Source organism: Pseudoalteromonas piscicida (genome assembly GCF_002744175.1).
GTDB lineage: Bacteria > Pseudomonadota > Gammaproteobacteria > Enterobacterales > Alteromonadaceae > Pseudoalteromonas > Pseudoalteromonas piscicida_B.
Window position 1 is genome coordinate 1 of record NZ_NKHF01000052.1, and the last position, 57,671, is coordinate 57,671.

A 57,671-nucleotide genomic window follows, 5' to 3' on the forward strand; every position below is an offset into this window, starting at 1 on the left:
TTAGCCTACGGCAATACCACTGCTGAATACCCGATTCCATCTGGTCCGTTACCAGTAGGGAGTTCAAATAAGGTTTTGCCAGATATGATATCGATAACAAAGACCTTATTTTTTTGGTAGGCGGATAAAAATAAAGTGCGATCGTCTGGGTGAAAAATAACGCCTTTTGGTCCTGTTCCTGGCTCAAATTTTATTTGACGCAATTTTTCCTTGCTTTTTACATCGACCACATCAAGCGTGTGCCCCCTATAATCAGGGATCACGGCAAACTGCTCATCGCGGGTGAGTAACACTCGGTATGGAAAGCTATAGCCTTTCCATTGCTTGATAATGTGCTCCTGTTCTACATCAAACACGCTTAGTAAACCGTCTCCGTTACTACCAACCCAGAGCTCTGAGCCACTTTTATTTATGGTAATAGCCTCTGGTACTTTTGGCATTGAAATTTTGCGCAATAAAGCCCCCGACTTTACATCTAATTCAGACACCGTATCTGCACGCATATTTGTGGTGTACACGCGCTTGCTAGATTCCGGCAGCGCCACCATATGAGAGCCGCTTTGCTCTGTCGCTATAACTTTATCTATCTTCCCCGACTCTATATTAACGATCACAACGCTGTCGGAGCCTTCAGACGATACCGCAACACGTTTTTGGTCCTTTAAAAACAACACGCCATGTGGGCTTGGGTAACGAGATAAATCAATGGTTTTTACCTTTTTTGCTTGTCGAACGTCAAAAACACTTAAACTATTGCCACCTGCATAATTAGTGACGACAGCCGTGTACCCGTCGGCACTCATTGCCAATTCATGTGGACCTCCGCCAGTTGCAAGCGTCAGCTTGATTTTTCGGCTGTTAAGATCGATGAAGTCAACTGAATCAGCCTTTTTATTTACCACCACCAATGTTCCCGACAAGTTATTTGTATCAGCCCATGAAGGTAAGCTTATTACCCCCCCAAATAAGAGCACATACACCACATAATTAACCAATCTCATTTTGACTCCTGTTTATGTGTTAGCCTGAATGATTACTCGTACTTCCCCTTATAGGCACAGACTGTATTTGCTATTGAGAAACAATAGTAATATAGCGTTCAAAAAGCACTCAACCCTAAGTTTCACCTTAACTCACGATAACTGCCCGCCTACATCCAGTATCACCATTTCTCAAATATTTTCAAAGTATTGATTTCACAAATTTATGTGCTTTCTTTATGCTAATGATAATGTCAAAACTTTAACGTGAATCTTTTTATGCTACCTGTCCTTCGTATCCTGTTGATCGAACAAGAACCTGACGTATTGCAAGCGCTCTCGAGCAATCTGTCGAAAACAATCCCTAACTTTGAGCGGGAGGATGTTCAAATTGATATTATTGAATGCCTTGAACTTTCAAAAGCCTTGGAGCATGTCACGGAAGATGGTGATATTCAGGCCGTGGTACTGAGTTGGGATGTGCAGCACAAAAGTGGTGAGCAAACCTATAGTCGCTTTATCGAGCAATTAAAGTGTATTCGACTTGAATTACCGGTTTACGTTATCGGCGATGACACCAAAGGGCTTGAGATAGTCAATGAGTCGGAAGACATAGAGTCCTTCTTTTTCAAAGATGAAGTTATCTCTGATCCAGAAGCCATTTTAGGATATATGATCAACGACTTTGATGACAGAGCCGAGACGCCATTTTGGACGGCGTATCGCAGTTATGTCGGCGAAGCGAACGATTCATGGCATACTCCTGGTCACAGCGGTGGTTCTAGCTTTAGAAACTCCCCTTATATCAAAGATTTTTATCAATTTTATGGCCGCAATGTATTTGTCGGAGACTTGTCTGTCTCGGTTGACTCTTTAGGTTCACTGTCAGACAGCACCAATACCATTGGCCGCGCTCAGGAATCCGCAGCGGCAACGTTTGAGGTTAAACGCACCTACTTCGTGACCAACGGTTCGTCCACCTCGAATAAAATCATTTTACAAACCCTACTTCGCAAAGGCGATAAGGTGATCATCGACCGTAACTGCCATAAGTCTGTGCACTATGGTATTTTGCAATCGGCCAGCTTCCCTATCTATTTATCGAGTATTTTAAATCCAAAATATGGCATATTCGCACCGCCCTCTTTGGCCGACATTAAACAGGCAATTGAGCAAAATACCGATGCAAAACTACTGGTGCTCACAGGCTGTACCTACGATGGCTTACTGAGCGACCTGAAACAAGTCGTAGAATTTGCCCATCAGCATGGCATCAAAGTTTTTATTGATGAAGCTTGGTTTGCGTACTCTCTCTTTCACCCTAGCTTGCGCCATTATTCCGCCATTCACGCTGGTGCCGATTATGTCACCCACTCGGCGCATAAAGTCGTATCGGCGTTTTCTCAGGCCTCTTATATCCATATTAACGACCCTGATTTCGATGCTGATTTTTTCCGTGAGATTTACAGTATCTACGCCAGCACCTCGCCAAAATATCAGCTTATAGCGTCTTTGGATGTGTGCCAAAAGCAGTTGGAGATGGAAGGGTACAAGTTACTCAATGCGCTACTGAACCATGTTGCAGAGTTCAAGCTGCAGATGGCCTCACTCAAACATATAAAAGTGCTTGATAAGCAAGACTTTATGAATATATTCCCACATTTTAGTGGCGATAATATGGGTCATGATCCGCTAAAAATCCTTATCGATATTAGCGAGCTGCCTTACTCATTAAAAGACATTCACAAGTTCCTACTGGACGAAATAGGGCTGGAGATTGAGAAATACACCCACAGTACCATCTTAGTCTTACTAACCTTGGGTGGTACACGCTCAAAGATCATTCGTTTATACAATGCCTTAAAGAAACTCGATGGCGGTAAGGTCAAGCTATCAAAATCAACGCGACGCTCGCGCTTGCCTGAGAATTTACCCGCAATTGACCTTGCTTGTATCCCTAGTGATGCCTTCTACGGTGAGCGTGAATCTGTGCCTATTGGCAAGAGCAACAACCGTATTTGTGCAGGTTTAGTCACCCCGTATCCTCCGGGTATTCCGCTTTTGGTGCCAGGTCAACATATCACTCAAGAGCATATTGAATATCTCAAGGAGCTGGCAGGCCAAGGATTGACCATTCAAGGTAGTTTTGACGGCGAGATCTACGTGCTGAAAGAAGACAAATAACGCGCCCCGTTCTTATTAATCGTACTAGGCAGCCATGCTATAAAACACTGCTGCCTAGTTCTGGCTACTTAAGCGCTTTATTTTTTCTGTCTATACACTCTTACCATTTTATAATTACTACCCTTCTGGCACAGCTATTGCTTATAAAACTACAGATGTCATTTTTTTGATTTGGAGTTTTGTATGGAATTTGCGTTACTTGCTATTTTGGCTTTAGTGGTTGTCGCTTCCATTGTCGCTTCTAAGTACACCGATGTGGGTGGCAATCCTTATCCGTTTAATCGTAAAGAGTCGGTTTTTACTACCGTTGAAGCATCCTTTTTACATTTATTGGAGCGCGCCGTTGGCGATAAGTATAAAATCGTTAGCCGCATTAAGCTAATTGATGTGATCGAATGCAAGCCGGGAATTTCGCAAAAAGCGCGTCGCGCCGCTGTGACTAAGGCAAAAAACAAGCAATTAGATTATGTACTCGTAGACAAAGAAACCTTGAAAATTGTTGCCGCGGTTGATTTAGTTAATAACTCCAACAAAAATGGCCACAAAGCACAAAAAGATTGGTTCGTTAGTGGTGCACTTGAGTCTGCTGGCATTCCGCACATTCGAATGAAGATTAAAAGTGGTTATCAAAGCGCAGAGGTGCGAGCTGCAATCTTATTCAAGCTAGGCCAAAAAGTAGAGATGCCGAAGAAAACCAGAAATCGCTCTTACAAACCGGCGGTGTTGTCTCCATCACAGGCAAAAGCACAGTCAACTCAGTTGGCAGAAATATAGCAAAACGGGCGCCAGCCCGTTTTTTGTTTTACCTATCAAAACCCCTTTCGTATAATAAACATAATTCTGACACAGGGGTTTCTCCCCGCCACAAATTAGGAATCTTTTAATGAAAGTAGGCATTATCGGCGCAATGGAGCAAGAAGTTACCATTTTGCGTAACACCATGGAAAACCCGCAAACATTGACCAAAGGTGGCTTTACTTTTTATACCGGTAAGCTGGCAGGTCTTGACGTAACGCTTGTACAGTCTGGTATTGGTAAAGTGGCAGCGACAGTTGCAACGACTTTGCTTATCGATAATTTTACGCCAGACTGCGTAATTAACACAGGATCTGCAGGTGGTTTTGAGCCTTCACTCAATGTCGGCGATGTGGTTATTTCAACTGAAGTTCGTCATCACGATGTGGATGTTACTGCATTTGGCTATGAAATCGGGCAAGTACCACAAATGCCAGCAGCTTTTACTTCGCATACCAAACTCGTTGAAGCCGCTGAACAAAGCGTACATGAGCTTGAAGGTATTCAAACCATGGTTGGTCTTATCTGCACTGGTGATTCATTTATGTGTGACCCAGTTCGCATTGATAAAGCACGCGCAGATTTTCCAACTATGTTAGCGGTAGAAATGGAAGGTGCAGCAATCGCACAAGCATGCCACTCATTGAACACACCGTTTGTTGTGATCCGCTCATTATCCGACATTGCCGGCAAAGAGTCGCCGCAGTCATTCGAAGAATACCTAGAAGTTGCTTCAGTGAACTCTTCAAAAATGGTTATGGCACTGCTGGCGAAACTGGATAAGGTTGCGCTTTAGTGCTCGATAGCTTGCTTCAGGCCCACGAGGGCCTGATCATTTTTTTATTGGCTGTTTTTACTAGCCTTAGCATAAGGCTATCTACGGTTTATCATCCAAACCTTGTCCTAAGCTTAGTTTTTAAAGCAATCGCTGAACGGGTTTATCGACCCAAATCAGCACCTAGCTATCAGTTACTATCTGGCACACTCGGATTTGTCCTCCCCGCCCTGACCATTACAGTGCTTACCTATGCAATTATTAGTTTTGCATTTTATCCAAACTGGCTTGGTGGGTTAGTTTTATTTTTATGTTTGGATATAAGCCACGAAAGTCGCGCCAAACGCATTATGTCGCTCATAAAATCAAAACAGAAAGTAACCGCAAGAGCGGTGTTGAAGGGAATGGTGGCAAGAGATGTTGAAAAGCTAACAGAACTTGGGGTTTGTAAAGCAACCATAGATAGCACCGCATTACATACCCTGCGCCATTTTTTTGTCATTGCCTTGCTCTACCTGATGTTAGGCCCCTACTGCGCACTATTTTATAAGCTATTACTACTATGCGACCATGCTTGGCGACAAGTAATGCCCCCCACCAGTCGTTTTATGGCAAGCCTTGCCGCGTGATTTGGCTTATTGAGTTTGTGCCAATTCGGTTATTAATTACCTGCTTTTCTTTGCTCCTTAGACCAAAGCAAACTTGGCACTATATCAAGTACTATGGCCGCCATTTTAACCAAACTAACTCAGGTTGGGCGCTAAGTTTTTTTGCCGCAAACTTACACACTCAGCTTGCAGGGCCGCGCTTTTATTTTGGTGAGCGATTTGATGTTATGAGAGTAGGTGCCAAAGACCAACCTACAGCAGAGCATATTCAACATTTGCTCAAGTTACTTAATCAAATGCGTTGGCTATTTATTGCCACTAGTGCCTTGCTACTGGTGATCATTAACTTTGCAGGTTTGATGTTGTAAATAACAAAAAAGGCCAGTGATATACTGACCTCTTTTCCATAAAACCAATTAAGCAGGTTACTTAGCTTACAGTCACTTTTGCAAACTTGCGCTTACCTACTTGGTAGATTTCACATGTGCCTTTGGCTACTTCTAGCTTAGTGTCCGTTACCTTATCTTCACCATTAAGCTTCACAGCACCTTGCTTGATCATGCGCATCGCCTCTGAAGTACTCGCCACCAATCCAGCTTCTTTTAGCAAGTTAGTGATAAACGTGCTTTCACCTTCAATCGTTACCGTTACCTCTGGAATTTCATCTGGTAATGCGTTCTTTTGGAAACGCTTAATGAAATCTTGATGCGCTGCTTCTGCGTCTGCCTCGCTGTGGAATCGAGCGATCATTTCTTTGGCAAACTCAATCTTAATGTCACGAGGATTGCGACCACCTGCGACTTCTTCTTTCAGTGCAGCGATATCATCCAACGTCTTCGCGCTTAACAACTCATAGTAACGCCACATTAAATCATCAGAAATCGACATCACCTTACCAAACATATCGTTTGGTGCGTCGGTAATACCGATATAGTTACCTAATGACTTAGACATTTTCTGAACACCGTCAGTGCCTTCTAGAAGAGGCATCATAAGTACTGTTTGCGGCTTTTGACCTTCGTCTTTTTGTAGCTCACGACCCATTAGCAAGTTAAAGCGTTGATCAGTTCCACCAAGTTCAACGTCGGCTTCTAATGCAACCGAATCCCAGCCTTGAACCAGTGGATATAAGAATTCGTGAATTGCGATTGCCTGGCCATTTGCATAACGCTTTTTAAAGTCATCACGCTCTAGCATACGTGCCACAGTTTGACGCGCAGCAAGTTTAATCATTCCGGCTGTGCCTAGCTTTTCCATCCACTCAGAGTTAAACGCCACCGTCGTTTTCGCAGGATCAAGGATCTTGAATACCTGCTCTTTATAAGTCTCAGCATTAGCTAGCACATCTTCACGCGTTAGCGGCTTGCGGGTTACATTTTTTCCCGTTGGGTCGCCAATCATACCGGTAAAATCACCAATCAAGAAAATCACTTCATGACCTAAGTCTTGGAAGGTTTTCATTTTATTGATTAGCACCGTGTGGCCCAAGTGCAAATCAGGTGCCGTTGGATCGAAACCCGCTTTAATGCGCAGTTTTTTACCTGACTTCAGCTTTTCTTTTAATTCATCCTGCAATAAAATTTCTTCTGCACCACGGCTAATCTCTGCAAATGCAGTTTCTAAATCCACTATTCTCACTCCAACAGCTATAACTTGTAATCGCTCGATTCTAGCCTATATTTATCCGAGTTTAAATGCACAAAACGCTGGTATTACGGGTTTATTACGTATATCCTGCAATATTATCTACAATAATTCTTGACAGCAGAAAAGGCGCATTATGGTTCACGTGGTTCATAAGCTCCCCAAAAAGCACAAAGTGCTCATCATCGGCTTCCTATCTGCGATGGTCGGAATTGCCCTGATCCCTTCAGAAAAAGCAACCGCTTCAAAAGACAATGACGGCAAAGCCTTAGAAGTTGGGAAACGTTATGAGTTGCCAGTAAAAATATCAGAAAAAACAGAGCAGCTTACTGAATTAGATGCAGCACCAGTTCTCACGCCTGAATCTGCACCTAAGCAGCCTGAATTTGAATTTAAAGACCACAAAGTAAAGTCTGGCGACAGTCTTGCTGTGATTTTTAAGCGCGCAGGCTATTCTGCTAAAACGTTACATAATCTGGTCAATACCAATGCAGAGACCCGAAAGCTCACTAAAATTCATCCGGGAGAAGTGCTGAGCTTTGCGAGCGATGACGGTGGTGAATTAGCCCAATTAAAGTACATCTTGTCAAAAACCGACACATTATTTGTGACGCGCAACGACGAGGGTAACTACGAAACTAAAATTGAAAGTAAAGAAATAGAAACTCGGGAAAAATCAGCAGGTGGTGCGATTAATTCTAGTTTCTGGAGTGCTGGTATTTCAGCTGGTCTGAGTGAACGTCAGATCATGAACTTTGCCGATATCTTCGGTTGGGATGTCGACTTTGCTAACGATATCCGTAAAGGTGACTCCTTCGCATTAGTGTACGAAACACATTATGTCGACGGTGAAGAAATTGGTAATGGTAAAATTATTGCCGCTGAATTCATCAATCAGGGAGAGCGCTATAGTGCAGTTCGTCATACCGACGATGCGTTTTATACCCCTGAAGGACGCAGCATGAAAAAAGCGTTCCTGAGAGCGCCTGTTAACTTCAAATATATCAGTTCAAGCTTTAATCCACGCCGCCTACATCCAGTAACGGGAAGAGTATCGTCTCATAATGGCATAGATTATGCCGCTCGTGTTGGTACACCTGTGGTTTCTTCTGGTAACGGTAAAGTACTGAAGTCTGGCTATAACAGGCTCAATGGTAACTATGTGTTTATTCAGCATGGTAGTAAGTATGTGACTAAGTATTTACACCTCAATAAGCGTGCGGTAAAAACAGGCCAAAAGGTGAAGCAAGGCCAAAAGATCGGTACTGTTGGCGCCACAGGTCGTGTGACTGGTCCTCACCTTCATTACGAATTTTTGGTTAACGGCGTTCACCGCAACCCGAAGACGGTAAAACTGCCCAAGTCAGAGCCACTGCCGCAATCTGAGCTTGCTAAGTTTAAGCCGATTGCCGATGCCATGCTAGCAAAGCTCGCGCGTAATCGAGAGCTGATGCTCGCAGCAAATAGCAAAGACTAATACAGCCAGTTCAGGATAATAAGCATGAACTGAATAATAAAAAGGTAGTCCATGACTACCTTTTTATTTAACCTAAACTCGGGATAAGACGTTTTACTCGATTAAGTCGATATAGTATTGCTAGCTCAACCCTTATTAAATAAAGATATTGTACTGTTGGTCATCGCCCTCACTCCCGTTGCAATCGCGATTGGGTAGTCAGGCGCAAATTGACTGGAGTGTAATGATGGTAATGGCTCACCACTTTTTTGTGCGGCGTCAAATGCTGTTTGGTTAACCCCACCCAACCAAAATATAGTGATCGGCACATTCTCATCGGTACGACCATATAAACCAAAGTCTTCCCCAGCCATTACAGGTTGTGACTCTTCTACATTGTTAGCACCGATTTCCTGCTTGATAGCTTCTGTTACAAACTCGGCTAACTCTGGATTATTATAAGTCGACGGAATACTCTCACTTTCATGTACGATAACCTCAGGGAGTAGCTCATCATCAAGCCCTGCACTTTTTGCTATGCCCGCTGTGAGGCGCTGAATTGCTGCAATTTGCTGATTGCGAACATCTGGATTGTAAGAGCGCAGTGTAAGCTGTAGCTTGACTTGGTTTGAAATAATGTTGTGCTTAGACCCACCATGAATAGAACCGACAGTGATCACTGAAGGCTCAAGCGGTGAAATTTCCCGAGCGGTGATAGTTTGCAATCCAAGAACAATACGTGAAGCCAATACCACCGGATCGATTGTGGTGTGAGGGTAAGCACCATGCCCACCTTTACCTTTTACTATGATATCAACTGAATCAACATTGGCTAATGCATACCCAGGCGCGATAGCGACTTTTCCAGCCGGAACAGAGGCACTCACATGTAACCCCAATACGTGATCAGGTTTGGCATATTTGGAATACAACCCTTGCTTTAACATTGCTTTTGCACCACCACCCACTTCTTCAGCTGGTTGAGCAACTAACATCAGCGTCCCTTGCCATTTATCTTTATTGGCCGCTAGTTGCTTTGCGGTACCAATTAAACTGGTCATATGGATATCATGCCCACATCCATGCATTACCCCAACAAGATTCCCGGCGTCATCCTTTACTTTTACTTTTGAAGCATAGGGTTTGCCCGTTTCTTCGATTATCGGTAGACCATCGGTATCAGCCCTGATCATGACTGTTGGGCCTGCGCCATTTTTCAGCAAACCTACCACACCAAAACCACCTACATTTTCAGTAACTTCATAGCCGAGTGTTCGCATTTCTTTTGCTAACCGACGCGCAGTTTTTTCTTCTTGATAAGAGAGTTCAGGGTTTTGATGCAAATGTAGATATAAAGATTCTAGTTCGGGCATAGACTCGGCTACTTGCTGTTTAAGATCTGCACATGCATGCCAAGAAATTGTGGCAATAAGGCCCAATGCCAAAGGGGATAAGCGCATAAAATAGACTCCTTTTTGTTTTGTCCAGAATGCGGGTTTGGCGGATAAAAATCAATCATATTTCTATTTTGTTCCTTTCTATTTTTGCAAGCTTTGCTACGCTTAAAGTCTCAATTGAAGGAACCACTATGCCAGAGATTAATATTGATATCAGTGAGTTAGAGCCGGGTATGTTTGTTGTCAATGTAACAAAGCAGACAGGCTCAGTGGCGATTAAAACAAAAGGCTGGGTGAGAACAAAAACAAGCATAGAGAAGCTACAAAAAGCGGGAGTGCTTGAAGTAACCGTCGATCCGAGCAAAAGACTGTCTGAGCATGACCCACATGACGAGCCACCTCACGATGACAGCATAGAAGAGCCACAAAAGCCGCCTCACGACCCTTGGCAAAAAAAATGCAGTGTTGACGCCGAGATGAAACAAGCGGTCAAACTTTATGACGAAGCCAGAGCAATACAAGATAAAGCATTTAACGATATAAAGGCTGGCAGAGAAATTGAAATCGACGCATTTAAGACAACCGCCAGAGGTTTTATTGATTCGGTATTTCGTAATCAAGATGCGCTTTCTTGCATTGCTAGGATCAGAGAAAAAAACACCTACCTACTAGAGCACTCTATCAATGTTGCAATTTTGATGGCTATTTTTTGTAAGCACTTAGGTTACTCAAGAGCGCTAACTGAAGAGATGACCACAGGGGCCTTACTCCACGATATTGGCAAAATCGAGATCCCTGATAGCATTTTAAATAAACCCGACAAGCTCACATTAGACGAATACAACATCATGAAGTCTCACGCTAAGTATAGTTTTGACATACTACTAAACGCAGGGCTTAGCCAAGTTTCTTGTGAAATTGCAGGCTATCACCATGAGCGTTTGGATGGCTCTGGGTATCCTTATGGCAAAACGGCAGATGAGTTGCCACAGCATGTCAGAATGGCCGCTATCATCGATGTGTATGATGCACTCACAGCAGAGCGCATATATAAAGACGGGATGACGCCAATTAAGGCGTTTAAACTGATGCGAGAGGGCTGCCCTCACCACTTTGATGAACAGTTATTAACTCACTTTATCGCCTGTATCGGCGTCTACCCGGTAGGCACTTTAGTTAAACTTACTAGCGGTAAAGTGGGTGTAATTGCACAGAGTAATCCAAAAGAACCACTCAAGCCCGTGGTGAAGGTATTTTACCAAGCCAAATACATGCACTACACTGAGGTTCAAGACATAGATCTCAGCGCTAAAAAAGCAAATGACGAATTAGAGTCTGCGATCAAGCCTGAAGAGTTCAAGCTCGACCTGATCCGCTTTTTTAAGCATTCAATGTTACCCTAGCCTACTCTTAGTCGTAGAACCCAGAGTATAAGAAAGTTTTAGGGTAACCAATCTTCCATCGCTTCTAAACTAAACTCAATTCCATCAAAGTCAAAACGAGTTTGCTCGGGTGTAATTTCAACAACGGTTAACGCACCTAGGCTATCGCCTTCATACAGTGGCCTATTATTAATTTTTATCCATCGCTCATGAGCCTCAGTCGCATAGATATGCGCTTGGTAGCGTAGGCTTGGAATAGTATTTTGTAGCCGAGCAGGCAATAGCCCAATAGGGGTAACCGACGCTGAGTCCTTCGTCGTCGCGAGAACGTCAGGTTCTTCATGAGATTCGGTCTCTTTGACCGCTTCTGCAAAGGCTTTTTTCAACTCATCTGACACACCGGCAAGCTCATCTTCCTGTCGTGACGCTGTCTTACCAAAAACTCGATAACCAGCATACTCCCCTTCTGTTTGGATCTCACCAGGTGACGAGTCTTGAGTTACTTTGGCAACGCGTGGCTGAGACTTTAACGGCGCAGGTACAGCTTTGACTGAATCAACAGGCACAAGCTGCTGCTGATATAAAGGCTGCCCCTGACTATCTACACCAACTTGTACTGACACCCACTGAAAGTGTTGTTCCGGCTGTGCCGCCTTAACATCAGTATTCACCGCGTTTTCAGCAGCGGCCTGGTTAATTGGCGTATTCACTTGTGGAGTTGAAACTAGCGGAGTTGTATTTTGTACCGTTTGTACTTGCGGATTGACCTCTGTCGGGGGCTGCTCTTTAAGCTTTTCAGATAATGTAGCTTTAGTTTCGCTATTTTTCGCGGTGCTGGCGGTTAGCGTCAATGCATTATCGTCTGTCGCCGTTACTTTTCCTAAGTAATATCCAGCCCCCATTGACGATAGAGACAAAATACCAGCCCCAGCATAAGTGACCAGTTTTTTATAAAAGACGAGCTGTGCACTTTGTCTTTGACTGAGGTAATCTTGCTCAGCATCAACGCCTTGCTGTGACTGTTTCATTGCACTTGTTAAATACGACATGTTTCCCTCTATACCAATTTAGCTAGGCCAAAGCCGACCAAAAACAATACCCCAAGCCAAGCACTAAATAATAGCGGCTTACGGCTTTTCGCTTGATTTTCAACCGGTACCAAGTTAGTTGGTAGCGCTTCTTTTGCGGCCTGAATTGCAATCGCCTTTGTAACCTGAGTCTGTGAAGCAGAATATGCTCCAAGCAAACACCGGTCGGCCAGCAGGTTTATCAACCTTGGGATCCCGGCGGTAACCTGATGTACGTAGGCAACCGCATCGTGATGAAATAAAGCTTGCTGGCAACCTGCCTTTTGCAATCGATGCTGAATATAAGCAAATACCTGAGACTCACTCAGTGGTAGCAAGTGATAGCGCGCAGTGATCCTTTGTGCTAGTTGCCTTAACTCGTTTCGCTGCAGTAAATGCTGCAGCTCTGGTTGGCCGACCAGCACTATCTGTAATAATTTTTTATGGTCGGTTTCTAAGTTTGTTAGTAATCTCAGCTGCTCCAATACCTCAGGCGCTAGATGTTGCGCTTCATCGATGATCAGCATCGTATGGCCGCCGCTTTGGTGATTTGCCAACAACCTATGCTTGATCACATCAGTTAGCGACTTTAACGTAGCGTTGTTAGCGTCATATTCAATATCTAGTTCATCACAGATAGTTGCCAGCAATTCTAGCTCTGAAAGCGATGGGTTTAAAATAAACGCAACTTGTGTTGATTCAGGTAGCTGAGCCAACATGCTGCGGGTGACCGTGGTTTTACCCGTTCCTACTTCACCTGTAAGTAATACAAAGCCGCCTGCATCCCCTAACCCATAAGTTAGGTGGGCAAGTGCTTCCTTGTGACGTTCGCTCAGAAATAAAAACTCAGGGTTTGGCGCAATCGAGAAAGGTTTTTCGGTTAACCCAAAATAGCGTAAATACACGACTTGTCTCTTTATTGTTATGATGCGCTCTATAATGGCAAAATCCGATTCAAGATAAAACCTCGAATCGCATAAAATGGTATGTAGAAAATGAAAATTTACCTAGTTGGTGGTGCCGTAAGAGATGAATTACTAAAACGACCAGTAAAAGAGAGAGATTATGTGGTGGTTGGCGCCACCATAGCCGAAATGACTCAACAAGGATATCAACAAGTTGGTAGTGACTTTCCGGTATTTTTGCACCCAAAAACCAAAGACGAGCATGCCCTAGCTCGAACAGAGCGAAAGAGTGGACAAGGCTACACCGGCTTTATTTGTGACTTTGGACCCGAAACCACGTTAGAAGATGACCTATTGCGTCGCGATTTAACGGTCAATGCCATCGCAAAAGACAAAGACGGTTCGCTCATCGACCCCTATGGTGGCCAAAAAGATTTAGCAAATCGAGTATTACGCCATGTGAGTGAAGCATTTAGTGAAGATCCTTTACGAGTGTTAAGAGTCGCGAGGTTCGCCGCTCGTTATCAAGATTATCATTTTACAATCGCAGAAGAGACTTGGCGCCTTATGACACATATGGTCGCTGAGGGAGAATTGCAAACCTTAACTAAAGAGCGTATATGGCTAGAAATAGAAAAGACCATAGAAGATAATGGTCTAGGCCACTTTTTAACTATCATTTCAGAACTGGGAGCGCTAGAGTTTGTTGCCCCCTATATTCCCAGCTGGGAGCATATCGCACAAAAGCAATATCAAGAGACAATCAAAAAGCTCGAAAACGGCAGCGAGCTAAATGCTGTCGCTCAATTCTGCCTAGCACTTTATTTTTCGGGCTCGACCAGTGCAGATTTAGTGCAGGCAAAACAGTTCAAAGTCCCAAATATTTATATTGAAAGTGGCAAAGAATTACTTTCAAACTTAGAGCTGTTAAACAAAGAAAATAAAACCGCTGATGACTGGCTTACTATTTTACAAAACATTGACGCTTGGCGCAGACCGCAAAAGCTTGCGCGCTTTTGTTATATTTGTAGCAAGATAAGTGATAATTTAAGTGTGCTTTGTGACAAACTTACTCAGAATTTTTTAGCAACTCGCAACATAGATGTACAAGAGATCATCGCTGAGGGGCACCATGGTAAAGCAATCCAACTACAACTAAAACAGCGTCGTTTAAAAGCTATACGAGTGTAGTTCAACAACTAAAAAGATAGGCTATTCTTTAGCCTATCTGAAAAAGTTCCCAACAAAATCCCTCCCCAAACACCAACCGATCACTTTTTAAACAGACAAAATTACACCCAAGTTACAATTTTGGCTACAAATACGCTCAAATAAAACACCAAAACTTGTACCAATCCCACCAAAGATAAAATAATTGTTTCTAAATTAATAACGAAAATTGTAAGCACTCACTCACCGTAAAAAATACATTACACAAACAAACCATACAAACACCTGATTTAAATAGAAAAAACAAAATAAGGAACACTTAAATCACAGATTAAACCTTTCATATACACCATCAACATTCAAACAAAATCCATGTTTAACAATTGTTTATGGTAAAAACGCAGCACCTATATTGCGAAGTGCCAACTTTAAGAATTAATAAAAAGTTCGGTCATTGCTATAAACAAAGTAAAAAAGGGTCAAAATGTTGAAGAAGTTAAATCTAGTTACTGCTAGCATCCAAACGGCGCTGATCGCTGGTGCTGTAAGCGGTTCAGTAGCTGTTGCTAACGAACAAACTGAAGCTAAGTCTGTTGAGCGTATTCAAGTTACAGGTTCTCGTATCAAACGCTTTAACCTTACATCACCAACACCTGTTACCGTTATCGGTGGTGTAGAACTTGAAAACCAAGGTATTACAAACGTAAACGACCTTTTAGCTGAAATGCCTCAGGCAACGGTTGGCTTATCTCCTGAAAATACAACTAGCTATATCTACGCATCAGGCTTAAACACCACTGATTTACGTGGTCTAGGTTCTGAGCGTACATTAGTGCTTGTAAATGGTCGTCGTTTTGTACCAGGTTCTGTTGGTGATACTGCTGTAGATTTAAACAACATCCCTACTAGCATTATTGAACGTATTGAAATCGCTACAGGTGGTGCAGCAGCAGTATACGGTGCCGATGCAGTTGCAGGTGTGGTAAACATCATCACCAAGAAATCATTCGATGGTATAGAAGTTGATGTTTCCACTGTAAAGCCTGAGCAAAGCGGTGGTGAAGAATATTATTTCTCAATTACAGGTGGTCAAGAGCTAGACAAGTTATCGTTCATCACATCACTGAACTACACCAAAAGCGAAAGCTACGCAAAAATGGACCGTGATTTCTACAAACGCGGCATGAGATCTATCTCTAACCCAGCAAACACAGGTGGTAGTGATGGTATTCCAGCGGATATCCAGTTTAACCACCCAACTGCACTAGGTTACTACTCGGAGCGTGGTGACTTCTTCGCGTGGAAAGGTACAAAGACACGTGAAGCTTTTGAAAACAACCACTTCACTTTCGATGAAGACGGCACAATGCGTCCTTTCGATTATGGTCTAGGTTTAATCGACGATCCAGCTCAACTTACTGATAAGCCAGTTCGCGCGGCAGGTCGTTACCTTTACGATGACGAAAATCCAGGTGATGCAATCTTCAGACATGGTTATAAGGATTACTTCCGTACTCCACTTGAGCGTGTGATTGGTACGCTTTATGGTACTTACGAGCTACACGATGATCACGCTCTGACTTTCGATACCACTTACTCAAAGACAGAAGCAACAACTGAAAGTAGCCCTGCATTTTTTACTCACACTATTCGTCGCGATAGTGCATTTGTAAGTGATTCGATGGGTAAAGTAATGGACGAGGCTGGTTTAGACTCTGTAACACTTTATCAAGCCAACGAACATTTATGGGGTGACCGAGAGTATAACCAAGAGCGTGAAGTATTCCGTTCATCGATTGGTGCTGAAGGTATTATCAATGATGACTGGGGTTATAGCACCTACTTCCAATTCGGTCGAATTGAGCAAGATACCCTGTGGACAGGTGAGGTTTATAAAAAGAACCTAGCCTATGCCATTGATTCAGTTATCGATGATAACGGTCAGGTTGTTTGCGCTACTCGCGATGATGACGGTAACGTAACCGGTGCGCGTGCAGGTTGTGTACCATTCAACCCAATGGGTGCGATGCGTGCGAACCAAGAGCAGCAAGGTTACATTTCAGCAACCGCAACCCGTTTTGCCAGACACGACCAAGCAGTATTCAGCGCGACTGTTGACGGTGTATTATTCGAATTACCTGCGGGTTACGTAAGTGCAGCATTTACAGCTGAACACCGCCGTGAAGTTGCAAAGATCCGTCCATCTGAAAACATGGAAAAAGGCCTGATTAAAGGTAACTCTAGCCTACCTATGGATGGAGAAATCAAAGTTAACGAATTTTCAACTGAAATTTCTGTACCACTTCTTGTGGATCAGTTCTTAGCTACAGACCTTACTTTTGAAGGTGCATATCGCTACATGGACTACTCAGTAACAGGCGGTGACGATGCTTGGAAAATGGCATTAAACTGGGGTGTGACTGAAGAACTACGCATTCGCTTGAATCGCTCTAAATCAGTACGTGCGCCAAATCTAGGTGACCTATTTACCCCTAACTCTACAACTTACAATTCGGGTCGTGCGGATATTTGTCGCGCCGATTCAATTGCAGAACTTAGCAGCAATTATAAGTACAGAGAAAACATCATTAATAACTGTCAGGCGGATGGCCTAGAAGCAGGCTGGATGCCTTCAGATAAGTGGTTATCTGGTGGTAGTTTAGAAGGCTATGTACAGGGTAATGTAGACCTTCAAAACGAAGTATCAAATGACTACACTGTTGGTGTAATCTATACACCAGAGTTTATTGAAGGCTTGGATCTTACTGTTGATTACTGGTCATTTGAAATCGACGGTGCAATCGAGTACTTTGGTCGCGACAGTGTTAAGCTATGTTACGAAGCATCTTCTCTAGATAACCCGTTCTGTAGTAACGTTGTACGTAACAAAGATACTGGCGAGATTGTGCACTACTATGCGCGCCCAATTAACGCAGCACAGATCACTAAAAAAGGTATGGACTTTGAATCAGCATATAAGTTTGATGCACTTAACGGTGAATTCGCGCTTAAGTTAACAGCAACATACCTAATCGAAGACAACCAAAACTCAACAGGCCGCTCTGAAGACTTCCGTAACTATATGGGTGAAACTGATGATGCGCCACGCTGGAAAGGTCGCTTTAGTGCACTATACAGCCACGATGACTCGGCATATGTTGTTACTGTAAACTACCGTCATAGCACCGTCGATGACAATGAGTGGACACCAGAAGACAATAACTACAATGACGTACCCTCATACACAACTGTAGACTTTATGTATAAGACTTACCTAGTTGAGGACCTACAACTACGTGTTGGTGTGAATAACGTATTTGATAGAGAACCTCCTCGTACTCCTGAAACGTATGATAACGGTGAGTTCTTTGACGTGAAAGGCCGTCGACTATCACTTGGTATGAAGTATAACTTCTAATCCATCATAAATTTGTCATTTAAAGCCTCCTTCTGGAGGCTTTTTTATACCAAATGCATTAAGTAAATGAGCTATTGGAAGTGAATTCAACGCAGTTAACGCTAAAACTGGCTGCTAGAAAGGCATTTATTATTCGAAGCTCAGGTTACCTTACCTTTTATCGTATTTTCGACCCATTTGAACAAACTTGAGTATTCACCTCCCTCCGCTTATGATTTAATACTCATGGTACTAAATCGACGAACCATTTTGCTGTAGGTACTGACCTTATTGGCAAAGCTAAATTTCACTACTTGGTTGTTTAAACGGGCATTTTTCAACATAACTAACGTGATAGATGCCCCTTCAAATTGGTTTGAACCTTAATTCGATTGGTATATTCTTCCTGTTCATTTTTATGAGGTCAGAATTTTGTGTAGCAAGGTAGCTAATTCGTCATGAGAACAAGCAAGTTAAGTATTCGACTCTTATGGTATATCACACCTCTTGTCATTTTGCCTTTGCTGTTTTTAGGCGGGTTCACGCTTACTAACGTTACGAGCTCTACCCAACAACAGGCTAAACTCATTGTTAGTCGTTTCGTTGAACAACAACAACAAAAGATGTTCAATTACATCGAAATATACCAGTCCACTACGAAGTTACTCTCCACCTCCCCGGTTCTCAGTGATTTTCTCAACTCTGCAAATTTAGAACGAATGGAGAAAACCAAACGACTGGGTGCACTGATGGACGTATTTGCCAGTTACAGTGAAGCATACCCTGATATTATTAGCATCAATCTACTGTCTCCAGATGGCGCAAGCTCGGCATTTTATTCCAGTAACTTAGGAGAATCTCCTAATCTTTACCCGTTTGCTAAACAAATCCAGCAAAGTAACCTGCGCCAACATCAGTTTATGGTAGCCTCCAGTGCGGGGACCCAACTGTATTTTGTCCAACAAGTTTATAGCGTTGACTACGAACTGAAACAACCTCGTCAGCAGGGTTATATCGTGGTGCAAGTTTCCCCTTCTCTAATTAGTACCAGTATTCTTGAAGCGCCCTACGACAACACGCTCAACCTTTTAATGAGTATTGATGGCGAAGTGTTATTTAGCTCCAATACCAACCTTATCGGTCATTACTTGAGTGCCAGTGAAGTTGAAGAGATTAGCAATATTGCCGATTCAGGTCAGCTTGATTCTATGAAGATCAGCAGTATTGATAATATTGAGCGAATGACCTATAGCGCCCAGCTTAGTGGTGGGTATTTTTATATATCTACAATCCCGAAATCCTTGCTTTACCGCTCCGGCAAAACCATCAGTTTGATCACCGCGCTTATTGTTATCTTGTCTGTCGTAACCTTGCCTATTCTCATTTTTATTGTAGTCAGAAACCTGCTACTCAATCCCATAGAGCTGCTCGGTGAAGCAAGTCATCGTGTTGGTGATGGCGATCTGATGGTGGCATTACCCGAACATAATTCCGATGAAGTCGGTGTTTTATTCAAAGACTTTAATCACATGATTGGTCAGATCCGCACTTTCCAACGAGAATTAGAAGATTACAAAGAACACTTGGAGGAGAAAGTAGAAGACCGCACTAAAGCGCTTGAACAAACCAATAGCAAGCTTGAGATTGCTATTATTGAAGCCGAACAAGCAAACCAGCTCAAGAGCCGCTTTTTGGCAAATATGAGTCATGAAATACGCACGCCTTTAACGGCCATCATGGGCTTTACCGAGCAGCTCATCCAACACCCAGACTCTCCCGCAGCAAAGCAACACCTTGATACTATCTTGCGAAATTCAAAGCACTTGCTGGAACTGATTAACAATATTTTAGATCTGTCAAAAATTGAAGCAGAAAAGCTCGACGTTGAAGAATCTGAAGTTCTGCTAATGCCTTTGGTCAATGATATTGAGTCCATCATTGAGCCCATGACCAATGAGAAGTTGCTTAGCTTTTCAACCGAGTTTATTTTACCACTTCCCAATAAGCTCTATACCGACGTAACAAGGCTAAAACAAATTTTATTAAACATTGCCACCAATGCGGTTAAGTTTACCGAATATGGTGGAGTGCATTTAAAGGTAGAGTTTAAGCCTGACACTGAAAAGTTTATTTTTAGTATTAAAGATACTGGAATCGGCATGTCGGAAAGTGAACTACAACGCGCGTTTAGGCCATTTGAGCAAGCAGACACCACCACCACTCGGCGATTTGGTGGTACTGGACTCGGATTATGTATTTCAAAAAATCTCGCTCAGTTGCTTGGGGGCGATGTCCATGTTCAAAGCCAGCAAGGCTCTGGTAGCTTATTTTCTGTGGAAGTAGCTGGAAACTTCCACGCCCGTCCCTATCAGTGGTTAAATGCACTAGAGCGCACGCAGCAAGTAGATCAAGATAAAGCACAAATCGCAGCTGGAAAAACCCTAGATGCTAAAGTACTCGTTGCAGAGGACAACCCTGATAATCAAGAGCTCATTAGATTATTGTTATCCAATTGGGGGATCGTTCCGGATATCGCAAATAATGGCGCTGAGGCTGTAGAAATGGCGCTTGTAGAGGATTATCAGCTCATTTTAATGGACATGCAAATGCCAGTAATGGGCGGCGAAGAAGCAACACAAATGCTTAGACACGCCGCTTATGATGGGCCAATAATCGCGCTTACTGCCAATGTGATGAAACACGATATCGACAATCATGTTGAGGCTGGGTGTGATGCTACACTTGGCAAACCTATTGATAAAGAGCGATTGGGGGAACTACTAATTCAGTATCTTGAAATTCAGAATGATAAAGCCTCCTCTTGGGATGCCTTGTTGCAAACCGAAAAGTTTTTACAGATCAGCCGCAACTATATAGAAAAGCTGCCAGGGCAACTCACAGAGCTTCAGCAACTCTATGACCTGCATGAGTGGGAGTCTTTAAGAGCGTTAGCCCACAGTATAAAAGGTAGTGCTGGATGCTTCGGCTTTATGAATATTCATGAGGCTGCAGGAGAGTTAGAAGCGAGCCTGCGTAACGTACAAAGTGGCGACCTCCACTATCACTTACTTAAGCTTACTGAAGCTATACGTTACACGTTATCAATGGACAAAACGGCAAGTAATGGCAATTAAACCGGTTAGCGTATCTTAAATTATACCGAACAAGAATAAATTTGAAGGTGAATTAGCGTTACCTATAGAGCTATTATATTAACGGTAACGCCATCAACATTGCATCTTCACGACCTTCTGGGGCGGGGTAATAATTCTTTCTCAGTCCCATCTCAACAAACCCAAAGCGCTGATAAAGCGAGATTGCAGTAGCGTTTGATGCTCTTACCTCGAGAAAGATATTTTCAGCCTGTAGTGTCGCAGCTTGTGCCAATAAATCCTCCATCAGTAACTTTGCGTACCCATAACCTTGCTCGTCGGGACGGATGCAAATATCCATTAAGGTTAAGTCAGGCCCCGCTCGCTCTGCAACGTAGAAACCAACCAGCCTATTATCTTTTGCAATGCTTGTATTAAAGTAGCGCCCATGTAGGCAAGACTGCATAGTCTTTTCACTCCAAGGAAATGCATGGCAAGCACGCTCAATCAGCATAATTTCATCAAGCGTAAAACGCAGCAATCCCCCATGCTCAATTTGCATACTGTTGGCTCCATATTACTTGCCACAATTCACGCTTTTGTGCGCTATTGAGCTGTGTGCTAGGTAAGCTTAATCGCTTATCGACTAACGTTATTTGTTCTCCAGCAACCACCTCAACCATGCTTCCCACGGCGCTTACTATATCCTGCTTTAATGTCTGAGGTAACGTGAGTAGCTGCACAGGCGTCGCTGCATTAGTCTCAGACTGATTTGGATCTGCATGGGCAAATGCGGAGTTTAATTTTAGTGGAACAACGTCAAGAATATCTGCGTAAATCGGATTCATGGCTATGCAGTTTAATTTTTTTAAGGAGTTTACGTTGAAAAAGTGCGAAGTGCAAAATAGAAGTGGCAGGGGCGGCAGGACTCGAACCCGCAACCATCGGTTTTGGAGACCGCTGTTCTACCAATTGGAACTACGCCCCTGCAATGTCGACGCATTATAAAGCGCTTTTTTGAAAGGTAAAGTGAAAAATCACTTTTTTGATTCAACTGCTTCTAAAATAAGCAAAAGGGCGAATATTTATCATATTCGCCCTTTTCTTAAGCGAATGCTAACTCATTTTAGAGTCATTGTTCCCACTCGAAGATCACAGAAGAAAATATATCGACATAGCAGCCAGTTAGAAAGCTAGCTGTTCTCGATACCATCACCTATACCATGCGCAGAACTTTTTTGATTTTTTATTACTCGTCGGCGCTTTAGTTCAGCTTAGGCCCAAGCAAAGGACTCTGCCATATCACAACGAAGCTCTTGTATCTCTTCGGTAGTAAGCATTCGCGGTCCTGATGCAGTTCTATCCATCTTGTGCCTCCAACTGGTCACCATACATTTTAAGTGGTTTGTCAAAACGTGAGTTACCAGCAGAGAACTTAGAGGATATTTTTTGATTGTTTTTCATACACACCTTGAAAACCATCAATACTGCTCAAAGATCACACAACGAGGAATAACCTCGTAAAATAAAAGGATCAAATCATGGGTTTGAAACTAGGACCAAAACCAAAAGCCAAATCAACAGGCAAGCCAGATCAACGTCGACGTGACAACAAAAAAACTCCAGGAAACACTCCAGGCCTAAAGCCGAGTAAATCCTCGAGCAAGTAACGCCACCTCAATATCGAGTCAGTGTAAGCGGTACTGACTCTTGTTGTTAAAACCCAAAACACGCTTTTGCCCCATTGTGAGTTAACGTAAATGCTCTAAGGGTGGCTTTGAGCGAAAAGCAGGTCTTCACTTTCTCTATATACATGAAGCTAGCGGCTTGACCCCCTTTATTTTGTTGATATGACGAGAAAGAACTAAAAAGACAAAAAGCAAAGCCTAAACCTAGGGGGTTTCAAACACTATGCAACCCAAAGTGCTGATTTGGGCTATTTTTTACTCATCAAAGAGAAGATTACAATCACTCAAACATATTTTTTTGTAAAAAACTAAAAATAAAATGAAACAAAATCGTAACGAAAAATTCAATTACGCCCTTCCCACCCATCTTCGTAACAAAAATGAAATAATTCAAAAAACTTATTAAAAAAAACACCTCACAAAAAAAAACAAAAAAAAGACACAAAAAACGCAGTAAAAATACCAAGCTCTCTAAAGTTTAGAAAATTAAATTTCAGATTATCGAATTAACATTAAACAAAAAAACAAAACAAAACCATAAAAAAAGCAAAATTAACCCATTAAATTTTAATTTGACCAAAAGCAAAAAACACTGATAAGCTTAAAGGACCCAATACGGGTCCAATCAAACAAATAAGGAATATAATATGTTAGAACTAAACATTTTAACCGTACTAGAAATCGCCAATAACTCAGTAGAAATTATTAACGCTGCAAAAGATTGTGGCACTAACCCATTTGATACTGTTTAATTTTTTTGGCAAGCCATAACTGGCTTGCTTTAAAATTATGGCCAATAAATTGACAACAGCTGAAGCTGTAGAGATAAAAAGAAACATAGAAAGAACAGACGCCAGTTTATCATTAAGCTATATACTTGAAGATAAAAACTTTGAACATATTTTATCCGAGTGGGAGTATAATAAATCACTAAATAGGGAGTTCATCAACAAGACAAGCTCATCTAAAATCATGACAGACTTTACTTTTACTATTGATAAAAAAATTGTGGCTGGTAGTAGTTTTTTTCTACTCTTTCATCATTACCTTTATTTTTCAATACCTTACAAAACTTGCAAGTTAATGGGGTTTAAAGGTATTTGTATGCTCATTACAGAACAGAGTTATGACATTGATCTAATAAAAAAAACAGCATTATCGCTTGGTGTAGAAGCCGAGGTCATTATTTTAGATAGCAGAGGTCACTTTTTAAGAAAGGCGTTAAAGCTTGTTAAGCGGGATTATGCCATATTTATGCCGGCTGACATGCCTTTTGGCTTTGATAAAAAAGGAATTAAAGAATACTTTTATAACCAAAAGCTAAATACACTTAAATATAGAGATGGATATTTAAGAGTAGCAAGGACACTTAAGCAACTGCCTATATTATTAGTTAACGATGTCATAGGTGATAATGAGGTATTAATTAAATCTTACCCAATAAGATCTAGTGACAACCTTAATGAACAGCTTTGTTTACGAGTATTAAAAGAGCCGGAAAAGTTTGAAAAATTAAATGATTTTAAAAAATTATTTAACTTCCCGGTACCAGATAAAGAATTTTCATTTCATGTGTTTGATAAAATCTACACGTATTGGCCAAAAAAACAACAGTTATTTTTGAACATTTAAAACAGGAATTTATAATGTATAAAATTAGAGTTGCTTTGCTTCTAGGTGCAACTATTACAGCGGGTTTAGCTAATGCTTCAACACCAGAAAACGTTGCAGATATTCTAGGTCGAGATCTAAGTTTTAGTGCAGGTGGACTAGAAAATCTTGGACATGTTGGACTGTGGACAGGCAGTCAAGTACTTGAAGTTTTGGATACACCTGCCGTCATTGAAGAAAACTCATTGAATAGTTTCAAAAATGCTTCTGAGTACTGGGGATATAAAGCTAGAAGAAGCACTGTATATATAAATAAAAGGGAAAACATTATTAAGTTTGGCCGACAACAAAAAGAGTTCTCTCCATCTTATACGCTTTCTTTTACTGCAACTGAAGGAAAGTGGGGTTATAAGCGTGTTTATAATAACGTAACTAAAAAATGGGAAAGAAAAAAGGTTGTTATTCAAAAAGCAAAATTCAGATGCGATACTTTTGTAGCATTTTCTTGGGATCGAGCAGGTGAAAGAAAGCCTTATGGTAGTACACCAACACACATGTATCAGTACTATGATTTGATGTAAGAAAGACCATATATTCCAAGGCCACATAAAGTGGCCTATAAAGGTATAAAACAATGAAAAAGATAATTTTAATTTTTTTATTAACAACACTACCAGCTGCACTTTTATTATCAAATAATAAAAAAATGAAAATATAGAAACAAATAAAGAAATGGACACAAAAAACATAAAAAAAGAAATAAACAAAAAAACAACCATAATAAAAAATGAAATTTTTACAGGAAAACTATCTGAAACAGATAAAGTGCTAAAGTTAATATTATATTCAGACTCTCTTTCTAGAGAAGAAAAAATATCTGAGATATACAGCCTTATAAAAAACTATCCACCTGAATCATTTGAATTCCAATATTTAGTAGATGTTATTTCAGATTTAAAGCCATTAAAACTATCATCCGAATTCATTGACTTATATCAAATCACAGAAAACGACAAATCAAAACAAAAAATCATTAGATTACTTTCAGAGTCTACAACGATTACAGCAGAAATTGATGACAGTAAATTGGAAGAGTACACCGATGACTTTGTCAGAGTAAAAGACTTTTTTGAAAGTGAGATAAAGAACAGGTATGTTAGCACTGATGTAATTAACTCTTTAGTATTTAATTATAACAATCTAATAAATACGGAAGACTACATTGACTTTATTGAAAACGAGCTAGCTAATATCAATCACTCAATTGATGATGAGCGACTATCAAAGGTAAAACTTTCGCAAGCAATGAGCGCTGATAGCCCTGATTACCTTAAAAAACTTTTAAGCACATCGGATGTCTCGCTTTCAAGAACTGTATATAGCTACACTCAATCTATGTCTAAACATTCCCTATCAGCTGAGAAGTCACAGGCTATTAAGCTCTATTTAGATAACACTAAACAAGCTGTATTTGGGAAAAATGAACAAGATAACTACGATAAAATAAATTGGATTGAAAGTGTGTCACTGGTCAGTGATAAGTCAAAAGAAGATCTAGTAGTCAATATCATTAATAGCTCAAATAATGTGGCAGAGCGGGCATTTCTAGCGTCATATTATCCAGATGCACAGTTAAGTAATGAAAGTCTTAGTACATTAAAAGATGACATAGAGAGTGAACTTGGTGTAGTTCAAGACGAAGCTCTAAGGCAGAATTTACAAACAGTACTAGAGAATATTAATCACAGGCTAGCAAACTAACTTTGACTGCATTGAGCCATATTGTTTTTGGTCCATAGCAAAGCTTTGGGGATCAGGGTAGTGTTTAGAAATCTGTGTCATTTCAGTATTATATAAAATAGGAATGACACATGACCAAAGACCAGGGGCGGAGCATACTTTGATTACTTATAAGCCAAAGAACACCTGTGCCCTAAATTTGTCGTTCCGGCCAGCTGTTTTCAATTTGCTGAGAAAATAAGTGACAAGAAAATAAGTGACACCCATCACTATTGCGTAATAACATGATGTCGATCGCTCAATAACATCGATGGCGATCACAATCTCTCACGATTGTAGACCTCGTAAAAATCTAACTGACGTGATCGGCATCCGTCAATTGTTTTAATCTTTTCCTCATCGATTCTCCTTGTAGCTCTATTTTTATGGCGCTATGAACAAGCCTGTCTAGGATCGCATCTGCATGGGTCGACTCACCTATCATTTCATACCAGTTGGCTACTGGAAGTTGGCTGGTGATCATGGTTGATTTGTAGTCATATCTGGCGTCGATGATTTCCAGTAAGTCACTGCGCTGCTGAGCATTCAGTGGCTCTAATCCCCAATCATCTAATATCAACAGGTCACAGCCTTTGAGTTTACTGATTAACTTGCGATAGCTGCCGTCGGCTTGCGCCATAAATAGCTTTTCGAGTAGCTCTTTTAGCCTGAAGTAGTAAACACTGTGCTCTTGCTGGCAGTAGTGGTGCCCAAGTACACAGCTGAGGTACGTTTTACCGCAACCTGTTGCGCCTGTTATCAGTAAGTTGTGATGCTGTTTGAGCCATTCCCCTTGCGCGAGGCTGCGGATTTTTCCTTTGTTTAATCCGCGCTCAATGTGGTAATCGATTTCCTGTAAGTTGGCCCTAAGCCTGAACTTGGCTTGCTTCGTTAATCGCTCTATACGCCGTTGCTCTCGGCCAGTAATTTCATACTCCAGCAATAAGCTTAACCGCTCTTCGAAGCTTTGCTCTATATAGAGATTTGGTTGCTCAAGCTGTTGTAATAATGCCGTTTTTACACCGCTCAGTTTTAAGGTAGTTAATTGGTTTGTTAATATATTCATGAGAAGTCCTTAGTGGTAATAATGTTGGCCGCGGATATTGTGGTGCTCGATATCGCTTAATAAATCGATTTGCGCATTCGGTAGCGGTTGTTGCTCTAAGCCTTTATTGAGCATATTGCTAATCGCTTTTAACTGAGTCACACCAGTATGCAACGCACGTTTGCACGCAAGTTCTAATCTGGCAGGCGAGTATTGTTTAGCTAAGTTCAGCAACCTCAAACAGCGGCGATAGCTTTGCTCTGGGTGTTTTCGCTCATTGAGATACCGTTTAACTAAGGTTTCTGTCTCTTTACCTATTTGGGCTGCCCAACGTTCAAGTCGCTCTGGCGACCATTGCTGGTGTTTGCGGTGCGCAATTGGCATATGTTGCTCATTGGTCGTGTGACTACCCACACCATAAGACCGAGGATGCAAGGCAACGAGTTTACCTTGATGGTAGACCTTCACTTGTTGACCACAGATATGTGCTTCTAGCGTTTGTTTTACCAGGGCGTACGGCACCGAGTAATAATGCTTTTCTACCTCTACATGGTAATCAATGTGTACACGCACCTTTTTCACGAAGGTGTATTGGTACACTGTTTGCGGTAATGGTTTTAACGCTGGTTTATCTATTGCTATAAACTGGCTAGCACGGCTACCTGGGTGTTTTTTCATTTGCCTGTTGTTCATATCTTTAAGCAACTCACTAATACGTTGATTTAATTGCGCTAAACTAAAAAAGGTTTCATGGCGCAGCCGCGCCATTATCCAACGTTCAACGATTTGCACGCCGACTTCAGCTTTCGCCTTATCTTTGGGTTTATAAGGTCTGGCCGGTATCACTGTGGTGTCGTAATGCTCTGCGAGTTGTTGGTAGGTTGGGTTTAAGTCAGGCTCGTAGCGACAAGCTTTAGTGACGCCACTTTTAAGGTTGTCAGGAATGATTAACTCAGGCACACCGCCAAGAAATTCAAAGCAGCGAACATGACTCATTATCCAGTCTTCAAGCCCTTGCGATAACGTGGCTTCGGCATAGGTGTAATTAGACGCGCCCATCACCGCCACGAATACTTGAGCAGTTCTAAATTCGCCTGTTCTGGGATTAACTATCGGGATAGTTGGGCCGCAGTAATCAACAAATAGCTTCTCACCGGCTTTATGGTGCTGACGCATTGAGAGCTTTTGGGTTTTAAACCATGCTTTGTATTGCCGACAGTAGTGGTTGTAGCTGTAATGCCCTTCTGGATGTTGCTCAGCATATTCCTGCCAGAGCAGTAATAAGGTCATGGTTTTACATCTTAAAGCCTGCTTAACGCTAAGCCAATCAGGTGAGGCATATTGTTTAGGCTGAACTTTGGTTGCGAAGAATGCACGAGTGAGCTTACAGTCATCCCACGTATCATCTAAAGGCCAATAGGTAATGCCAAGCTGTGCAGCTCGATTAGCATAAGTTGAAAAAGACGATGGGGAAATCGATAAGCTTTTCGCTATTTGACGATGCGTTAAATTTGCGCCGTATTTTAGCCGTAATATTTCTTTTAATTTTCTCATTGATATAGGTGCCGTTGGCATAGTTATCCCCATCGCGGTTAAAACGATAAGAATAACGATTAAACATACCTACAATGTGAGAGAAAGGGTGGCTTTTGCTTCAATAACATCAAGTCGATCACCGAATAACCTAAGTCGATCGCTCGATAACATTTTTAGGCAAAAGTGATCGGCATCAATGTTATTTGGTGATCGCGATGCATGAAAATATGCACACTATTAACCTCCAAGCTAAGGAAGTGAAGTAAAAAAGTATAAAAATACTTCAACCACTTTGGTCAAAAACGTTTATAGATAGGCTAATTTTTAGCGCTCAGGCGTATCTATTCAACAAAACAGGTTTATCGCGCACGACAAAGCGCTGTAAATACAACAGTAAGAAATTCTAGCGTTGAGAATGTGTGTTTTGCTAAGCCAACAAACGCTCGCAGTTTGTTAGGTTTGTACGTCGTCGTTTTTGCAGTGTTTCGCGGTAAGCGGTTATTGTCCGCTCTCGACCAACTGCACCGTGGAATATCCGAGAAAATTGCGTAGTGAGTTTTATCCAGTTTTCAGGCTCTATATTGAGTCGAGTAAGAATCGGTTGTGCTTCATTGATATACCCGCGTTTATCGACTTGAATACATTGGCCCGTGAGCTCAACTAATTCAATATAGGACTTGAGTTCAAAAGATAGGCCTTTAGGCATATGCTTTCGCGGGCTACCAGCAAAGCGTAGTAGGCTTTTTGGTTGCTTGCCCAGCTTAGCGTGGTCGATGCGCTTTTTGATGCTGGTGTAGTCTGAGGTCTCAGGCGTTGCTGCGATTTTGGCCCTAATGGGGTTTAGGTCTACGTATGCGAGACAAGCTGCCAGTGCTGCTTCATCCAATAATGCTTGGGATTTAAATCGTCCTTCCCAAAATCGGCCTGTACAGTTATCTTCTTTATTTGCTCGGCGAGCGATATCTTCGTTGAGTACTCGCATAAACCAGCTAATATCGGCTAGTCTTTCTCTGTACTTATCAACCAGCTCATCGAGTATCAATTGCTCCGATTCGCTGAGTGGCTCACCTTCAATAAGTTTATGGCTTAACCAACTGCCTTTAAATAACTTGTGCCATCGTATCACAATAGCTTCATCCGACACACGTTTAGCCTTTTTATCATCAACATATAAAACAATGTGAGTGTGATTACTCATCACGGCATAAGCACAAATATCAATACAAAACACGGAGCCCAACATCAATAGCTTTTCTTCAACCCAATCACGTCGGTGTTCGTATGATTTGCCAGTAAGTTTATCTTCACCGCACAGAAAGGCGCGCCTTACGCAACGGGAGATACAGTGGTAGTATTTGGTGTCGGTTAAACTGATTTGTTTTTTACGGGCAGTAGCCATAGTTTGGTTTCCTCAATCCTTTGAGTGCATAATTAAAGCGTAGCCGGAATCTTAGGAAGGTGCAAATTAGTGGTGGGTGTCAGCGATTTGTTATTCATTGAGGTATGCGCTTTAACATCTCAAAAGATAAAGCCAGTGTTTCCTGTGTGCTTGCACGTCTAGCCATAATTACTTTTCTTATATTTGTTATACTTTATCAATCTACACTTGATGCAGAGAAAGACAGAGGAATATTTACAACCATTTTCTATGCCTCAAATCACATATTACACAACACAGCAAAAACCATCAATTTATAACTAAATCAAGTAGGTAAGAAATATTATTCAGTTCAGTCCAATTGTAGAGACAGCTACGACAAATTGTGTCTGACAAAAACACCTATGCTTCACATATTTTTTTAGCTAGCTTTTTTGTGCGCTTTTCTTCATACATCGCATGATCAGCCATTTGTATTAGCTGAATTGCAATAATATCTGAATCATAAGCAGGACAACCGGAAGGACTAAATGTATGGATTCCCGCAGAAAAGCCAATATAGTGCTTTCCAGTAATACTTTCTTTAAATGGAAATTTAAATACTTTCTGTTGCAAACACTCGCACCATGCTTCAGCTTGGTGCTCATCAAACCCGGGTAGTAAGACCACGAATTCATCGCCACCATAACGAGTGAATCCCCCCGAGTTCATCGGAGACTAGTTTGTTTAAGTCAGGCTACTTTACCTGACTCTCTTAAATTATTATAGAAATCAGCTTCATATTGAGCTGGTGAAATATAACCAATTGAAGACAGTAAGCGTTGATGATTAAACCAATTCACCCACTCTAAAGTTGCGTATTCGACAGCATCAACATTTTTCCATGGTCCATTTCTTCGAATGATTTCTGCTTTAAATAAACCATTTATCGTTTCAGCCATCGCGTTGTCATAAGAATCTCCAACGCTTCCTACGGATGCTTGGATCCCCGCTTCTGCAAGTCGATCACTGTATCTAATAGACAAGTATTGACTCCCTCTGTCGCTGTGATGGATCAATCCTTCTGTTTTACCACGATGCCAAATTGCTTGTTCTAACGCGTCAAGAATAAGCTCTGTGTGCATCGTTGTTAATACGCGCCAGCCCACAATGTATCGAGAAAATACGTCTATTACGAAGGCCACGTATACAAATCCACTCCATGTAGCGACGTAAGTGATATCAGCAACCCAAAGCTGATTAGGCTGCTCAGCGATAAATTGACGGTTAACTAAATCCATTGGTGTATCTTGTTGCTCATCTGGTATCGTTGTTTTACAAGTCTTACCACGACGAACGCCTTGAATACCCATAATTCGCATTAATCGTTCAACAGTGCAACGAGCTACTTGATGGCCGTCAAGTAGGAGTTGTTTCCATATTTTTCTAGCGCCATAAACCGACATGTTATCTTCCCATACTTGTCGAATAAGTATCATCAGCTCAGCGTCCCGCTTTTTGCGATTAGATAGGCGCTCAGGCTGCCTCTGTAGCTGTTTATGGGCATAATACGTTGAAGGTGTATCGGCAATTCCTTGCATATTGACTCGACACTGTAATGCTTACGGTAAGCATCAATAAAAGCCACGCTTACTTCTGTTTGCGGTCGAGCTCCGCTTGGGCGAAAAAAGCGGCAGCTTGCCTCAAGATATCATTGGTTCGTTTCAGCTCTTTATTCTCGCGCTCTAATGCTGCGAGTCGCTCTTCGGCTGATTGAGAGTTTGAAGGTGATTTATGTGGCTGAGCTTGAGACTTCTTTACCCATGCTCTAAGTGTTTCTGGTGTACAACCCAGTTTATCGGAAATCGATACTAGCGCAGCCCAAAGAGAGGAATACTCATGCTGTTGAGTAGTAACAAGCCTAACAGCACGTTCACGAAATTCTGATGTATAGCGATTTGATTTTTTCATAGTTCCAGTTTCTCAAGTTATTGAGTCTCTGGCAAACTCGGGGCGATTCACAGCATCACTATAAACATCACTGCGAAGAAACCAAATACCTCCGCAAGGTTTTTGAAAGTAAAGATTCATAAAAAAGGCCAGTCAGAGATACTGGCTGGCCTTTTATTAATCTAACGGAAGCTAGGTTAGGTTTTTACCACCAAGCTTATTCCCACTCGATTGTCGCTGGCGGCTTACCTGATACATCGTAAACCACGCGAGAAATACCATCAATTTCGTTGATGATACGATTTGAAACGTGGCCTAGTAGCTCGTATGGTAAGTGTGACCAACGCGCTGTCATAAAGTCGATAGTTTCAACGCAACGTAGTGAAACAACCCAATCGTATTTACGTGCATCACCCATTACGCCAACAGAGCGTACCGGTAGGAACACGGCGAATGCTTGAGATACTTTGTGGTATAGATCCGCTTTATGTAGCTCTTCAATGAAGATAGCATCAGCACGGCGCAGTAAGTCACAGTATTCTTTCTTGATTTCGCCAAGTACACGAACACCTAGACCTGGACCTGGGAACGGGTGGCGATACAACATGTCATACGGCAGACCAAGCTCTAGACCAATCTTTCGCACTTCGTCTTTGAATAGTTCACGCAGTGGCTCAACTAGACCAAGTTCCATATCTTCAGGTAATCCACCAACGTTGTGGTGAGACTTGATAACATGTGCTTTGCCTGTTTTTGATGCTGCTGATTCAATAACATCAGGGTAGATTGTACCTTGTGCTAACCATTTCGCGTTTACGCGCTGGCTGGCTTGCTCGTCGAACACCTCAATAAAGGTGTGGCCAATTGCTTTACGTTTATCTTCAGGGTCGTTCAAGCCGTTCAGCGCGTTTAAGAAGCGCTCTTCTGCGTCGACTTTGATAATGTTCAGACCGAACTTATCACCGAACATATCCATCACTTGCTGACCTTCATTGAGGCGCAGTAAGCCGTTATCAACAAATACACACGTTAGTTTATCGCCGATAGCGCGATGGATAAGCATAGCCACCACTGATGAATCCACGCCACCAGATAAGCCAAGGATAACTTCATCATCCCCTACTTTTTCTTTGATACGCTCAATCGCATCTTCAATGATTTGCTCAGGCGTCCATAGCTTCTCACAACCACAAATATCAATTGCAAAACGCTCAAGTAAGCGTAGGCCTTGTTGAGTATGGGTCACTTCTGGGTGGAATTGTACACCGTAAAAACGCTTTTCTTCCCAAGACATCGCAGCGTGTGGGCAGGTATCTGTCTTCGCTGAAGTTTTAAATGTATCTGGGATCTTAGCAACCTTATCGCCATGACTCATCCACACGTCAAGGTAGCCCGCACCGTCTTCGATGTGGTCTTCAATCGCTTCGAATAGCTTACAGTCACCCACTTTTTCTACTTTAGCGTAGCCGAATTCTTTTTTATCTGAGCTGTGTACTTGGCCGCCAAGTTGCATTGCCATCGTCTGCATGCCGTAACAGATACCAAGTACAGGCACACCTGCTTCGAATACATAATCTGGTGCTTTAGGGCTTCCCTCTAGAGTCGTTGACTCTGGGCCACCTGAAAGAATGATACCTTGCGGATTGAACTCACGGATTTGCTCCTCAGTCACATCCCAAGCCCAAAGCTCACAGTAAACACCAATTTCACGCACGCGACGTGCAATCAGTTGCGTGTACTGTGAACCAAAGTCTAAGATCAAAATTCGGGAATCGTGGATATCTTTGCTCATTGATAATCTCGTTAGTTAGGAACTAAACAGGATAAAGTCGCGCTGCGCCTCTATCAAAAGTAAATTGGGCTAGCAACTTGCTAGCCCAGTAACACGCTTTGAGGCTTAACCCATACGGTAGTTAGGCGCCTCTTTGGTGATCTGCACGTCATGTACGTGAGACTCACCCATACCGGCAGAAGTCACACGGACAAACTGCGGCTTAGTATTTAATTCTTCGATGGTGGCACAACCAGTTAGGCCCATTGCACTGCGAATACCACCGATTTGTTGATGGATAATCGTTGCGATAGGTCCTTTATAGGCAACACGCCCTTCAATACCTTCAGGTACTAGTTTGTCGGCCGAGTCGCTCTTTTGGAAGTAACGGTCTGATGACCCTTCTTTTTGGTTCATCGCACCAAGAGAGCCCATACCACGGTATGACTTGTAGTAACGACCTTGGTATAGCTCAACTTCACCAGGAGACTCTTCAGTACCTGCAAGCATCGAACCCACCATTACACATGCTGCACCTGCAACTAGCGCTTTAACGATATCACCAGAGAAACGGATACCGCCGTCAGCAATCACTGGAATGTTGCGACCTTTAAGGCCATCTACTGCGTCAGAAATCGCTGTAATTTGTGGTACACCACAACCCGTAACGATACGAGTTGTACAGATTGAGCCTGGACCAATTCCCACTTTAACAGCGTCAGCGCCAGCATCAGCCAGTGCAATAGCACCTTCTGAAGTTGCTACGTTACCAGCAACAATTTGCAATTCTGGGTAAGTTTCGCGCGTGGCTTTAACGCGGTCGATAACGCCTTGAGAGTGACCGTGAGAAGTATCGATAAGTAGTACGTCAACACCAGCTTCCACTAGCGCTGCAATACGCTCGTCAGTGCCAGCACCAACACCGACTGCTGCACCAACACGCAGACGACCTTGCTCGTCTTTACAAGCGTTAGGCTTGTCTTGCGCTTTTTGATAATCCTTAACTGTGATCATGCCTTTCAATGCAAACGCATCATCAACCACTAGAATTTTTTCGATACGGTGTTCATGCATTAGGCCTAAGATCTCTTCACGAGATGCACCTTCTTTTACCGTCACTAAGTCATCTTTCTTAGTCATTACTGTTGAAACTGCTTTATCTAGCTTAGTTTCAAAGCGCATATCACGGCTGGTCACAATACCTTCTAGTTGGTTATTCGCACCAACTACAGGGAAACCTGAGAACCCTTTTTCTTGTGCAAGTTCCATTGCCTCTGCAATCGTTAGATCAGAAGTAACAGTAACAGGAAAAGAAATAATACCCGCTTCATACGTCTTCACTTTACGTACGTTGCGAGCTTGTTCTTCGATAGTCATGTTTTTGTGGATAAAACCAATACCACCTTCTTGTGCCAGAGCAATCGCTAAGCGCGCTTCTGTCACTGTATCCATGGAAGCGGAAACAAGCGGTAAGTTTAATTCAATCCCACGAGTCAAACGCGTTTTCAGGTTTGCTGTGTGAGGAAGAACAGTTGAATGAGCTGGTACTAAAAGTACGTCGTCAAAGGTAAGGGCTTCTTTTGCAATTCTTAGCATGTTCGCGGCTTCTCTCAAATGAACTGAGTATAAGGAATTGCGTGCGAATTTTATCAGCGTTCCTTATGGGAGTAAATAAAATTTAGCAAAAAATATGATAAAGTGTCTGTGAATTTTTTATGGAGGCCGACATGGGATACCCCAATACCAGTAAAACCTATTCCGTATCAAGACTTAACAGAGAAATACGCTCACTCTTAGAACAAGGTTTCGCCTCTGTACAACTCACCGGAGAAATTTCTAACTTTGTAGCGCCAGCCTCTGGGCACTGGTATTTTTCATTAAAAGATGACAAAGCCCAGATAAAAGCGGCCATGTGGCGAGGTAATAATCGTTATTGTAACCACCGCCCAGCTAACGGTCAGCAAGTAATGGTGCAAGCGAGAGTGTCGGTATACGAACCTCGAGGTGATTATCAACTGATTGTCGAGCAAATGGCCCCAGCGGGAGAAGGATTACTCAAACAACAATTTGATGCATTGAAAATGCAACTTGCAGCAGAAGGGCTATTCTCTGCAAGTCACAAAAAGCCATTACCGAACGTGATTAATCGCGTCGGTGTAGTGACTTCCGCTACCGGCGCCGCCATCAAAGATATTTTAACTGTACTCAAGCGTCGTGCCCCGCAGTTACAGGTCATCATTTATCCAGCTCTAGTGCAAGGCGATGAAGCTAAACAGCAGATTTGTAAACAAATCGCTCAAGCAAATGCTAGACGCGAGGTCGACGTATTAATTGTTGGCAGAGGTGGCGGCTCATTAGAAGACTTATGGAGCTTTAACGAGGAGTCAGTGGCAAGGGCTATTTTTGCCAGCGCAATTCCAGTGATAAGCGCAGTCGGCCATGAAATAGATACCACCATTTCCGACTATGTTGCAGATGTAAGAGCACCAACGCCATCGGCAGCTGCGGAGCTTGTTAGTCCGGATTCTGAAGCGCTTAAGCTGCGCACTATGCAATTGTTACAATACTTACAGCAAGCCTTTGACCGCCGACTAGAGCGAGCATCGCAGCGATTAGCTAACTTTGAAGCACGGCTACAACTGCAGCATCCTAAAAATCAGCTAATGCAGCAAGCACAACGCGTTGATGAATTAGAACAGCGCTTGACCCGCGCACAAACCAATCTATTGCGTCAAAAGCAATCTCAGTATCATCTACTCCAGCACCGCTTTGATAGATTGCATCCAGAACAAAAAATTTCACACCACAAACAGATGGTGGGCTCACTCAGTGACAAGTTGCGCTCCGCGATGGAACAACAGCTTAGCCAACAAAGGCATCGACTTGCGGTGAGTAGCGCAAAACTTGATAGCGTCAGTCCATTGGCTGTACTTGCTCGCGGTTACAGCATAGCGAAACAAGCAGATACGGTCATAAAGTCAGTAAAAGATGTAGACCCAAACAAACCAATGATCACTCAACTTGCGGATGGCGAAGTCATATCGTTAGTTAAAGAAATTCAATAAGTGAATAGCAAAATGGGGAAATAATACCAAATGTATTAATTCAGTTGGTATAACTCCCCGTTCTTATCATCTAATAACCTGGGGCTTGGATAACAGATGAGCTAACCTATTGTTTTTGCAATCACATCACATTATTTCCTTACCTAGCCAAAGCGTTTTCGAAATAACTAGGTCTGTGAATTTACGCACCAATAGCTGACTACTGGAAGTGAACTCAACGCAGTTAGCGCAAAAGTTGGCTACTAGTAAGGCATTAATCAGGTATAACCCTACAACATCGCAGAGGTGATTGACTCATTTTCGAGTCTGTCATCATCTTCAAGGAAGTTTTGGTTCATACTTTCAGCAGGACATGGACATGATGGCTTGCCAACCACTTTGGCAGGGATCCCCACCACTGTAGTGTGCGCTGCAACAGGACTTAATACTACAGAACCGGCACCAATTCGAGCACCTTCTCCAACTTCAATGTTACCGAGCACTTTAGCACCTGCACCAATCAATACCCCTGCGCGGATTTTCGGGTGACGATCGCCTTGTTCGTTCCCCGTTCCCCCTAACGTGACTGATTGTAGGATAGATACATTGTCTTCAATGACAGCGGTTTCACCAATGACTATACCAGTCGCATGGTCAAACATAATACCATGACCGACTTTACAAGCAGGATGGATGTCAACACCGAATACTTCAGAGGTTCTGCTCTGTATAAAGCGAGCCAGCTCTTTTCTGTCTTGACGCCATAAGCAGTATGCCAGTCGATGTGCTTGGATTGCATGAAAACCTTTCAGATTTAAAATTACATTGAGATAACTATCGGCAGCTGGGTCACGATCTTTAACGGCTTTTATATCATGTGCAACGTGAGTCAGCATGGTATCGCAGTGCACAAAGGCTTGATCGAACAACTCACGAATAGTGAATGCAGACACCACGGCGTCAGCCAGTTTGTTCGCAACAATAAAGCTCAGTGCAGAGCCTAGACATTCGTGATTTAAAATACTCGAGTAAACGTGACTTGCAAGCAAAGGTTCTCGCGCAACCAGCTCATTAGCTTCTTCGCGTAACTTATTCCAGATCTCATGTCTCATGTGGCGTACTTCCGATAATTCTGATACTAACTATAGTGTAACGCTTAGCATCCTTCAGTGTCATGTATTATAAAAAATCCCACCTCAAACACTTGGTTATATCTAATAACCAATTCCCATTTTCTACCTCAAAGCCATAATGGCGACCTAGTCCCAAATATTCTTACAAATTAGCACTGTTGTGCAGTGCAGATCTTCGTATAATAACGCCCCATTGATTTTTGAAAACGCTGGATAGCTATTTATGTCGATTAAGATTAAAACCCCAGATACCAACAAACCAAACGGTACAGGCCTTGCGCGTATCATTAAAGCGACGCATTGCTCAGTAAAGGGAATGAAAGCGGCATACAAAGAAGAATCAGCATTTAGACAAGAGACTTGGTTGTTCTTAATCAGTCTGCCACTGTCGTTCATCCTCGCTCAAAGTATTGCACAATGGGCGCTATTGGTTGGCAGCGTGCTATTTATTTTGGTCATTGAACTTATCAATTCAGCCATAGAGGCCTTAACAGACAGGGTCAGCACAGAACATCATTTGCTGTCAGGCCGGGCAAAAGACATGGCATCGGCGGCAGTGACTCTCACTTTAGTGATTTGTGCACTCATTTGGATTGCCGCAGCGATTGAATGGTTCAGCACGCTAAGCTAGACAAGTTATTCTCAAGCTCAGTGTTTAAAAAAAGGCGGCTACCCAAGGTAGCCGCCTTTTTTATGACTTCATTTTTAATGACTTCATAAAGTGCTATTCAAACACTTTTTCTACGTCTAGTGTTTTGATATTCTTGCTTGGAATATTGAGTGGATAATTCGCAATTTCAGCATCTTCTGCTACCAATGCATCAGGCTTTTTAGTGTTATAAGTCATCGGAGATGACTGCTCTGCACTCAAACGTTTCGCCATATCTTTCGCATCGCCTGTGATAAACACATAGTGGATATCATCGGTTTGCAAATTTTCTTTAATAACGCGGTTGATGTCTTCAACAGAGAGCGATTCAAGCTGCTCAGTAACATAAGCAACAAACTCTTCCGTATTATAGAATTGACTATCCAACGCATAGCCTAGCTGTCTATCTTGGCTCGCCACCATTTGCGGCACAAAGTTGATTAAGAAGTTACGTGTCGCTTCAAAATCGGCTTTGCTCATCCCTTCTTTGATCAGCTTATCTAGCTCAAATAAGGCGGTACGTGTTGCAAAGTGTGCGTCATTATTAGAGCGCAGTGGACGTAACCATACTTGGAAAATTTGCTCACTACGGCCTAAGTTCGCATCAGGCTTAGTTTGGAACATACCACGAGGGAAGTATTCGATATACGCATAATCACCATAGTTCATACCACGAACCTGACGGATACGCTGATATAAGTGACTGTTTGAACTGCGGTGCTCACCAAAGTATGAACGTACTAACCAAAGTGCAGCCCAATCTTTGCTGCTACGAATAGTGTCAATTGGGAACCCAAAAGAAACCGCTGTTGATTTTGCATTTTTCTCTACGATGGTGGCATGATGACCAGATAACTTTGGTGCATCAGGTACTTGTAAACGTGCTTCGTCACCTTTTGGTAGCGTTGCTAGATCATCAAACATGGCTTCTTTGAGCTGTTTATCAAGTGCTCCTGTAATACCTACATTGAGCTTAGCTTGAGTAAACTGTTGTGCATAGAAAGCTTTAACGTCATCTAGCGTGATGGCTTCTAGATCCGATAAATCACCAAAGTTGTAGCTTTCGTATGGGTGGCCTTTATACAACTCATGGTATAACACTTCTTTACCTAGCTCTTCGTCATTAGACGCTTTTAGACCCGCCTTAATGCCGTCGATAAGCTCTTTTTTCAAACGTTTAAAATCATCTTCTCTGAACCCTGGATTCAATAGCTGCTGGCTTACAATGCCATACCATTGATCAGCATTGTCTTTATGAATACGACCACGTAGAGAAATCATTTCTTTATCGATTTGATAACCAAAGCTACCTGCTATCGGGTAAAGCGCCTTTTGAATTTCTTTGTATGATTGTGATTCACTACCACCATTAGCAATCATAGCTGCAGTAAGCGCAGCAAGACCTTTTTTACCTTCAGGATCTGCGGCAGCACCTGTGTAAAAAAGAAAGTTCACATCCACCAGCGGTGAATTATTCGTTTTATCTAGTACATTAAAATGGCGCGTTACTGGCTTGTCCATTTTTGCAACTAGTTCATCTAAATTTACTTCTTGATCAAAGCCGGGCACAGATTCAAGGGCAGACATAGTTACCGTGGTTCTGCTGCTATCAACAAAGTATTTATTGGCAATATCGCGAATGTCTTTTGCCGTTACTTTGTCGGCACTTGCATACAAGGCGTTGATCACTTCAGGGTCACGCTCAAAGTGCATGTAGCTTGCCAGTGTTGACGCTATCGATTGAGATGAGTCTAGGCCATTGATAAAACTGTACTTAAGATTTGATTTAAGCGCTGCTAGCTTCTGCTCGTCTACCAATTCTGTGCGTGCTTTCGCGTAGGTGCTGTTAATTGCATCGCGCACTGTCGCCAAGTCTTTTTCATCTTCTACTTTTACGAAAACATGCAAGAGGCCCGGATCTTTGGTTTCTGGGTTGTAAGTAAACATCTGGCTTGCAAGCTGTTTATCTACCACTAGCTCTTGGTATAACTCAGAGTTTTGAGAGAAATATAACTGCGAGATCAAATCAAGCGCAGCTCGGTCTTTTTTCGCAGGCTCCCATGCAGTGCCTTTATATGAAACAAGTAACCAGTGGCCAGGTAAGCCATCGTACTTTTCATGGACGTAACGTGCTTTCTCTTGTTTAGGCTCAACTGGAATATCAGCTTGGTAGTTTCCTTTTTTCCAGTTACCCCAGTGCTTTTTCACCATCGCCATGGTTTCTTTTGGATCTACGTCACCGACAATGACAAGCGATACATATTCTGGCTTGTAAAAACGTTCAAAGAAAGTTTTGCCATAAGCCATTTGATCTGGCATTGCTTCAATGTCTTCAAAAAAGCCCATCGTCGTATGTTTGTAGGTATGCTTGTCAAACGCTTCCTCTCTTACCGCTGATAATAGCTTGCGAATAGGGCTGGCGTTATTTTTGAGATACTCACCTTTAACCGTTAATGCTTCAGTGCGGAATTGCTCTTCACTGTATGTCAGGTTTTGGAAAATATCCGCTTCAATTTCCAGTACTTTGTCTAAGTGCTGTTTTGAGAAGTTTAAATGGTAGTTAGTGTAGTCATTGGTCGTGTATGCACGGTTATCTACACCTGAGTTTTTCAAAATGTCTGAATAAACATCTTGTGGGTACTTTTCGGAACCTTTAAACATCATGTGCTCAAAAAAGTGAGCAAAGCCTGTTTTACCTGCTTCCACTTCGTTACGCGAACCGACTGAAACTGGTATTTGTAGCGATACAACATCAGGGTAGTTTGTTTTCACGACCATAACGCGCAGGCCATTATCGAGCTCTTCTAACACATAATCTTGAGCAAAAACTTTATTTGCTTGAGTCGCTTGGGCGCTCGCAACTGAATTTTGAGTATGATCTGAATTGCTTGTTGCACAGCCACTCAGTGCTAAGCTCACCGCAAAGCTTGTGGCTAATAACTTGAATTTCATGGGTGTAGTCCTAATCATATTTTTATTCTTGGTAAGCAAACTCTTATTCGCTTACCTAATTCAACTACCTGATTATGCCCAATGCAGTACTAATTCGCTAATTTCCAAGACGATTCTCCCTACAAATCTGTAAACAATTATGTAAGGCAAAGGTAGAACTTGAGGAAAATTCATAAATCTTGAAATTCTTTCATTAAAAAAATCTATCTAGACGTCTAAATGGCTGCTATATTAGTAAGCAGATGCAAAACCTGCTTATGTGGAATGAGGATTATGGCTTTAACACTTCAAGAGAAAATCATTGACCCTAACCAAGGGGTATATTTAATTGGTACCACACCACCGAAACTAGGCACTGAACCTGAACAACTAAAATCAATTGCGGCAAAGTTATTGGGCCGGTTACATGAAATTGAATATGACGGTGTGATCATTTATGACATTCAAGATGAAAGCAGTCGCACACAGGCGCCACGCCCGTTTCCGTTTAAACACACTGTTGATCCATGCGAATATAGTCAGTTGATCCGTGAGCTTTCAGCACTTGACGTTATCACCTACAAAAGCGTAGCCCAACGCGATGCTGCCGCATTTAGCCACTGGCTCACTAATACCAAAGCGCATTATGGCTTAGACAATCTAGTGTTAGTAGGTAGCCCGTCTTCACAAGGTGAGATTAAGCTACCGTTAGGTGACGCTTACGAAGTGCTAAAGCACCATCAAGAAACGTTCTTTTTGGGTGGTGTTACGATTGCCGAGCGTCATGCAAGTAAACGTAATGAACACGAGCGATTAATCGACAAAACCGAGCAAGGTTGCCAATTTTTTGTCTCTCAAGCTGTTTATGATGCCCAAGCTACTATCGACCTCATCACAAGCTATGCTCGTACGTGCAAGCAACAAGGTAAAACACCAAAACGCATTATTTTAACTTTTACACCTTGTGGTGGTGAAAAGACATTACAATTTATGGAGTGGCTTGGCATTTCAGTACCAGAAGCAACGAAGTGGCGGATGCTGGATGCAGATAATACCTTGAGTGAGTCCATTCGTATCTGTAGAGAAAACTTGGACCAAATTTTGAAAAGTTGCGCCCATTTAGATATTGCACTGGGTCTAAACATTGAGAGTCTTACAAACCGCAAACAAGAGATTGATGCTTCCATCAACCTTTATCGGCTTTTGAAAGCAACGATGGAATTGAGCCTCGCAGAAAAGCAAATTGCATAATGCCAAATGTATTAGGTAAATGCGCTATTTCATCCTTCAAATTGATTAGAGATTTAATTCTATTGGTATAACAATGAGCCAAGATAAAAAAAGCCAGCTTGATAGATAAGCTGGCTATTGGAAGTGAATTCAACGCAGTTAGCGCTAAAACTGGTTGCTAGAAAGACATTAATTATCCGAAACTCAGGTTAACTCAGACTCAAGAAGGCAATTAATCCCACACCAAGTAGCAAGCGATATATCACAAACGGCATCATGCCCATGCGCTCTATGATCTTAAGGAAGAAGAAAATACAGGCATAAGCCGAAACAAAAGACAGAGCAACACCGCTTAACAGTGCGTTCCAATCAACTGCTTCCCCACCTGTTGCCAACTCTAGAGTGTAGTAAAGCCCCATCATTGAAATAACAGGAATAGACATCAAAAAGGAAAACCTCGCCGCACTCTTTTTATCAAGCCCCAATAACAACCCTGCGGTGATGGTAATACCAGAGCGTGACGTGCCCGGTATTACCGCTGTAATTTGAGCGAGGCCAAGGATCAACGCACTTTTCCAATTTAGCGCGAACTCGTCTTTGATTTGCTTCGCTTTTACATCGGCGTACCACAACAATAAGCCAAACACGATAGTCGATGTTGCAATCACCCACGCACTACGCAAATAGATCTCTACTACGTCTTTTAACAATGGGGCTAATAGTACAAATGGAATGGTGGCAACCACAATGCACCAAGTAAGGCGGCTTTCTTTGGAGTGCGTACCTGAGAAGGACTTGAACCACCCCGACAGCAGACTCACAATGTCCTGACGGAAATAAATCACTACGGCCAGTAATGTACCAACGTGAACAGCAACATCAAAAGCGAGTCCCTGATCTTGCCATCCTAATACCTGAGACGGTAATAATAAGTGGGCAGAACTAGAAATCGGTAAAAACTCGGTGAGACCTTGAATAATTGCAAGGACAACAATCTCTATAAAGCTCATAACTTGGGAAACTCCACTTTCCATAATTTTTGAGTTGGGTTGTGATACTCCTGCCATAACTGCCTAATCGATTTATTTTCAATCGGATGAATAAAATCGGCAGCAAGTTCAGCTAATGGTTGCAGCACAAAGGCATTTTTAGTTATTTCATCTCGAGGCAACTGAGCGGGTGATGAACAAATAATGTGATCATAAAAAAGAATATCTAGGTCCAGTGAGCGCGGGCTAAACTTTTTCTCATTACAGCGACGGCCATGGTCATACTCAATTACTTTTAATAGTCGACACACCGCTTCTAACGACATCTCAGTTTGTGCAGCAAACACTGAATTATAAAAATTATTCCCTGCGAAGCCGACAGCTTCACTCTCAAAAACCGTTGAATGTTGATAAGTTGGAAAATATTTTATCAAGGTTTGTAGGCCACTGAGTAAATTTTTTTCTTTGTCTATATTGGAGCCGAGGCTAATAAAAATTTGTGCCATGTTTACTCTACTTCTTACGCACAATTTCTACGCCAACCGTCTGTGCTTGTGACACTGCTGCCGGCTTACTAACCTTTATAAGCACTTGTTGTACATTAAATTCTGCTAAAATAATCGCGGCTAGCTGCTCCACTAAGGTTTCTAGTAATTCCACAGGTTTTGCTTGAGTATGAGCAATAATGCGCTCGCTGACCTTAGCATAATCAACAGCTAAATGAATATCATCATGACGCGCAGCAGCGGTAATATCGGTCAACATCTCTACATCAAAGTAAAGGCTTTGTTTACTTTCTTTTTCAAAGTCGTACACTCCTATTATGGCTTCGACGTGTAGCTGCGAGATATAGACTTTATCCATGTAAACTCCAAACATGTTTATCGCTGTAATCTTCCTGCATGGTTAATTCGCATAGTACGAAATTGCAGGACTTAAGACCGCCGATCATAGCCCAAAACAACGCAATAAAAAATAAGGAAGACAGTGTTAATCAGTTTAATGTGCGTATGTGCTTATTTGTTGGGATCGATTTCCTCTGCGATTCTGGTGTGTCGATTGTTCAAACTCCCAGATCCTCGCTTTAATGGTTCTAATAATCCTGGCGCAACTAATGTATTAAGGCTGGGAGGTAAAATCCCGGCGGTACTGGTGCTCGTCTTCGATATTCTAAAAGGTACGATCCCTGTGTGGGGTGCATACTTCCTTAAAATAGAGCCGGTTTGGCTAGGTGCAATCGCAGTCAGCGCCTGTCTTGGACACATCTATCCTATCTTTTTCCATTTTAATGGTGGTAAGGCAGTTGCAACGGCCTTTGGTGCATTGTTGCCGATAGGCTTATCATTGGGTGGGTTGTTGATCAGCACTTGGCTTGTGGTACTGCTATTAACGCGATACTCGTCGCTTGCTGCTATTGTGGCAGTCTCAGCCGCGCCACTTTATACATGGTGGATAAAGCCCCTTTATACGGTACCCGTTAGCTTTTTAACCCTAGTCATCATCGTACGCCATAGGGCCAATATCAAAAGGCTCCTAACCGGGAAGGAGCCAAAGGTAGGGAAAAAGTCTCAAGATTAGACTTTCTCAAGACTATCCAACGGCCAGCGAGGTTTGGTTTTCATATCCAAAGGAGCATATTGTCCCGCTTTTAACCGCTGCATGCCTGCATAAGCAATCATGGCACCATTGTCTGTACAAAACTCCGTTCTAGGATAGTAGACTCGGCCTTTCATGCCCTGCATCATACGTTCGAGCTTTTGCCTCAACTCTGTATTAGCACTCACGCCACCCGCGATAACTAGGCTTTTAATCCCTGTTTCTTTGAGTGCACGCTTGCATTTAATCGCTAATGTTTCGACCACTGCGCTCTGGAAGGCGTGAGCAATATCAGCTTTAGTTTGCTCATCATCCCCTTCCTTACGAATAGTATTTGCCGCTGCCGTTTTTAGTCCACTAAAGCTAAAGTCCAGTCCTGGCCTGTCAGTCATTGGCTTAGGGAAGGTAAAACGGCCTGGCTGGCCGTGCGTTGCCATTTTCGCCAGCATTGGGCCACCGGGATAATCTAATCCTAACAGCTTCGCTGTTTTATCAAACGCTTCACCAGCAGCATCATCTACCGACTCGCCTAACACCTCATACTCTCCAATTCCTGAAACTTTCACCATCATAGTGTGGCCACCGGATACTAGGAGCGCAACAAATGGGAATTCAGGTTTATCGTCTTCTAACATCGGTGCCAATAAATGACCTTCCATATGGTGTACAGCAACTGCCGGTATCCCCCAGCCAAAAGCCAAAGAACGGCCAATTGAAGTACCAACCAGTAGCGCTCCCACCAAGCCAGGACCCGCCGTGTAAGCAATACCATCGAGGTCGTCAGGACCACAACCGGCTTCTGCAAAAGCCGCTTCAATAAGAGGAATAGTCTTGCGCACATGATCTCGTGACGCTAGTTCAGGCACCACACCGCCATAATCGGCATGGACCTTGACCTGAGAATATAATTGATGTGCCAGTAGACCTTGCTCATCATCATAGATGGCAATACCAGTTTCATCACACGAGGATTCTATACCCAATATACGCAAGTTACTTCTCCAAACTCTTTACTGCAACCGTTGATTATACGAAATCAACTACTCAAGTTCCAAACCAATATTAGTTTGTCCATCCGCTACTGCTAACGCCTTTAACGCCTTTACTGAGTCGCTACTGATACGTCCCATGTTTTCAACATGTTCAATCAGCTCAGCAAGCACCTCTATCTCGTATTGCATTTGCGGGTGTTCACGAATTAACTCGTTCGTGGGGATTACGTCTTCGGCCATCAGCATGAACTCAATGTATTTGGCTACTGTTGCTTGCGAAATTTTGGCAACGCTAACAAACTCATGCTCATCTTTTGTCATTAAACCTTGCAACATACCAAGCAAAGCAGTGGCAACATCAATTGCAGGGTAAGTGCCAAACATATCAAAGTCACTTAGCTCAGGTACGTTAGGCTCAACCTTTTCGACCAACTTCTCCAAACTAATCTTGCTCTTGGGTATTAAGATTTTTTCCCAAATTAGGTTTAGTGCATTTCTTAACACTTGCTCATCACCAAACCCTGTTGCTTCACTAAACAGTGAATAGTTTGGCAACATACGCTCAATAATAGCCGCGCCTAACACTGCTTTTTGAAGGTAATTTAACTCTCTAATTCTTTGAAAGTTATTTGCTTTACTCATGCTTCTTTCCACATTGCCAGCAAAAATCAAATGCTGGTCCATTTAACTCAGCACAGTGGCTACACAACCAATCGCGATGGTTGGTGGCACTGTGACGACGTGATTGATTGTAGTTTACCAATAATTCCTCTGCCTCGGGTAACTTTATTGCGTAAACCAACAGCTTGATTGCCGCCTGTTCAGATGGAATTTCGCCAATCGCCCCAGATAAATGCTCTCCTTGCAATCGGACCTGAATATTTGCTTGCTCCAGTAGCCCTTTAATTAAGTGCGCTTCAACAAAATCACCAATTGAACACAACTCGACCCATCGAAAGGATTGCTCACTCATTGCCAGCCTTCAAAATTGAAAAAGCACCATAAGGGCTTATTTGTTTCTTGATAAAATGACGTATTATCATCACACTTACACGCTTAGTAATTAAATTAAAATGCCCCTATGACTTTAACAACACCAGGCTTACTATTCCCAGCGATTTCGTTATTGCTCCTTGCCTATACTAATCGATTTTTAGTACTTGCCCAGCTGATAAGAGAGCTAAATGCCAGAGAAGGCGATACAATAAGACCATTGGTAAAAGCACAAATCGAAAACCTAAGAAAGCGAATAAGACTAATAAGAAGGATGCAGGTTTGGGGCGTCATTGCATTTTTACTATGTACTTCATCAATGTTTGCGCTATTTCTAGAGATATCTTTACTCGGCGTGACCCTGTTTGGAGCAAGCCTTTGTAGCTTGACACTATCACTGCTGCTTTCATTGTATGAAATACATATTTCTTGCGATGCCATAGAATTAGAGCTACAAAATATCGAGAAAAAACCGCAACAAAATTAGCACCCTTGTTACTGCCGACTATACTAACTTTGAGTCAGCATAAAAAGAGGAGTAATCTGTGAGCGGATTTTTGTTCTCAGATGAAGTGCTAGAAAGCCCTACAAATAAAATGGCCGATACCTACTGGGATATTCTGGTTGTAGACGATGAAGAAGATATTCATCAAGTGACAAAACTAGTCTTATCTGGTTTTAAATTTGAGAGTAGAGCGCTTCGGTTTCATCACGCCTATTCTGCTCAAGAAGCGAAGTCTATCTTAAAGGCGGAAAAAAACATCTCTGTTGGCCTTATCGATGTGGTCATGGAAAGTAATCACGCAGGCCTTGATTTGGTTCGTTATATCCGTGATGAGCTTGAAAATTATGATATTCGCCTAGTTCTACGAACAGGACAACCAGGTGAGGCACCTGAAGAGTCGGTCATCCGCGACTACGACATAAACGACTATAAAAACAAAACTGAACTGACCGCAGTAAAACTAAAAACACTACTTTATTCTGCTTTACGTGCCCATAGGGATATTCAAACCATAGAGAAGCATAAAATGGGCTTAGAGCGCATTATTGATGCATCCTCCAATTTTTTACAGTGCAGCAATATTCAAGATTTTGCATCAACCATATTATCTCATGTATCCGCAGTGATGGGATTGTCCGACTCAGAAATTTATTGCGCAGCGGCAGTCAATCACCAAGCGAATGAGCCCGCCAAGTTTAAGTTACTCGCCGCTTCAGGAGAAGGGATAGAGCCCAGTAATGGCATCCTGCCAGAAAACGTACAAAAGCTCTTTATTGAAACACACAATAAAAAGTCCTCCATTAAAACGCGAAACGAGTATATCGGCTACTTTCCTTCGCGGGAAGGTAATGAAACCATGATTTATGTAAGTAAGGATAGTGATCTTCAAAACATGGATTTTCAGCTACTTGAATTTTTTGCAAACAACATAGCGCTGGCTTATGACAACTTAAAGCTGCGTGAAACCGTCAAGGATTCACAAAAAGAACTCTCCTACATTCTTGGTGAAGCAGTAGAAAAACGCTCCAAAGAAACGGGTTCGCACGTTAAACGGGTCGCGCATTATAGTATGTTACTGGCTCAGCTTTATGGCCTTTCTCACTATCAGGCCGAAATCATAAAACTTGCCTCACCGCTGCATGATATTGGCAAAATAAGTATCCCTGATCACATTTTAAATAAGCCTGGAAAACTCACTGATGATGAATGGCTCATCATGCAAACCCATGCACAGCAAGGCTATGAAATATTGAAAAATTCAACAAATGAAATTTTACAATGCGGTGCATTAATCGCCTATCAGCATCACGAAAAGTGGGATGGTTCAGGATATCCACAAGGTTTGAAAGGGGAACAAATAAATATTGTGGGGAGGATCACAGCACTTGCAGATGTCTTTGATGCGCTTGGGAGTGCGCGTTGCTATAAGCCCGCTTGGCCGCTCGAAAAAGTGATAAAATTACTTAATGAAGAAAACGGAAAGCAATTTGAACCTAAATTGATTGACCTTTTTCTAAACAACCTTGAACAATTTATTGAGATACGTGATAAGTACCCTGACTAACTTTGTAATCAGAATGTAAAAACTTCACTTTCCTTTTCCCGTTTTGTGTATTATTATTGGGAAAAGTCGTAATAAATGTGTTTTAGTTGAAATTAAAAGGAATTTCACATGAGATTTGAACAACTCGAGCAGTTCGTTGCATTAGGTAATTTGAGACATTTTAGACAAGCTGCGGAACAGACCCAAATAAGTACTTCAGCCCTTACTCGAAGTATCCAAACCCTTGAAGATGAAATAGGTTGTGAACTCGTCAAGCGCTCTACCCGCTCGGTAAAATTGACCGAACAAGGTGAGCTTTTCTTAAAATATTGCAAAACAACCTTATCCGAACTGGATTTAACCAAGAAGACAATAAAGCAAAGTTTGTTTGGTCGTGATAACCAAAAGTTAATTATTGGTTACACATCACAAGCAAGCAGCATAGTCCCTGTATCTTGTGGTCAATTCTTGGCTCAGTACCCTGATGTTAAAATAGAAATGCAATTGCAAGACGAGCTGGAGCTTTCTCGTAAGCTTCAACACGGTGAAATTGATATTAGTGTATATTTGCAAAGCGCAAATAGTATTGTTAGCGATATACATCTCCCAGATCAACTGGTGCTTTTTGTCTCTAGAAGTCACCCTCTAGCGAACCAAGATAGTATTCGTAAGGCTGAATTAACACACTACCCAATGTATGGTTGCTTCTCGCAATCGAAACAAGTGCAAAACATGCTAAATGAAGCGGTGGAGTCTTTGAATAAATCGACAGGTGTAAAAATCGGTAGTATCGAACAGGTGATCGCAGGGTTAAAGAATAGCAACAGTTTTGCTATTGCCAGTATCGAGCACTCGAAAACCATCGCACAAGACCCAGATTTAGTGCTTTTAAAGACGAATAAAGCGTTGGATAGAGAGCAGCTGATTGTGCAAACTAACCATCAAGTTGGTTCCAATGCACATATCAACCACCTACTTGAACTGATTGAAGGTGCCGCCTCGGCTTCTAGCAAACAAACGATCACTTATTAGTTAACCTGAAGTTTGGATAAGGAATAATCTAACTAGTTGTTTTTGAATTACATTAAATAATACCAAACGTATTAAGTAATACGAGCTATTTGAAGCGGAGAAATAGCTTTAGTAGCTAGGCAAAAATTTTACTATTTAGTTACACTAAAAACTGGTAAATACTTGTGTTTACCAGTTTTTTCTTACTACCTATTACAGTGATATAAAGCCTGCTACTACACCTGAAAAAATAGCTAACCCCACATAATTATTATTTAAAAATGCCCAAAAACACACCTCACGATCGCGATGCTGAATGGCGTACTGTTGTCTCGCAAGTAAGGCGCAAGCAATCCCCAATCCAAGCCAGAATAAAAAGTTTAACTCAAACTGCGCACCAACCGCAGCCATTATCACAATAAAACTGAGGTTAAGCAGTGCGACGATATGCCTATCCCATTTACCAAATAGAATCGCAGTGGATTTAACCCCTATTTTTAAATCATCGTCTCTGTCTACCATGGCATACATAGTGTCATAGGCAACGGTCCAAATAAGATTTGCAGCAAACAATACCCAAGCAAGCAATGGTACAGACTCATTGACCGCCATAAACGCCATGGGAATAGCCCAGCTAAAAGCAGCGCCGAGTACAATTTGTGGTAAGTTGGTATAGCGTTTCATAAAGGGATAAACAGAGGCTAGTGCTAGCGCACCTAAAGATAGAACAATGGTCTGCCAATTTAACAAAAGCACTAAAATAAACGCCATCCCAACTAAAATGGCAAACAAACCTAATGCTTCTTTACTGGTTACCGCTCCTCTGGCCAAAGGCCTCATCGCCGTGCGCTTTACCGCACCGTCTACCTTACGATCAGCAAAGTCATTGATCACACACCCTGCGCTTCGCATGATAAATACACCCAGTGCAAATATTATGATTAATGAAATACTAGGAAAGCCCTCTGACGCGAACCACAAGGACCAGAGTGTCGGCCATAATAGCAATAATGTACCAATGGGCTTGTCCAAGCGCATAAGCTGGCTATAGGCTTGCCACTTTTGTTTATTCATCATAAAAACCATCCGCTACAAACACTTCACAAACCAAGATCTTAGCGCTGCCATTTTTAAACCAGCTTTTTCGAGCAAATAATTCAGCTTGCGATTGACGGCTCGGTTCCATCAGCTCAAGGAGTAGAGGATGCTCCTGCGCTCTTAGCCGAATAAACTCCAGCTCCCCGCGCTGCCAATTTACATCCGTAAATAACAGTTCACCCAACGGCGTTTCTCCTATTGAGTCCATCCCCGCTGAACATGCCTCATCATTGAGCCAGCTTTGCCCGTAAACCGCCACCTTACCATTGCAGTTTAAGGTCACTTCTCTGCACCATGCCAACTCGGGAAACTCATTTTGCAGCGCTACAGGTGCGACTCGGTGTTCATTTGCAATCACCGAAACTGAAAAACAATCGCAACTGCTTTTAAGCTTTGCGGTTAACGATTGAGTTTCAAGTAAGTAAGGCGCAAGTGCTGGCTCGACATTTACCAACTGCGTGTTCTTCTGCCAAGAAAGTTCTAAGGGTAAGTGCACAGGCAAGGTTCTATATCCGTTTTAAAAATCCGCCGCCATAATAGCAGAGCTGGTGCTTTCTAAAAAGTTTATGTTTATCTAACAGCCACCTGTAAAATCAACACAATTATGTATAAACTAAGTAAAAAGTAAATTGAATTAGGATACCTAATTAAACATGAGACTGTTGGCTATTGTACTTACTATATGCTTAGCATTAACCGCGGCTTCCCCTGCTAAAGCGGACTCAACTATTGGGTATTTTGGGTTTGAGCCTGATATCATCACCAATTATATCGGCCAATCTAGCAAAAAACTGGGCTATGTTCGTGTTACCGTCGATCTGATGCTGAACGACGTCTCCAATATTGCAGTTGTAGAACACCATACACCTTTACTAAGAGACGCCATTGTTCAGATCTTAAGTAAAGAAAATGAAGAAACCATCAAATCGTTAACTGGCCGAGAAGAAATCAGACAACGCTGTGCCGAGAAGCTTAAAACCTTACTGAAAGAAGAAACGGGGCAAGAAATTGTCCGGGATGTGTTATTTACTAAATACTTATATCACTAACCTCGAGATAGAACTCGGGCAGCTTAGCCGAGTTCTGCTTATGAAAAGTATCATTTATCACTATACTCAGTGTTTCTTCCTAGTGGCCAGCAAGCAGCCACCATCATACCTGATAACAGGCCAAATAAATGTGCCCAGTTAGCCATGTTGATGAAGAACATGTCTGTGAAGCCAAATAACATCCACAGCAGCATAAAGCCAACCACAGGCTTTGATACCAAAGCAGGCTGTGCTGGGGAGCGGTGACTTACAATCCAGCAAAAGCCGAGTAAACCGTATACTACGCCGCTCAACCCACCAAAATTAGCATCCACCAATAAGAACTGCATAAAGTTACTGGTTAACCCAGTGACAACATATAGACAAATCAGCGCGCGTATTCCAAAGCGCTCCGCGATTTGTGCACCTAAGTGTAGCCACCAACTTAAATTGAAAATCAGATGTATCGCGCTAAAGTGAATTAAGGTTGGCGCAATCCAGGTCCATGGCTTATCTACTGCAAAGCGTAACGTAGAAAAAATACCATTGGCATCGCCAAATAGCATAGCAATAAATACAATAATGCTAACGCCAAATACGCCTTGTAGTAACCAATTTAAACTCAAAAAGCGTTGAGCAAGGTTAAGCTCCTGACCTTGATATGTAAATAAACCTTGAGTACTTCCTGTTTGCCAAGAAGCAGCTTGGTATTGTTCGGCCTCGGGATGCGCTACAAACTCATGCCACAATTGTACCGCACGCTGTTCATCTCCCCTTTCCAGCCAAACTTCCACTTGTCGCCCATCATGACTTTGTAACACACAATAAACACCTTGTGTCTTAAAGTAATCAACCGCGCCTTGAGCAAGCCGTGGATTATGATAATGGGCGATAAGTTTCACTTTTCAATCTCGCTTGGCAACTCAGTAGCCCACTGTGTAAAGCCTCCATCCATGCTATACACTTCCTCAAAACCTTGTTCAACCAGATAATTGGCCGCGCCTTGTGAAGAAATACCGTGATAGCAAACCACAATGATAGGCTGATCAAATTCTTTTTCCTGCATAAAGTGCGCAAGGCTTGCATTTGATAAATGCTCAGCGCCTGGAATATGCCCTTGTGCAAAAGTGTTTTCATCGCGGATGTCTGCAATGACAACGTTTTCGTTACTCAAAAGCGCGTGTGTGTCTGCTACAGAAATATGTTTAAAGGACATGTGTTACCTATTTAATACAAAAAATAAAAGACGGCTTAAGTCTTATCGACCTAGCCGTCCTTTCATTATAACTACTCATTTATGTTCTAAGCAAAGATGAGTGTTAATCCCAATTTAGAATAACTTTTCCTGATTGGCCCGAAATCATCGTATCAAAGCCTGTCTGGAAGTCGTCAACGTGGAACTGATGCGTAATGATTGGGTCAAGATTTAAACCAGATTGGATCAAACTTGCCATTTTATACCAAGTTTCGAACATTTCACGGCCATAGATCCCCTTGATCACTAAGCCTTTAAAGATCACTTGATTCCAATCTACAGCCATATCCGAAGGTGGAATACCTAACATGGCAATTTTACCACCATGATTCATGCTGTTTAGCATGCCTTTAAAGGCAGAAGGAACACCTGACATTTCAAGGCCAACATCAAAGCCCTCAGTCATACCAAGGTCTTCCATTACCGTCTCTAGGCTCTCATTGGCTACATTTACCGCTCTTGTTGCGCCCATTTTAGTTGCAAGCTCGAGGCGATATTCGTTTACATCAGTGATCACCACATGACGCGCGCCAACATGCTTGGCAACCGCAGCAGCCATGATCCCGATTGGACCTGCACCTGTAATTAATACGTCTTCACCGACTAAGTCAAACGATAATGCCGTGTGTACTGCATTACCAAATGGGTCAAAGATCGATGCCAATTCGTCAGAAATATTATCTGGGATCTTAAAAGCATTGTATGCTGGAATAACTAAATACTCGGCAAAGGAGCCTTCACGGTTCACGCCGACACCAATGGTGTTGCGACACAAATGAACACGCCCTGCACGACAGTTTCGGCAATGGCCACAGGTAATATGACCCTCACCTGATACTCGGTCGCCAATGCTGAAACCACGCACTTCTTGACCCATATCAACCACTTCACCTACATACTCATGGCCTACAACCATAGGCGTTGGGATGGTGTTTTGTGCCCACTCATCCCATTTATAAATATGTACATCGGTACCACAAATTGCGGTTTTACGAATTTTGATCAATAGATCGTTGTGCCCAACTTCCGGTTTTGGCACATCCGCCATCCAAATTCCTTCTTCAGCTTTCAACTTGGATAATGCTTTCATAGTATTCGCTCACTAGCTACACCGGTGCAAAGACCGGTGACAAAATTAAATAACGCCTAGATCTTTACCGATACGTGTAAAGGCTTCGATTGCTTTGTCTAGCTGCTCTGTGGTGTGTGCAGCTGAAATTTGTGTACGGATCCTCGCCTGACCTTTAGGCACCACAGGGTAAGAGAAGCCGATCACATAAATCCCTTCAGCCAGTAGTCTGTCAGCCATTTCTGACGCCACTTTCGCATCGCCTAACATAACAGGAATAATTGCGTGATCTTTACCAGCGCAAGTAAAGCCAACAGCTTCCATCTTAGTGCGGAAGTAAGCCGCATTGTCCCAAAGTTTAGCTCGTAGTGCGTCGCCTTCTTTCATCATATCTAATACTTTGATTGAAGCGGTCACAATTGACGGCGCCAATGAGTTTGAGAATAGATAAGGACGAGAGCGCTGACGTAACCATTCTACGATTTCTTTCTTACCAGAAGTATAGCCGCCTGACGCACCACCTAGCGCTTTACCAAGCGTACCTGTAATGATATCAACTCGGTCTAATACACCACAGTATTCTGGTGTGCCACGACCGTTTTCACCAACAAATCCTACCGCGTGAGAATCATCAACCATTACTAGCGCGTCGTATTTATCAGCTAAATCACACACGGCTTTTAGGTTACAAATAACACCATCCATTGAGAACACGCCATCTGTAGCGATTAATTTAGTTTTTGCACCAGCCTCATTAGCAGCAATCAGTTGCTTTTCAAGATCCGCCATGTCGTTATTAGCGTAACGGAAGCGTTTCGCTTTACATAAGCGTACACCATCAATGATTGAAGCATGGTTTAGTGAATCTGAAATAATGGCATCTTCAGGACCTAAAATGGTTTCAAATAAACCAGCATTGGCATCAAAACAAGATGAGTAAAGGATCGTATCTTCTGTTTGCAAAAACTCGCTAACTTTCGCTTCCAGCGTCTTGTGAATATCTTGCGTACCACAGATAAAACGCACAGAAGCCACACCGAAACCGTGATCGTCTAACCCCTGCTGAGCGGCTTTTATAAGCTCTGGGTGATTTGCCAACCCTAGGTAGTTATTAGCACAAAAGTTAATAACACTTTCGCCGGTAGACACTGCAATTTCAGCTTGTTGCTGTGAAGTGATAATACGCTCTTTTTTATATAATCCTTCAGCTTTTACTTCTTCAATTTGTTGCTGAAGTTGGCTGTAGAAGGCCGATGCTCTCATCAAGGAGTCTCCATTTTTGCACGGTGATAGTGTGCCGCCCCAACTTATGCTGAATGGCTTTCACTATCAGAAGTTTACGCTTGAACGCTTACGTCACAGCGCTCAAGTTTATTGGAAAGTAACCGCTGAGGTTAAGTGGCTACTCAAAAGATATCTATATTTTAAAAGGTTCACACAATAAATGCACGATTTGCGACGGTTAGCAGTGAAGTTTCTTCATTCAGGTAAAGATAATATCTGTGGCACCGCCGCAAGCGATGTACACACATGATCAGCTAAGTGTCTTTGCGCTTCGCTAAAGCTTTGCCCAGACTCGACTAACACAGCGGTTGCAAGCCCTGCAGCACGAGCAGCTTGAATATCCGATATTTTATCACCTACCATAATGCTTTGAGCAGGATCTAAGTTATGTTCTGCAATTGCTTGTAGCAGCATACCGGGTTCTGGTTTTCTACAATCACAGTCAATGTTATACGGTGCCTCCGCTTTCTCGGGGTGATGTGGACAGAAGTACACACCTGTAATTTCAATACCTTGTGCCATAAATTGTGCGCACATCCAATCGCTTAACTGATGGAACTGAGCTTCATTATAATAACCTCTGCCTATACCCGACTGGTTTGTCACCACCACAATTTTGTAGCCTGCTTGAACAAACCGTTTGCAAGCATCAAATACCCCATCGATAAATTCAAAATCAGCGACTTTGTGAACGTACGCATGATCTTTATTGACGACACCGTCTCTGTCTAAAAAGATAGCCTTATGCATGATTAATCAAGCCCCTGCTCTTTTACTACGCGGTCAAACATTGCGATAACATCAGTCACTTCAATTTGTGACATTAAATCGCTTCCTTTTACTCGGGTCCCCCAAGGCAGTTCACTCGCTGGCTTCCCCTTTTGTGCTACTAGGTTTTGATGGTACACCTCGACCACATAGTCTTGGTACAGGTAAGGGCCTGTTCGTGTTGGGTTTGAATGGGCGTATAGGCCTATAACAGGCGTGCCAACCGTCACTGCCATGTGAGCAGGTCCAGTATCAGGTGCCAGTACTAAATCAGCTTGTTCGAGTACACATAAGAGCGTTTTTAAGTCTGTTTTGCCTACGAGATTTAATAACTCGGACTGACTCTCTTTTTGGATCTCTGCCGCTAAGCTATGCTCCATCTCCGTCGGCCCTCCTGTGATCACTACGTTGAAGCCATTTTTGACAGCGTGATCTGCAATAGCAGCATACCTTTGCGGTAGCCAGTTGCGCTCTGCTTTACTTGCCGCTGGAGAAATAACAAAGACTTTTCCAGTTGGAAGCAATGCTTGAGCAGATGCTTTGTGGCTGTCGGTGACAGGCATATTCCAGCTTGGTTGTTCGCATTCTGCACCAATTGCACGGGCAAAGTTTTGAAACCCTTCAAGTACATGAGGCGATTCCTGTGGGGCGATCCGCTTGTTGATAAACAAGCTATGAAGCTCTTTGGAGCGCCCCTTATCAAATCCGATTTTTTGTTTTGCGGGGATCACGCGAGCAACCAGGTTTGCTCTCAATGCGACTTGCATGTGTAGCAAAACATCAAACTTTTGACCTTTGAACTTGGCCTTTAATGCTTTAATAGCTGCTTTCCCCTGCTTTTTGTCAAATACCACCAGCTCGACTCCTGGTAGGTCAGCTAATAACATGGCTTCTACTTTACCTATTACCCAAGTAATCTTAGCCTGTGGATGAGCTCGTTGGATCGCTTGTACAGCACTAACGG

Annotated in this window: 51 protein-coding genes, 1 tRNA gene, 1 pseudogene and 1 other annotated feature (1 of these 54 running past the window's edge); of the genes and pseudogenes, 22 read left to right on the top strand and 31 right to left on the bottom strand. The window is 42.4% G+C overall.

The window, feature by feature from the left end; genetic code table 11:
- Nucleotides 1–5 precede the first annotated feature (5 nt).
- Entirely contained in the window at nt 6–1,001 is a 996-nt protein-coding gene (locus CEX98_RS11665) for a YncE family protein (RefSeq protein ID WP_099642241.1), read from the bottom strand.
- A gap of 258 nt (nt 1,002–1,259) precedes the next feature.
- On the opposite strand from CEX98_RS11665, the gene CEX98_RS11670 reads away from it, so the two are divergent.
- The 5 genes from CEX98_RS11670 (at nt 1,260) to CEX98_RS23455 (ending at nt 5,710) form a co-directional block, all read left to right on the top strand.
- Complete coding sequence (locus tag CEX98_RS11670; protein WP_099642242.1) at nt 1,260–3,164, top strand: aminotransferase class I/II-fold pyridoxal phosphate-dependent enzyme; 1,905 nt, start codon at nt 1,260–1,262, stop codon at nt 3,162–3,164.
- A 183-nt stretch (nt 3,165–3,347) separates the two neighbouring features.
- A complete protein-coding gene (locus CEX98_RS11675) occupies nt 3,348–3,938 on the top strand; it encodes a DUF2726 domain-containing protein (protein ID WP_099642243.1) in 591 nt (196 codons plus the stop codon).
- 109 nt (nt 3,939–4,047) lie between these two features.
- The gene (mtnN, locus tag CEX98_RS11680; RefSeq protein WP_099642244.1) at nt 4,048–4,755 is read left to right on the top strand and encodes a 5'-methylthioadenosine/S-adenosylhomocysteine nucleosidase; all 708 of its coding nucleotides are present in this window, start codon (nt 4,048–4,050) and stop codon (nt 4,753–4,755) included.
- The gene (locus CEX98_RS23450) at nt 4,755–5,363 is read left to right on the top strand and encodes a cobalamin biosynthesis protein (RefSeq protein ID WP_277948921.1); all 609 of its coding nucleotides are present in this window, start codon (nt 4,755–4,757) and stop codon (nt 5,361–5,363) included. Before mtnN ends, CEX98_RS23450 begins: the two co-directional genes overlap by 1 nt.
- Complete coding sequence (locus CEX98_RS23455; RefSeq protein WP_277948922.1) at nt 5,360–5,710, top strand: cobalamin biosynthesis protein; 351 nt, start codon at nt 5,360–5,362, stop codon at nt 5,708–5,710. The genes CEX98_RS23450 and CEX98_RS23455 overlap by 4 nt, the downstream gene beginning before the upstream one ends.
- Nucleotides 5,711–5,771: 61 nt before the next feature.
- On the opposite strand, the gene tyrS is transcribed toward CEX98_RS23455, so the two are convergent.
- Nucleotides 5,772–6,971, bottom strand: a complete 1,200-nt coding sequence (tyrS, locus tag CEX98_RS11690) for a tyrosine--tRNA ligase (RefSeq protein ID WP_099642245.1) — start codon at nt 6,969–6,971, stop codon at nt 5,772–5,774.
- A gap of 151 nt (nt 6,972–7,122) precedes the next feature.
- On the opposite strand from tyrS, the gene CEX98_RS11695 reads away from it, so the two are divergent.
- Nucleotides 7,123–8,463: a peptidoglycan DD-metalloendopeptidase family protein gene (locus tag CEX98_RS11695; RefSeq protein ID WP_099642246.1), complete on the top strand. Its 1,341-nt coding sequence runs from the start codon at nt 7,123–7,125 to the stop codon at nt 8,461–8,463.
- A gap of 125 nt (nt 8,464–8,588) precedes the next feature.
- On the opposite strand, the gene CEX98_RS11700 is transcribed toward CEX98_RS11695, so the two are convergent.
- On the bottom strand, nt 8,589–9,902 hold the full coding sequence (locus tag CEX98_RS11700; RefSeq protein ID WP_099642247.1) for a M20 metallopeptidase family protein: 1,314 nt from the start codon (nt 9,900–9,902) through the stop codon (nt 8,589–8,591).
- A 128-nt stretch (nt 9,903–10,030) separates the two neighbouring features.
- Between CEX98_RS11700 and CEX98_RS11705 the strand changes: the two genes are divergently transcribed.
- On the top strand, nt 10,031–11,242 hold the full coding sequence (locus tag CEX98_RS11705) for an HD-GYP domain-containing protein (RefSeq protein WP_099642248.1): 1,212 nt from the start codon (nt 10,031–10,033) through the stop codon (nt 11,240–11,242).
- A gap of 38 nt (nt 11,243–11,280) precedes the next feature.
- Here CEX98_RS11705 and CEX98_RS11710 read toward each other — a convergent pair whose 3' ends face one another.
- Together CEX98_RS11710 and CEX98_RS11715 are read right to left on the bottom strand one after the other, a co-directional pair.
- On the bottom strand, nt 11,281–12,270 hold the full coding sequence (locus CEX98_RS11710) for a general secretion pathway protein GspB (RefSeq protein ID WP_099642249.1): 990 nt from the start codon (nt 12,268–12,270) through the stop codon (nt 11,281–11,283).
- A gap of 8 nt (nt 12,271–12,278) precedes the next feature.
- Nucleotides 12,279–13,193, bottom strand: a complete 915-nt coding sequence (locus CEX98_RS11715; RefSeq protein WP_099642250.1) for an ExeA family protein — start codon at nt 13,191–13,193, stop codon at nt 12,279–12,281.
- Nucleotides 13,194–13,283: 90 nt separating this feature from the next.
- Between CEX98_RS11715 and CEX98_RS11720 the strand changes: the two genes are divergently transcribed.
- The 3 genes from CEX98_RS11720 to CEX98_RS11730 all read left to right on the top strand — a co-directional run bounded on the left by CEX98_RS11720 (nt 13,284) and on the right by CEX98_RS11730 (nt 20,894).
- Nucleotides 13,284–14,384 (top strand): tRNA nucleotidyltransferase, encoded by a 1,101-nt coding sequence (locus tag CEX98_RS11720; RefSeq protein ID WP_099642251.1) that lies wholly within the window; start codon nt 13,284–13,286, stop codon nt 14,382–14,384.
- A gap of 463 nt (nt 14,385–14,847) precedes the next feature.
- Nucleotides 14,848–17,781 (top strand): TonB-dependent receptor domain-containing protein, encoded by a 2,934-nt coding sequence (locus tag CEX98_RS11725; RefSeq protein ID WP_099642252.1) that lies wholly within the window; start codon nt 14,848–14,850, stop codon nt 17,779–17,781.
- 437 nt (nt 17,782–18,218) lie between these two features.
- Nucleotides 18,219–20,894, top strand: a complete 2,676-nt coding sequence (locus CEX98_RS11730; protein WP_099642253.1) for a hybrid sensor histidine kinase/response regulator — start codon at nt 18,219–18,221, stop codon at nt 20,892–20,894.
- Between the two features lie 73 nt (nt 20,895–20,967).
- Here CEX98_RS11730 and rimI read toward each other — a convergent pair whose 3' ends face one another.
- From rimI to CEX98_RS11745, 3 genes are all read right to left on the bottom strand, one after another.
- Nucleotides 20,968–21,414, bottom strand: a complete 447-nt coding sequence (gene rimI / locus CEX98_RS11735) for a ribosomal protein S18-alanine N-acetyltransferase (protein WP_099642254.1) — start codon at nt 21,412–21,414, stop codon at nt 20,968–20,970.
- Nucleotides 21,404–21,700, bottom strand: a complete 297-nt coding sequence (locus CEX98_RS11740; protein WP_099642255.1) for a hypothetical protein — start codon at nt 21,698–21,700, stop codon at nt 21,404–21,406. Before CEX98_RS11740 ends, rimI begins: the two co-directional genes overlap by 11 nt.
- A gap of 63 nt (nt 21,701–21,763) precedes the next feature.
- Nucleotides 21,764–21,840, bottom strand: a tRNA-Trp gene (locus CEX98_RS11745).
- Nucleotides 21,841–22,393: 553 nt separating this feature from the next.
- Here CEX98_RS11745 and CEX98_RS23460 point away from each other — a divergent pair.
- The 4 genes from CEX98_RS23460 to CEX98_RS11760 all read left to right on the top strand — a co-directional run bounded on the left by CEX98_RS23460 (nt 22,394) and on the right by CEX98_RS11760 (nt 25,912).
- Nucleotides 22,394–22,522, top strand: coding sequence for a hypothetical protein (locus tag CEX98_RS23460; RefSeq protein ID WP_277948923.1), 129 nt, complete (start codon nt 22,394–22,396; stop codon nt 22,520–22,522).
- An 807-nt stretch (nt 22,523–23,329) separates the two neighbouring features.
- Nucleotides 23,330–24,172: a hypothetical protein gene (locus tag CEX98_RS11750; RefSeq protein WP_099642256.1), complete on the top strand. Its 843-nt coding sequence runs from the start codon at nt 23,330–23,332 to the stop codon at nt 24,170–24,172.
- A 14-nt stretch (nt 24,173–24,186) separates the two neighbouring features.
- On the top strand, nt 24,187–24,732 hold the full coding sequence (locus CEX98_RS11755) for a hypothetical protein (RefSeq protein WP_099642257.1): 546 nt from the start codon (nt 24,187–24,189) through the stop codon (nt 24,730–24,732).
- A 151-nt stretch (nt 24,733–24,883) separates the two neighbouring features.
- Nucleotides 24,884–25,912: a hypothetical protein gene (locus CEX98_RS11760; protein WP_099642258.1), complete on the top strand. Its 1,029-nt coding sequence runs from the start codon at nt 24,884–24,886 to the stop codon at nt 25,910–25,912.
- Nucleotides 25,913–26,243: 331 nt separating this feature from the next.
- On the opposite strand, the gene istB is transcribed toward CEX98_RS11760, so the two are convergent.
- From istB to guaB, 7 genes and pseudogenes are all read right to left on the bottom strand, one after another.
- A complete protein-coding gene (gene istB / locus CEX98_RS11765) occupies nt 26,244–26,996 on the bottom strand; it encodes an IS21-like element helper ATPase IstB (RefSeq protein ID WP_099642259.1) in 753 nt (250 codons plus the stop codon).
- A gap of 9 nt (nt 26,997–27,005) precedes the next feature.
- Complete coding sequence (gene istA, locus CEX98_RS11770) at nt 27,006–28,550, bottom strand: IS21 family transposase (RefSeq protein WP_099642260.1); 1,545 nt, start codon at nt 28,548–28,550, stop codon at nt 27,006–27,008.
- A 388-nt stretch (nt 28,551–28,938) separates the two neighbouring features.
- A complete protein-coding gene (locus CEX98_RS11775; RefSeq protein ID WP_099642261.1) occupies nt 28,939–29,910 on the bottom strand; it encodes a transposase in 972 nt (323 codons plus the stop codon).
- A 381-nt stretch (nt 29,911–30,291) separates the two neighbouring features.
- Entirely contained in the window at nt 30,292–30,600 is a 309-nt protein-coding gene (locus CEX98_RS11780) for a GGDEF domain-containing protein (protein WP_099642262.1), read from the bottom strand.
- 20 nt (nt 30,601–30,620) lie between these two features.
- Nucleotides 30,621–31,839 (bottom strand): annotated as a pseudogene (locus tag CEX98_RS11785) (IS3 family transposase).
- Nucleotides 31,446–31,561, bottom strand: a sequence feature (AL1L pseudoknot). It overlaps the preceding pseudogene by 116 nt.
- Nucleotides 31,840–32,035: 196 nt before the next feature.
- Nucleotides 32,036–33,610 (bottom strand): glutamine-hydrolyzing GMP synthase, encoded by a 1,575-nt coding sequence (gene guaA, locus CEX98_RS11790; RefSeq protein ID WP_099642263.1) that lies wholly within the window; start codon nt 33,608–33,610, stop codon nt 32,036–32,038.
- A gap of 105 nt (nt 33,611–33,715) precedes the next feature.
- Complete coding sequence (gene guaB / locus CEX98_RS11795) at nt 33,716–35,185, bottom strand: IMP dehydrogenase (protein ID WP_099642264.1); 1,470 nt, start codon at nt 35,183–35,185, stop codon at nt 33,716–33,718.
- 131 nt (nt 35,186–35,316) lie between these two features.
- On the opposite strand from guaB, the gene xseA reads away from it, so the two are divergent.
- Nucleotides 35,317–36,654, top strand: a complete 1,338-nt coding sequence (xseA, locus tag CEX98_RS11800; protein WP_099642265.1) for an exodeoxyribonuclease VII large subunit — start codon at nt 35,317–35,319, stop codon at nt 36,652–36,654.
- A 269-nt stretch (nt 36,655–36,923) separates the two neighbouring features.
- On the opposite strand, the gene cysE is transcribed toward xseA, so the two are convergent.
- Nucleotides 36,924–37,745, bottom strand: coding sequence for a serine O-acetyltransferase (gene cysE, locus CEX98_RS11805; protein WP_099642266.1), 822 nt, complete (start codon nt 37,743–37,745; stop codon nt 36,924–36,926).
- A 244-nt stretch (nt 37,746–37,989) separates the two neighbouring features.
- Here cysE and CEX98_RS11810 point away from each other — a divergent pair, with 244 nt between their 5' ends.
- Nucleotides 37,990–38,397 carry a diacylglycerol kinase gene (locus CEX98_RS11810; protein WP_099642267.1) on the top strand — a complete coding sequence of 136 codons (408 nt, stop codon included), beginning with the start codon at nt 37,990–37,992 and terminating at the stop codon, nt 38,395–38,397.
- 93 nt (nt 38,398–38,490) lie between these two features.
- Here CEX98_RS11810 and CEX98_RS11815 read toward each other — a convergent pair whose 3' ends face one another.
- Nucleotides 38,491–41,367, bottom strand: a complete 2,877-nt coding sequence (locus CEX98_RS11815; RefSeq protein WP_099642268.1) for a M16 family metallopeptidase — start codon at nt 41,365–41,367, stop codon at nt 38,491–38,493.
- 273 nt (nt 41,368–41,640) lie between these two features.
- On the opposite strand from CEX98_RS11815, the gene CEX98_RS11820 reads away from it, so the two are divergent.
- Nucleotides 41,641–42,597 carry a methylenetetrahydrofolate reductase gene (locus CEX98_RS11820; protein ID WP_099642269.1) on the top strand — a complete coding sequence of 319 codons (957 nt, stop codon included), beginning with the start codon at nt 41,641–41,643 and terminating at the stop codon, nt 42,595–42,597.
- 188 nt (nt 42,598–42,785) lie between these two features.
- Here CEX98_RS11820 and CEX98_RS11825 read toward each other — a convergent pair whose 3' ends face one another.
- From CEX98_RS11825 to folB, 3 genes are read right to left on the bottom strand one after another with little or no spacing between them, the layout of a single operon-like run.
- The gene (locus CEX98_RS11825; protein ID WP_099642270.1) at nt 42,786–43,586 is read right to left on the bottom strand and encodes an undecaprenyl-diphosphate phosphatase; all 801 of its coding nucleotides are present in this window, start codon (nt 43,584–43,586) and stop codon (nt 42,786–42,788) included.
- Nucleotides 43,583–44,071 carry a 2-amino-4-hydroxy-6-hydroxymethyldihydropteridine diphosphokinase gene (gene folK, locus CEX98_RS11830; protein WP_099642271.1) on the bottom strand — a complete coding sequence of 163 codons (489 nt, stop codon included), beginning with the start codon at nt 44,069–44,071 and terminating at the stop codon, nt 43,583–43,585. Before folK ends, CEX98_RS11825 begins: the two co-directional genes overlap by 4 nt.
- Nucleotides 44,072–44,078: 7 nt before the next feature.
- The gene (gene folB / locus CEX98_RS11835) at nt 44,079–44,429 is read right to left on the bottom strand and encodes a dihydroneopterin aldolase (RefSeq protein ID WP_099642272.1); all 351 of its coding nucleotides are present in this window, start codon (nt 44,427–44,429) and stop codon (nt 44,079–44,081) included.
- Between the two features lie 123 nt (nt 44,430–44,552).
- Between folB and plsY the strand changes: the two genes are divergently transcribed.
- Nucleotides 44,553–45,143: a glycerol-3-phosphate 1-O-acyltransferase PlsY gene (gene plsY / locus CEX98_RS11840; protein ID WP_099642273.1), complete on the top strand. Its 591-nt coding sequence runs from the start codon at nt 44,553–44,555 to the stop codon at nt 45,141–45,143.
- Here plsY and tsaD read toward each other — a convergent pair.
- From tsaD to CEX98_RS11855, 3 genes are read right to left on the bottom strand one after another with little or no spacing between them, the layout of a single operon-like run.
- Entirely contained in the window at nt 45,140–46,153 is a 1,014-nt protein-coding gene (gene tsaD / locus CEX98_RS11845) for a tRNA (adenosine(37)-N6)-threonylcarbamoyltransferase complex transferase subunit TsaD (protein ID WP_099642274.1), read from the bottom strand. The two genes, plsY and tsaD, sit on opposite strands and share 4 nt — an antisense overlap.
- Before the next feature lie 48 nt (nt 46,154–46,201).
- Nucleotides 46,202–46,795 (bottom strand): YjaG family protein, encoded by a 594-nt coding sequence (locus tag CEX98_RS11850; RefSeq protein WP_099642275.1) that lies wholly within the window; start codon nt 46,793–46,795, stop codon nt 46,202–46,204.
- Nucleotides 46,788–47,126, bottom strand: a complete 339-nt coding sequence (locus tag CEX98_RS11855) for a DUF2007 domain-containing protein (RefSeq protein ID WP_099642276.1) — start codon at nt 47,124–47,126, stop codon at nt 46,788–46,790. The genes CEX98_RS11850 and CEX98_RS11855 overlap by 8 nt, the downstream gene beginning before the upstream one ends.
- Before the next feature lie 108 nt (nt 47,127–47,234).
- Between CEX98_RS11855 and CEX98_RS11860 the strand changes: the two genes are divergently transcribed.
- The 3 genes from CEX98_RS11860 to CEX98_RS11870 all read left to right on the top strand — a co-directional run bounded on the left by CEX98_RS11860 (nt 47,235) and on the right by CEX98_RS11870 (nt 50,226).
- On the top strand, nt 47,235–47,633 hold the full coding sequence (locus tag CEX98_RS11860; RefSeq protein WP_099642277.1) for a DUF2721 domain-containing protein: 399 nt from the start codon (nt 47,235–47,237) through the stop codon (nt 47,631–47,633).
- 58 nt (nt 47,634–47,691) lie between these two features.
- Nucleotides 47,692–49,215, top strand: a complete 1,524-nt coding sequence (locus CEX98_RS11865; RefSeq protein ID WP_099642278.1) for a DUF3369 domain-containing protein — start codon at nt 47,692–47,694, stop codon at nt 49,213–49,215.
- Between the two features lie 108 nt (nt 49,216–49,323).
- Entirely contained in the window at nt 49,324–50,226 is a 903-nt protein-coding gene (locus CEX98_RS11870; RefSeq protein WP_099642279.1) for a LysR family transcriptional regulator, read from the top strand.
- A gap of 192 nt (nt 50,227–50,418) precedes the next feature.
- Here the strand turns inward: CEX98_RS11870 and ubiA are convergent, their stop codons facing one another.
- The gene (gene ubiA, locus CEX98_RS11875) at nt 50,419–51,282 is read right to left on the bottom strand and encodes a 4-hydroxybenzoate octaprenyltransferase (protein WP_099642316.1); all 864 of its coding nucleotides are present in this window, start codon (nt 51,280–51,282) and stop codon (nt 50,419–50,421) included.
- The gene (locus CEX98_RS11880; protein WP_242441692.1) at nt 51,272–51,799 is read right to left on the bottom strand and encodes a chorismate--pyruvate lyase family protein; all 528 of its coding nucleotides are present in this window, start codon (nt 51,797–51,799) and stop codon (nt 51,272–51,274) included. Before CEX98_RS11880 ends, ubiA begins: the two co-directional genes overlap by 11 nt.
- A 157-nt stretch (nt 51,800–51,956) precedes the next feature.
- Here CEX98_RS11880 and CEX98_RS11885 point away from each other — a divergent pair, with 157 nt between their 5' ends.
- A complete protein-coding gene (locus tag CEX98_RS11885) occupies nt 51,957–52,352 on the top strand; it encodes a flagellar basal body-associated protein FliL (protein ID WP_099642281.1) in 396 nt (131 codons plus the stop codon).
- Between the two features lie 50 nt (nt 52,353–52,402).
- Here the strand turns inward: CEX98_RS11885 and glpG are convergent, their stop codons facing one another.
- The 6 genes from glpG to CEX98_RS11915 form a co-directional block, all read right to left on the bottom strand.
- Nucleotides 52,403–53,233 (bottom strand): rhomboid family intramembrane serine protease GlpG, encoded by an 831-nt coding sequence (glpG, locus tag CEX98_RS11890; protein WP_099642282.1) that lies wholly within the window; start codon nt 53,231–53,233, stop codon nt 52,403–52,405.
- Entirely contained in the window at nt 53,230–53,547 is a 318-nt protein-coding gene (gene glpE / locus CEX98_RS11895; protein ID WP_099642283.1) for a thiosulfate sulfurtransferase GlpE, read from the bottom strand. The genes glpG and glpE overlap by 4 nt, the downstream gene beginning before the upstream one ends.
- 103 nt (nt 53,548–53,650) lie before the next feature.
- The gene (gene tdh / locus CEX98_RS11900) at nt 53,651–54,676 is read right to left on the bottom strand and encodes an L-threonine 3-dehydrogenase (RefSeq protein WP_099642284.1); all 1,026 of its coding nucleotides are present in this window, start codon (nt 54,674–54,676) and stop codon (nt 53,651–53,653) included.
- A gap of 45 nt (nt 54,677–54,721) precedes the next feature.
- Nucleotides 54,722–55,918, bottom strand: a complete 1,197-nt coding sequence (locus tag CEX98_RS11905) for a glycine C-acetyltransferase (protein WP_099642285.1) — start codon at nt 55,916–55,918, stop codon at nt 54,722–54,724.
- Between the two features lie 216 nt (nt 55,919–56,134).
- Nucleotides 56,135–56,689: a D-glycero-beta-D-manno-heptose 1,7-bisphosphate 7-phosphatase gene (gene gmhB, locus CEX98_RS11910; RefSeq protein WP_099642286.1), complete on the bottom strand. Its 555-nt coding sequence runs from the start codon at nt 56,687–56,689 to the stop codon at nt 56,135–56,137.
- A gap of 2 nt (nt 56,690–56,691) precedes the next feature.
- On the bottom strand, nt 56,692–57,671 hold the 3' portion of the coding sequence (locus tag CEX98_RS11915) for a glycosyltransferase family 9 protein (RefSeq protein ID WP_099642287.1). 79 nt of this gene lie beyond the right edge of the window; 980 of the gene's 1,059 nt are visible here — the last part of the coding sequence; the start codon falls outside the window, past its right edge; it ends in the stop codon at nt 56,692–56,694.

What these genes read in the sequence shown, in the direction of transcription:
- CEX98_RS11665 (WP_099642241.1), bottom strand. Translation starts at nt 1,001, where the DNA reads ATGAGATTGGTTAATTATGTGGTGTATGTGCTCTTATTTGGGGGGGTA.
- CEX98_RS11670 (WP_099642242.1), top strand. Translation starts at nt 1,260, where the DNA reads ATGCTACCTGTCCTTCGTATCCTGTTGATCGAACAAGAACCTGACGTA.
- CEX98_RS11675 (WP_099642243.1), top strand. Translation starts at nt 3,348, where the DNA reads ATGGAATTTGCGTTACTTGCTATTTTGGCTTTAGTGGTTGTCGCTTCC.
- mtnN (WP_099642244.1), top strand. Translation starts at nt 4,048, where the DNA reads ATGAAAGTAGGCATTATCGGCGCAATGGAGCAAGAAGTTACCATTTTG.
- CEX98_RS11695 (WP_099642246.1), top strand. Translation starts at nt 7,123, where the DNA reads ATGGTTCACGTGGTTCATAAGCTCCCCAAAAAGCACAAAGTGCTCATC.
- CEX98_RS11700 (WP_099642247.1), bottom strand. Translation starts at nt 9,902, where the DNA reads ATGCGCTTATCCCCTTTGGCATTGGGCCTTATTGCCACAATTTCTTGG.
- CEX98_RS11705 (WP_099642248.1), top strand. Translation starts at nt 10,031, where the DNA reads ATGCCAGAGATTAATATTGATATCAGTGAGTTAGAGCCGGGTATGTTT.
- CEX98_RS11710 (WP_099642249.1), bottom strand. Translation starts at nt 12,270, where the DNA reads ATGTCGTATTTAACAAGTGCAATGAAACAGTCACAGCAAGGCGTTGAT.
- CEX98_RS11720 (WP_099642251.1), top strand. Translation starts at nt 13,284, where the DNA reads ATGAAAATTTACCTAGTTGGTGGTGCCGTAAGAGATGAATTACTAAAA.
- CEX98_RS11725 (WP_099642252.1), top strand. Translation starts at nt 14,848, where the DNA reads ATGTTGAAGAAGTTAAATCTAGTTACTGCTAGCATCCAAACGGCGCTG.
- CEX98_RS11730 (WP_099642253.1), top strand. Translation starts at nt 18,219, where the DNA reads ATGAGAACAAGCAAGTTAAGTATTCGACTCTTATGGTATATCACACCT.
- rimI (WP_099642254.1), bottom strand. Translation starts at nt 21,414, where the DNA reads ATGCAAATTGAGCATGGGGGATTGCTGCGTTTTACGCTTGATGAAATT.
- CEX98_RS11740 (WP_099642255.1), bottom strand. Translation starts at nt 21,700, where the DNA reads ATGAATCCGATTTACGCAGATATTCTTGACGTTGTTCCACTAAAATTA.
- CEX98_RS23460 (WP_277948923.1), top strand. Translation starts at nt 22,394, where the DNA reads ATGGGTTTGAAACTAGGACCAAAACCAAAAGCCAAATCAACAGGCAAG.
- CEX98_RS11750 (WP_099642256.1), top strand. Translation starts at nt 23,330, where the DNA reads ATGGCCAATAAATTGACAACAGCTGAAGCTGTAGAGATAAAAAGAAAC.
- CEX98_RS11755 (WP_099642257.1), top strand. Translation starts at nt 24,187, where the DNA reads ATGTATAAAATTAGAGTTGCTTTGCTTCTAGGTGCAACTATTACAGCG.
- CEX98_RS11760 (WP_099642258.1), top strand. Translation starts at nt 24,884, where the DNA reads ATGGACACAAAAAACATAAAAAAAGAAATAAACAAAAAAACAACCATA.
- istB (WP_099642259.1), bottom strand. Translation starts at nt 26,996, where the DNA reads ATGAATATATTAACAAACCAATTAACTACCTTAAAACTGAGCGGTGTA.
- istA (WP_099642260.1), bottom strand. Translation starts at nt 28,550, where the DNA reads ATGCCAACGGCACCTATATCAATGAGAAAATTAAAAGAAATATTACGG.
- CEX98_RS11775 (WP_099642261.1), bottom strand. Translation starts at nt 29,910, where the DNA reads ATGGCTACTGCCCGTAAAAAACAAATCAGTTTAACCGACACCAAATAC.
- CEX98_RS11780 (WP_099642262.1), bottom strand. Translation starts at nt 30,600, where the DNA reads ATGAACTCGGGGGGATTCACTCGTTATGGTGGCGATGAATTCGTGGTC.
- guaA (WP_099642263.1), bottom strand. Translation starts at nt 33,610, where the DNA reads ATGAGCAAAGATATCCACGATTCCCGAATTTTGATCTTAGACTTTGGT.
- guaB (WP_099642264.1), bottom strand. Translation starts at nt 35,185, where the DNA reads ATGCTAAGAATTGCAAAAGAAGCCCTTACCTTTGACGACGTACTTTTA.
- xseA (WP_099642265.1), top strand. Translation starts at nt 35,317, where the DNA reads ATGGGATACCCCAATACCAGTAAAACCTATTCCGTATCAAGACTTAAC.
- cysE (WP_099642266.1), bottom strand. Translation starts at nt 37,745, where the DNA reads ATGAGACATGAGATCTGGAATAAGTTACGCGAAGAAGCTAATGAGCTG.
- CEX98_RS11810 (WP_099642267.1), top strand. Translation starts at nt 37,990, where the DNA reads ATGTCGATTAAGATTAAAACCCCAGATACCAACAAACCAAACGGTACA.
- CEX98_RS11815 (WP_099642268.1), bottom strand. Translation starts at nt 41,367, where the DNA reads ATGAAATTCAAGTTATTAGCCACAAGCTTTGCGGTGAGCTTAGCACTG.
- CEX98_RS11820 (WP_099642269.1), top strand. Translation starts at nt 41,641, where the DNA reads ATGGCTTTAACACTTCAAGAGAAAATCATTGACCCTAACCAAGGGGTA.
- CEX98_RS11825 (WP_099642270.1), bottom strand. Translation starts at nt 43,586, where the DNA reads ATGAGCTTTATAGAGATTGTTGTCCTTGCAATTATTCAAGGTCTCACC.
- folK (WP_099642271.1), bottom strand. Translation starts at nt 44,071, where the DNA reads ATGGCACAAATTTTTATTAGCCTCGGCTCCAATATAGACAAAGAAAAA.
- folB (WP_099642272.1), bottom strand. Translation starts at nt 44,429, where the DNA reads ATGGATAAAGTCTATATCTCGCAGCTACACGTCGAAGCCATAATAGGA.
- CEX98_RS11850 (WP_099642275.1), bottom strand. Translation starts at nt 46,795, where the DNA reads ATGAGTAAAGCAAATAACTTTCAAAGAATTAGAGAGTTAAATTACCTT.
- CEX98_RS11855 (WP_099642276.1), bottom strand. Translation starts at nt 47,126, where the DNA reads ATGAGTGAGCAATCCTTTCGATGGGTCGAGTTGTGTTCAATTGGTGAT.
- CEX98_RS11860 (WP_099642277.1), top strand. Translation starts at nt 47,235, where the DNA reads ATGACTTTAACAACACCAGGCTTACTATTCCCAGCGATTTCGTTATTG.
- CEX98_RS11870 (WP_099642279.1), top strand. Translation starts at nt 49,324, where the DNA reads ATGAGATTTGAACAACTCGAGCAGTTCGTTGCATTAGGTAATTTGAGA.
- ubiA (WP_099642316.1), bottom strand. Translation starts at nt 51,282, where the DNA reads ATGATGAATAAACAAAAGTGGCAAGCCTATAGCCAGCTTATGCGCTTG.
- CEX98_RS11885 (WP_099642281.1), top strand. Translation starts at nt 51,957, where the DNA reads ATGAGACTGTTGGCTATTGTACTTACTATATGCTTAGCATTAACCGCG.
- glpE (WP_099642283.1), bottom strand. Translation starts at nt 53,547, where the DNA reads ATGTCCTTTAAACATATTTCTGTAGCAGACACACACGCGCTTTTGAGT.
- tdh (WP_099642284.1), bottom strand. Translation starts at nt 54,676, where the DNA reads ATGAAAGCATTATCCAAGTTGAAAGCTGAAGAAGGAATTTGGATGGCG.
- CEX98_RS11905 (WP_099642285.1), bottom strand. Translation starts at nt 55,918, where the DNA reads ATGAGAGCATCGGCCTTCTACAGCCAACTTCAGCAACAAATTGAAGAA.
- gmhB (WP_099642286.1), bottom strand. Translation starts at nt 56,689, where the DNA reads ATGCATAAGGCTATCTTTTTAGACAGAGACGGTGTCGTCAATAAAGAT.